Annotated in this window: 47 protein-coding genes (2 of these 47 only partly in view); 39 read left to right on the top strand and 8 right to left on the bottom strand. The window is 60.1% G+C overall.

Going from position 1 to position 57,671, the window contains the following annotated elements:
* The 3 genes from V7714_RS05035 to V7714_RS05045 form a co-directional block, all read left to right on the top strand.
* On the top strand, nt 1-1,046 hold the 3' portion of the coding sequence (locus tag V7714_RS05035; protein ID WP_335708732.1) for a DUF342 domain-containing protein. It extends 583 nt beyond the left edge of the window; only the last 1,046 of its 1,629 coding nucleotides appear in the window; its start codon lies beyond the left edge, outside the window; it ends in the stop codon at nt 1,044-1,046.
* Nucleotides 1,047-1,152: 106 nt separating this feature from the next.
* On the top strand, nt 1,153-1,755 hold the full coding sequence (locus tag V7714_RS05040; RefSeq protein WP_335708733.1) for a LysE family translocator: 603 nt from the start codon (nt 1,153-1,155) through the stop codon (nt 1,753-1,755).
* Between the two features lie 102 nt (nt 1,756-1,857).
* Nucleotides 1,858-3,030, top strand: a complete 1,173-nt coding sequence (locus V7714_RS05045) for an O-succinylhomoserine sulfhydrylase (protein ID WP_335708734.1) — start codon at nt 1,858-1,860, stop codon at nt 3,028-3,030.
* 55 nt (nt 3,031-3,085) lie between these two features.
* Here V7714_RS05045 and V7714_RS05050 read toward each other — a convergent pair whose 3' ends face one another.
* Nucleotides 3,086-7,849, bottom strand: coding sequence for an NAD-glutamate dehydrogenase (locus V7714_RS05050; protein ID WP_335708735.1), 4,764 nt, complete (start codon nt 7,847-7,849; stop codon nt 3,086-3,088).
* Nucleotides 7,850-8,227: 378 nt separating this feature from the next.
* On the opposite strand from V7714_RS05050, the gene V7714_RS05055 reads away from it, so the two are divergent.
* The 14 genes from V7714_RS05055 (at nt 8,228) to astE (ending at nt 22,123) form a co-directional block, all read left to right on the top strand.
* Complete coding sequence (locus V7714_RS05055) at nt 8,228-9,001, top strand: ABC transporter substrate-binding protein (RefSeq protein ID WP_284196247.1); 774 nt, start codon at nt 8,228-8,230, stop codon at nt 8,999-9,001.
* Between the two features lie 229 nt (nt 9,002-9,230).
* A complete protein-coding gene (locus V7714_RS05060; RefSeq protein ID WP_284196246.1) occupies nt 9,231-9,932 on the top strand; it encodes an ABC transporter permease in 702 nt (233 codons plus the stop codon).
* Nucleotides 9,932-10,645, top strand: a complete 714-nt coding sequence (locus V7714_RS05065) for an ABC transporter permease (RefSeq protein ID WP_284196245.1) — start codon at nt 9,932-9,934, stop codon at nt 10,643-10,645. The genes V7714_RS05060 and V7714_RS05065 overlap by 1 nt, the downstream gene beginning before the upstream one ends.
* Nucleotides 10,646-10,648: 3 nt before the next feature.
* The gene (locus tag V7714_RS05070; RefSeq protein WP_335708736.1) at nt 10,649-11,767 is read left to right on the top strand and encodes a succinylglutamate desuccinylase/aspartoacylase family protein; all 1,119 of its coding nucleotides are present in this window, start codon (nt 10,649-10,651) and stop codon (nt 11,765-11,767) included.
* 64 nt (nt 11,768-11,831) lie between these two features.
* Complete coding sequence (locus tag V7714_RS05075) at nt 11,832-12,599, top strand: ABC transporter ATP-binding protein (protein ID WP_284196243.1); 768 nt, start codon at nt 11,832-11,834, stop codon at nt 12,597-12,599.
* A gap of 6 nt (nt 12,600-12,605) precedes the next feature.
* On the top strand, nt 12,606-13,613 hold the full coding sequence (locus tag V7714_RS05080) for a GlxA family transcriptional regulator (RefSeq protein WP_335708737.1): 1,008 nt from the start codon (nt 12,606-12,608) through the stop codon (nt 13,611-13,613).
* Between the two features lie 103 nt (nt 13,614-13,716).
* The gene (locus V7714_RS05085; protein WP_335708738.1) at nt 13,717-14,928 is read left to right on the top strand and encodes an aspartate aminotransferase family protein; all 1,212 of its coding nucleotides are present in this window, start codon (nt 13,717-13,719) and stop codon (nt 14,926-14,928) included.
* Nucleotides 14,929-15,122: 194 nt separating this feature from the next.
* Nucleotides 15,123-16,130 carry an arginine N-succinyltransferase gene (locus V7714_RS05090; RefSeq protein WP_335708739.1) on the top strand — a complete coding sequence of 336 codons (1,008 nt, stop codon included), beginning with the start codon at nt 15,123-15,125 and terminating at the stop codon, nt 16,128-16,130.
* An 11-nt stretch (nt 16,131-16,141) separates the two neighbouring features.
* Nucleotides 16,142-17,161 carry an arginine N-succinyltransferase gene (gene astA / locus V7714_RS05095; RefSeq protein ID WP_335708740.1) on the top strand — a complete coding sequence of 340 codons (1,020 nt, stop codon included), beginning with the start codon at nt 16,142-16,144 and terminating at the stop codon, nt 17,159-17,161.
* 8 nt (nt 17,162-17,169) lie between these two features.
* The gene (locus V7714_RS05100) at nt 17,170-17,712 is read left to right on the top strand and encodes a GNAT family N-acetyltransferase (RefSeq protein WP_335708741.1); all 543 of its coding nucleotides are present in this window, start codon (nt 17,170-17,172) and stop codon (nt 17,710-17,712) included.
* Nucleotides 17,693-19,156: a succinylglutamate-semialdehyde dehydrogenase gene (gene astD / locus V7714_RS05105; protein WP_335708742.1), complete on the top strand. Its 1,464-nt coding sequence runs from the start codon at nt 17,693-17,695 to the stop codon at nt 19,154-19,156. Before V7714_RS05100 ends, astD begins: the two co-directional genes overlap by 20 nt.
* 3 nt (nt 19,157-19,159) lie before the next feature.
* On the top strand, nt 19,160-19,768 hold the full coding sequence (locus V7714_RS05110; RefSeq protein ID WP_335708743.1) for a GNAT family N-acetyltransferase: 609 nt from the start codon (nt 19,160-19,162) through the stop codon (nt 19,766-19,768).
* Between the two features lie 20 nt (nt 19,769-19,788).
* On the top strand, nt 19,789-21,135 hold the full coding sequence (gene astB / locus V7714_RS05115) for an N-succinylarginine dihydrolase (RefSeq protein ID WP_335708744.1): 1,347 nt from the start codon (nt 19,789-19,791) through the stop codon (nt 21,133-21,135).
* A gap of 10 nt (nt 21,136-21,145) precedes the next feature.
* Nucleotides 21,146-22,123 (top strand): succinylglutamate desuccinylase, encoded by a 978-nt coding sequence (astE, locus tag V7714_RS05120; protein ID WP_335708745.1) that lies wholly within the window; start codon nt 21,146-21,148, stop codon nt 22,121-22,123.
* A 90-nt stretch (nt 22,124-22,213) separates the two neighbouring features.
* Here the strand turns inward: astE and V7714_RS05125 are convergent, their stop codons facing one another.
* Nucleotides 22,214-22,954, bottom strand: a complete 741-nt coding sequence (locus V7714_RS05125) for an RNA methyltransferase (RefSeq protein WP_335708746.1) — start codon at nt 22,952-22,954, stop codon at nt 22,214-22,216.
* Nucleotides 22,955-23,124: 170 nt separating this feature from the next.
* Here V7714_RS05125 and V7714_RS05130 point away from each other — a divergent pair, with 170 nt between their 5' ends.
* The 3 genes from V7714_RS05130 (at nt 23,125) to V7714_RS05140 (ending at nt 27,364) form a co-directional block, all read left to right on the top strand.
* On the top strand, nt 23,125-23,898 hold the full coding sequence (locus V7714_RS05130) for an inositol monophosphatase family protein (RefSeq protein WP_335708747.1): 774 nt from the start codon (nt 23,125-23,127) through the stop codon (nt 23,896-23,898).
* 230 nt (nt 23,899-24,128) lie between these two features.
* Nucleotides 24,129-26,672 (top strand): DNA mismatch repair protein MutS, encoded by a 2,544-nt coding sequence (mutS, locus tag V7714_RS05135; protein WP_335708748.1) that lies wholly within the window; start codon nt 24,129-24,131, stop codon nt 26,670-26,672.
* Between the two features lie 272 nt (nt 26,673-26,944).
* On the top strand, nt 26,945-27,364 hold the full coding sequence (locus V7714_RS05140; protein ID WP_335708749.1) for a hypothetical protein: 420 nt from the start codon (nt 26,945-26,947) through the stop codon (nt 27,362-27,364).
* Nucleotides 27,365-27,495: 131 nt separating this feature from the next.
* On the opposite strand, the gene V7714_RS05145 is transcribed toward V7714_RS05140, so the two are convergent.
* The 3 genes from V7714_RS05145 to V7714_RS05155 form a co-directional block, all read right to left on the bottom strand.
* Nucleotides 27,496-28,614 carry a tryptophan 7-halogenase gene (locus V7714_RS05145; protein WP_335708750.1) on the bottom strand — a complete coding sequence of 373 codons (1,119 nt, stop codon included), beginning with the start codon at nt 28,612-28,614 and terminating at the stop codon, nt 27,496-27,498.
* A gap of 2 nt (nt 28,615-28,616) precedes the next feature.
* A complete protein-coding gene (locus V7714_RS05150; protein WP_335708751.1) occupies nt 28,617-30,494 on the bottom strand; it encodes a LodA/GoxA family CTQ-dependent oxidase in 1,878 nt (625 codons plus the stop codon).
* A 190-nt stretch (nt 30,495-30,684) separates the two neighbouring features.
* On the bottom strand, nt 30,685-31,323 hold the full coding sequence (locus V7714_RS05155) for a C40 family peptidase (protein WP_335708752.1): 639 nt from the start codon (nt 31,321-31,323) through the stop codon (nt 30,685-30,687).
* A 140-nt stretch (nt 31,324-31,463) separates the two neighbouring features.
* Here V7714_RS05155 and V7714_RS05160 point away from each other — a divergent pair, with 140 nt between their 5' ends.
* Nucleotides 31,464-33,146 carry an ABC1 kinase family protein gene (locus V7714_RS05160; RefSeq protein WP_335708753.1) on the top strand — a complete coding sequence of 561 codons (1,683 nt, stop codon included), beginning with the start codon at nt 31,464-31,466 and terminating at the stop codon, nt 33,144-33,146.
* On the opposite strand, the gene ppsR is transcribed toward V7714_RS05160, so the two are convergent.
* Nucleotides 33,147-33,971 (bottom strand): posphoenolpyruvate synthetase regulatory kinase/phosphorylase PpsR, encoded by an 825-nt coding sequence (gene ppsR / locus V7714_RS05165; protein WP_284196225.1) that lies wholly within the window; start codon nt 33,969-33,971, stop codon nt 33,147-33,149.
* A 328-nt stretch (nt 33,972-34,299) separates the two neighbouring features.
* On the opposite strand from ppsR, the gene ppsA reads away from it, so the two are divergent.
* Nucleotides 34,300-36,696 (top strand): phosphoenolpyruvate synthase, encoded by a 2,397-nt coding sequence (gene ppsA / locus V7714_RS05170; RefSeq protein WP_335708754.1) that lies wholly within the window; start codon nt 34,300-34,302, stop codon nt 36,694-36,696.
* Nucleotides 36,697-36,813: 117 nt separating this feature from the next.
* Here ppsA and V7714_RS05175 read toward each other — a convergent pair whose 3' ends face one another.
* Nucleotides 36,814-38,805 (bottom strand): NADPH oxidase family protein, encoded by a 1,992-nt coding sequence (locus tag V7714_RS05175; RefSeq protein ID WP_335708755.1) that lies wholly within the window; start codon nt 38,803-38,805, stop codon nt 36,814-36,816.
* 400 nt (nt 38,806-39,205) lie between these two features.
* Here V7714_RS05175 and V7714_RS05180 point away from each other — a divergent pair, with 400 nt between their 5' ends.
* From V7714_RS05180 to V7714_RS05220, 9 genes are all read left to right on the top strand, one after another.
* Nucleotides 39,206-40,771, top strand: coding sequence for a flagellin N-terminal helical domain-containing protein (locus tag V7714_RS05180; RefSeq protein ID WP_335708756.1), 1,566 nt, complete (start codon nt 39,206-39,208; stop codon nt 40,769-40,771).
* Between the two features lie 80 nt (nt 40,772-40,851).
* Entirely contained in the window at nt 40,852-41,235 is a 384-nt protein-coding gene (locus tag V7714_RS05185) for a flagellar protein FlaG (protein WP_335708757.1), read from the top strand.
* Nucleotides 41,236-41,323: 88 nt separating this feature from the next.
* The gene (gene fliD, locus V7714_RS05190; protein ID WP_335708758.1) at nt 41,324-43,726 is read left to right on the top strand and encodes a flagellar filament capping protein FliD; all 2,403 of its coding nucleotides are present in this window, start codon (nt 41,324-41,326) and stop codon (nt 43,724-43,726) included.
* A gap of 29 nt (nt 43,727-43,755) precedes the next feature.
* Entirely contained in the window at nt 43,756-44,232 is a 477-nt protein-coding gene (fliS, locus tag V7714_RS05195; protein WP_335708759.1) for a flagellar export chaperone FliS, read from the top strand.
* Nucleotides 44,225-44,557 carry a flagellar protein FliT gene (gene fliT, locus V7714_RS05200; RefSeq protein WP_335708760.1) on the top strand — a complete coding sequence of 111 codons (333 nt, stop codon included), beginning with the start codon at nt 44,225-44,227 and terminating at the stop codon, nt 44,555-44,557. Before fliS ends, fliT begins: the two co-directional genes overlap by 8 nt.
* Before the next feature lie 37 nt (nt 44,558-44,594).
* Nucleotides 44,595-44,969 (top strand): DUF2802 domain-containing protein, encoded by a 375-nt coding sequence (locus V7714_RS05205; protein WP_335708761.1) that lies wholly within the window; start codon nt 44,595-44,597, stop codon nt 44,967-44,969.
* Between the two features lie 54 nt (nt 44,970-45,023).
* Complete coding sequence (fliK, locus tag V7714_RS05210; RefSeq protein WP_335708762.1) at nt 45,024-46,190, top strand: flagellar hook-length control protein FliK; 1,167 nt, start codon at nt 45,024-45,026, stop codon at nt 46,188-46,190.
* Nucleotides 46,180-46,512, top strand: coding sequence for an EscU/YscU/HrcU family type III secretion system export apparatus switch protein (locus tag V7714_RS05215; RefSeq protein ID WP_335708763.1), 333 nt, complete (start codon nt 46,180-46,182; stop codon nt 46,510-46,512). Before fliK ends, V7714_RS05215 begins: the two co-directional genes overlap by 11 nt.
* A 766-nt stretch (nt 46,513-47,278) precedes the next feature.
* Nucleotides 47,279-48,871, top strand: coding sequence for a flagellin N-terminal helical domain-containing protein (locus tag V7714_RS05220; RefSeq protein WP_335708764.1), 1,593 nt, complete (start codon nt 47,279-47,281; stop codon nt 48,869-48,871).
* A 93-nt stretch (nt 48,872-48,964) separates the two neighbouring features.
* Here the strand turns inward: V7714_RS05220 and V7714_RS05225 are convergent, their stop codons facing one another.
* Nucleotides 48,965-49,810, bottom strand: a complete 846-nt coding sequence (locus tag V7714_RS05225) for a 23S rRNA (adenine(2030)-N(6))-methyltransferase RlmJ (protein WP_335708765.1) — start codon at nt 49,808-49,810, stop codon at nt 48,965-48,967.
* 163 nt (nt 49,811-49,973) lie between these two features.
* Between V7714_RS05225 and cysD the strand changes: the two genes are divergently transcribed.
* The 8 genes from cysD to flgG form a co-directional block, all read left to right on the top strand.
* A complete protein-coding gene (gene cysD / locus V7714_RS05230) occupies nt 49,974-50,897 on the top strand; it encodes a sulfate adenylyltransferase subunit CysD (RefSeq protein WP_335708766.1) in 924 nt (307 codons plus the stop codon).
* A complete protein-coding gene (cysN, locus tag V7714_RS05235; protein WP_335708767.1) occupies nt 50,897-52,336 on the top strand; it encodes a sulfate adenylyltransferase subunit CysN in 1,440 nt (479 codons plus the stop codon). Before cysD ends, cysN begins: the two co-directional genes overlap by 1 nt.
* Before the next feature lie 252 nt (nt 52,337-52,588).
* Entirely contained in the window at nt 52,589-53,002 is a 414-nt protein-coding gene (gene flgB, locus V7714_RS05240) for a flagellar basal body rod protein FlgB (RefSeq protein ID WP_284196211.1), read from the top strand.
* A 66-nt stretch (nt 53,003-53,068) separates the two neighbouring features.
* Entirely contained in the window at nt 53,069-53,482 is a 414-nt protein-coding gene (gene flgC, locus V7714_RS05245; protein WP_284196210.1) for a flagellar basal body rod protein FlgC, read from the top strand.
* A 15-nt stretch (nt 53,483-53,497) separates the two neighbouring features.
* Entirely contained in the window at nt 53,498-54,172 is a 675-nt protein-coding gene (locus tag V7714_RS05250; protein ID WP_335708768.1) for a flagellar hook assembly protein FlgD, read from the top strand.
* 68 nt (nt 54,173-54,240) lie between these two features.
* Nucleotides 54,241-56,259, top strand: a complete 2,019-nt coding sequence (locus V7714_RS05255; protein ID WP_335708769.1) for a flagellar hook protein FlgE — start codon at nt 54,241-54,243, stop codon at nt 56,257-56,259.
* A gap of 97 nt (nt 56,260-56,356) precedes the next feature.
* Nucleotides 56,357-57,094, top strand: coding sequence for a flagellar basal-body rod protein FlgF (gene flgF, locus V7714_RS05260; RefSeq protein ID WP_335708770.1), 738 nt, complete (start codon nt 56,357-56,359; stop codon nt 57,092-57,094).
* Nucleotides 57,095-57,156: 62 nt separating this feature from the next.
* Nucleotides 57,157-57,671: the 5' portion of a flagellar basal-body rod protein FlgG gene (gene flgG / locus V7714_RS05265; RefSeq protein WP_335708771.1), read on the top strand. It continues 268 nt past the right edge of the window; only the first 515 of its 783 coding nucleotides appear in the window; it begins with the start codon at nt 57,157-57,159; its stop codon lies off the right edge, out of view.

Raw genomic sequence — 57,671 nt, forward strand, 5'->3', positions numbered from 1 at the left:
TGCGTCGCACTCCCGCTGTACAAGGCAAGAATGGCGTGGATGTGTTTGATCGTCCGGTGCCCGCCAAGCCCGTACCCGACCCGACCTTTGCCAAGGGACTGGCCGGGGCGACACCCGACGAGAATGACCCCGACCTGTTGCTGGCCACCGTTGCGGGCGCGCCCTCGCTGGGCGAGAACGGGATTTCGGTGAACCCCTTGGTCGATGTGCAGGATGTGGATCTGAGTACCGGCAACATTGCCTTTGACGGCACCTTGCAGGTCAAAGGCGATATCAAGGCGGGGATGACCGTGCGGGTGGCGGGTGACGTAGTCGTGAGTGGCACCATAGAGGCGGCGGAAGTCGTTGCGGGCGGCAATGTCGTGGTCAAGGGCGGGATCATTGGGAAATCGGAATCCACCAGCGGGGGGACGGATGGCCCGGTGGAAACTGCCCGTATCCATTGCAATGGCACGGTACAGGCCAAGTTCATCGAGCATGCGGTGATCGAGGCGGGCAAGGCCATACAGGCTGATGGCGGCATACGGCAAAGCGAGCTGACGGCGGGTGAAAGCATCATGGTGGGCAAGCCCGGCAGCAACCAGGGCAGCCTGATAGGGGGGCGGGCACGCGCCCACCTGCTGGTGCGGTCGCCTGTCATAGGGTCGCCTTCGGGCGTACCCACGGTGGTGCAGGTGGGTTTCAATCCCTACCTGAATGCCGAACGCAGCGGCGTGGAAGTACAGCGCAAACGCAAGATGGAAGAACTGGCCAAGCTGAAGCAATTGCTGACCTTCTTTGAGCAGAACCCGGCCAAGGCGGTGGGGGGGATGCGTGAGAAGGCGGAGCATACCAAGGAGACATTCGAAGGCGAGATCAAGGCCATGGATGCGCGTCTGGCCGAGCTGGCCGAGCAGATGGAGCTGGCTGATGGTGCTTATATCGATGCGCCGCGCCGCATACATGGCGGGGTGAACCTGCAGATAGGGCAGAAACTGCTACAGATAGTTGAAGACAAGAATGGCGGTCGGGTGCGGCTGGTGGACGACCAGATCAAACTGGCATGAGCCGCTGCCACGGCAGGATTGGCTATTTGGAAGTAAGCAAGCGCCATGAGGCCAAGCCTGATGGCTGCGCTACACTGTGCGGCCATGATCAATGGACGCCTGTCTTATGCTCGGTATCACCGACTTTCCCGCTTTTCTGGTTGCCTCCACCCTGCTGATACTCTCACCTGGCCCCGGCACCCTGGCCATACTGGGCTCTGCCACCGCCTCGCGCCGGGCAGGCTTTGCCGCCCTGGCAGGCACCAGCACCGGTGATGCCATCCTGCTGGCAGCGGCCGCCATAGGCGCGGCCACCCTGCTGGCCTCCAATCCCATGGCATTCAACCTGCTCAAGTATGGTGGCGGGGCTTATCTGGTTTGGCTGGGTATCAAGAGCCTGCTGTCCAAGGAGCAGGGCCTGGCCGTCAGCGGCCCGGGGCAGGGCAGTCCATTTCGTCGCAGCCTGCTGGTGACCTTGCTCAACCCCAAGGCGGTCGTTTTCTTCATGGCGTTTTTCCCCCAGTTCGTGCCGCCGGGCGCCAGTGTCTGGGCCTTTGCCGTGTTGGGCGCGGTCTTTATCGGTCTCAACTGCATCTATCAGGCCGTGTTGATCGTCGGTGCCGGCTTTATCCTGCGTCATCTGGATGAGGCACCGCACTATGCCCTGTGGGTGAACCGCCTATTGGGCGCCGTTTTCATCCTGTTTGGCGTCAAGCTGGCCGTGGGTTAGTGTCGCCAGGGCGGACAGTCGTCACCTCTTTTAAACAACCGTGCCTGTTGTTTGTGCAGCCATGGCGCGATAAAAAAACCTCACCTCAGGAGCCCAAACACCATGACCGATGATTTCGACTATCAGCTGGAAACCCTGGCCATACGTGCGGGGCAAGAGCGCAGCCAGTTTGGTGAACATGCCGAGGCGCTCTACCTGACTTCCAGCTTTGTGGCCGACAATGCCGCCCAGGCTGCAGCCCGCTTTACCGGGGCCGAGCCGGGTTTCATCTATTCGCGCTTTACCAATCCAACCGTGACGCTGTTCCAAGACAGGCTGGCCGCATTGGAAGGGGCAGAGGCTGCCGTGGCGACGGCCAGCGGTATGTCGGCCATTCTGGCGCTATGCATGGGGCACCTCAAGGCGGGGGATCATATCCTGGCGTCCAGCGGTATGTTTGGTGCCACCATTCAGTTGTTTTCCAACTGGCTGGCCAAGTTTGGTGTGAGCAGCAGCTTTGTGCCGCCTACCGACCCAGCCGCCTGGGATGCCGCCGTGCGGCCGGAGACCAGGTTGTTCTTCCTGGAAACCCCGTCCAACCCGCTGACCGAAATTGCCGATATTGCTGCTATTTCTGCAGTGGCCCATAGGCACGGTGCCATCATGGTGGTGGACAATTGCTTCTGCTCGCCGGCCTTGCAGCGTCCCATTGCCTTGGGGGCCGATCTGGTGATCCATTCCGCTACCAAATACCTTGATGGTCAGGGGCGGGTGCTGGGTGGCGCGGTCGTGGGGAGCAAAGCCTTGATCGAACCGATTTACCAATTTTTGCGCACTGCCGGCCCCACCCTGAGCGCCTTCAACGCCTGGGTACTGGTCAAGGGGCTGGAGACGCTAGGCCTGCGCATGCGTGCCCACTGCGAGAACGCGCTGGCCCTGGCGCAGTGGCTGGAGACACAAGCGGCCATCGAGCGTGTGTACTACCCCGGTTTGCCTTCGCATCCGCAGCATGAGCTGGCCAAGCGGCAGCAGTCTGGCGGCGGCGGCATAGTCTCGTTCGAGGTCAAAGGTGGCCAGGAGGCAGCGTGGCGCCTGGTGGATAGCGTGCAACTGCTTAGCCGCACGGCCAACCTGGGCGACGTGAAGACCACCATCACGCATCCCTATACCACGACCCATGGCCGCATCTCGCCCGAGGTCAAGGCGGCGGCAGGTATTACCCAAGGCCTGATACGTATCTCGGTTGGGCTGGAGCATATCGACGACATCAAGCGCGATCTGGCTCGCGGCTGGTAATGAAAAAGCCCCCCGGTACTACCGAGGGGCTTGATCGAGCTGCTTGTTGCGCTGCTTAGGCAGCCAGGCGGTTGCGTATCTCGCGCATGGCGGCGGACAGCATGGCGAGGTCTGGCGTGGCGACACGCAATTCCTCGAACATGCGGCCTACGTGCTCCAGCGCCACTTCGCGTGCCTTGAGCCAGGCGTCCACCCGCTTTTGTACCGTGCCGGTGCCTGTCAGTACCCGTGCAGTCAGGCCGGCGTGTTCGCGGTAAAGCTCATCACGCAGTGCCATACGGGCCAGGGTTTGCCAGCGGTTGTCGCGGGGCAAGCCGTCTACCACCTCGCGCAGCCAGTCTATCTGCAGTGCGCCTTCCAGCTTGAAGTAGGCCTGGGCGACATCCTCCACGCTGGCCTTGCTTTCGCGGGCCAGGCGGGCGATGTCCAGCAGGGCCAGTACAGCATCCAGATACACCACGCGGCCAGCCAGCTCAGCCTTGACGCCCGCAGCCTTGAGTCGTTCGCGGGCACTGGCGAAATTGGCCTTGTCGGCCACCCACTTGTCCAGCTTGGGCAGCAGGGTGGGGATTTCGTCGGTAAGCTGCACCAGACGCTTGTCGGCATCGGCTTCGGTCAGCTGTACACGCAGTACCCAGCGGGCCACGCGTTCCAGCTGTTTGCGCACTTCCAGCATCAGATCGTACTGGGTGGTGGTTGGCACAACATTGTCCAGAGCCTCCAGCTCGGCCCACAGCTTGTCTGCCTGCATCAAACGGCTGGCCACACTCCAGGCATGCACGATTTCGGCGGGCGTGGCATTGGTTTCCTCGGCTACACGGAATACGAAGCTGATGCCCATGCGGTTGACGCACTCGTTGGTGAGCACGGTGGCCACGATCTCGCTGCGCAGCGGATGGCTGGGCAGCTGCTTCTTGAACTTGTCGGCCATCTTGGTGGGGAAGTAGCCCGACAGCAGCTCATCCCATTCCTTCATGGCGGGCAGGGGCGAAGCCAGCAGTTGGTCGAACAGGCCCAGCTTGGCATAGGCAAGCAATACGGCCAATTCCGGGCTGGTCATACCCTGGCCGGCAGCCTGGCGCTCGGCCAGCAGTGCATCGTTGGGGAGGTACTCGATACGGCGGCTGAGGCGGCCTGCGCGTTCCAGCGACTGCATGAAGCGACCATGCACGCTCAGCAGCGACTTGGCCTGCTTCAGTTCCAGGCTGATGGCGGCGGTCTGCAGGTAGTTGTCGCGCAGTACCAGCTCACCCACATTGTCCGTCATCTCGGCCAGCAGGGCATTGCGCTGTTTCAGCGTCATGTCGCCCGCCTGTACCAGGCGGCCCAGCAGGATCTTGATATTGACTTCGTGATCGGAGCAATCCACGCCGGCCGAGTTGTCGATGGCATCGGTACAGATATGGCCGCCGCTGAGGGCGTATTCCACACGCCCCAGTTGGGTAAAGCCCAGGTTGCCGCCTTCACCTATCACGCGGGCACGGATTTCACGGCCGTCTATGCGCAGTGCATCGTTGCTGCGGTCGCTGGCCTCGGCGTGGCTTTGGCTGCTGGACTTGAAGTAGGTGCCTATGCCGCCGTTGTACAGCAGGTCTACCGGTGCCTTGAGGATGGCGCGGATCAGGTCGTTAGGCGCCAGTGCTTCGTCGGTGATGTCGAGCACCTTGCGGATTTCCGGCGACAGCGGGATGGACTTGGCACTGCGCGAGTAGATGCCGCCGCCCTTGGACAGCGTCTTCTTGTCGTAGTCTTCCCAGCTGGAGCGGGGCAGGGCGAACATGCGCGAACGTTCCTTGAAGCTCTTGGCGGTATCGGGATTGGGGTCCAGGAAGATATGCAGGTGGTTGAAGGCGGCGACCAGCTTGATCTGCTCGGACAGCAGCATACCGTTGCCGAACACGTCGCCCATCAGGTCACCGATGCCGACCACGGTGAAGGGTTGCTTCTGGGTGTCGTGGCCCATTTCACGGAAATGGCGCTTGACCGATTCCCAGGCACCCTTGGCAGTGATACCCATCTTCTTGTGGTCGTAGCCAACCGAGCCACCGGAAGCAAAGGCATCGTCCAGCCAGAAGCCATATTCCTGCGATACGCCATTGGCGATGTCGGAGAAGGTGGCCGTGCCCTTGTCTGCGGCGACCACCAGGTAGGGATCATCTGCATCCAGGCGATGTACAGCCTTGGGTGGGACGACCTTGCCATCGACCAGGTTGTCGGTCAGATCCAGCAGACCACGGATAAAGGTCTTGTAGCAGGCGACGCCTTCGGCCTGATAGGCCTCGCGTTCGGTCGGCGCTTGCTTGAGCACAAAGCCGCCCTTGGAGCCTACCGGCACGATAACGGTGTTCTTGACCTGCTGTGCCTTGACCAAGCCCAGCACTTCGGTGCGGAAATCTTCCTTGCGGTCGGACCAGCGCAGGCCGCCACGGGCCACCTTGCCGAAGCGCAAGTGGATGCCTTCCACGCGTGGTGAGTAGACAAAGATCTCATACAGCGGCACAGGCTGCGGCATGTTGGGGATCTTGGCGCTTTCGAACTTGAAGCTGATGTAGTCCTTGACCTCGCCCGCCGGGCCTGGCTGGAAGAAGTTAGTCCGCAAGGTGGCGGAAATGGTGTGGAAGAAACCGGACAGGATGCGCTCGTCGTCGATGCTGGGCACCTGGGCCAAGGCTTCCTTGATCTTGGCGCTGAGCGCAGCAACCTGCTTGACCTGCTTTTGCTTGGGATCGTGCAAGGACAGGAACAGCGTGGCCAGGTCGCGGGCGATCTCGCGGAAATGCCCCAGGCGCTCAGCAATGTGATCCAGGCTGTAATTGAGGCCGATCTGCTTGAGGTATTTGGCGTAGGCGCGCAGCAGCACGACTTCGCGCCAGCTGAGGCCAGCCAGCAGGATCAGCTTGTTGAAGCGGTCATTCTCGGCATGGCCTTCGAAGATGGCGGCAAAGCCCTGCTGGAAGGCATTGCGGGTTTCGTCTTCGTCCAGCAGGCCAGATATCGGCAGCTTGATGGCGATGTCGGTTACCCAGGCGCGGCCGCCGTCGGCGAACTTCAGCGTGTAGGGCTGTTCCTCTATCACGCGTACGCCCATGTTTTCCAGTACGGGCAGGCTGTCGCTGAGCGCAATCGGGTCTTCGCGGAAAATCTTGAAGCGATGCAGGGTGGGGTCGGCCAGGCTGGCATCCATCAACTTCATGGTCAGGCTCTTGCCAGCCAGTGCCTGCTCAATCTTTTCGATATCGCTGACGGCGGTACGGGCGTCGTAGTCGGCGTAGTAGGCTGCAGCAAAGGCGCGGGCGTACTTGGCATGCAAAGCCATGCCACGCTCTTCGCCGGCATGGCTGGCGAGGTTGAGCTGCAGGTCGTCGGTCCAGCGCCGTGTGGCCTGGGCGATATTGGCTTCGATCTCGCGCGGGTCGTAATCGGGCAGGCTGGAGCCTGTTGGCGTGCGGACGATGAATTGGATGCGGGCCAGTACCGAGTCCGACAGCATGACGTTGAATTCGGCCGAGGTGCCGTTGAAAGCATTCAGCAGCAATTGCTGCATCTTTACCCGCACATCGGTGTTGTAGTTATCCCGTGGCAGGTAGACCAGGGCCGAGACGTAGCGGCGATAGAGGTCTTCGCGGATGAAGGCACGAACCTGGTTGCGCTCCTGCAGGCTGACGATGCCCAGCGAGATTTCGCCCAGGGCGGATTCGCTGATCTCCAGCAACTCGTCGCGCGGGTAGGTTTCCAGCACGTTGAGCAGGGTCTTGCCTTTGTGGCTGCTGGCGGCAACCTGGCTGGCGGCCATCACGGCATCGATCTTGCGGCGCAGAACCGGGATCTGGTGCGGTGGTGTGTTGTATGCCTTGGCTGTGTAAAGGCCCAGGAAGCGGCGCTCACCCGTGACATTGCCCTTGCTGTCATAGCGCTTGAGGCCGACGCAGTCGAGGTAGGCGCCACGATGCACGGTCGAGCGGGAGTTGGTCTTGGTCAGCAGCAACGGGGTCTTGTCACGTGCCAGCGCGCGGATATCGGCGGGTAGCGCGGCAAAGCTGGCCGAATGGGCGCCACGGGTCTCGCCGCGCAACAGGCCCAGGCCAGAGCCCTTGACGATGGTCAGCTGCACGCCTTCCTTGCTGTCGGTCAGGTCGTAATCGCGATAGCCCAGGAAGACGAAATGGTCATCCTGCAGCCATTCCAGGTAGGACAAGGCCTCTTGCCACTCGGCCTTTTCTACTGCCGGCTTGCACTTGGTCAGCTCGGCGTGTACTTCGGCGAGCCGTTTGGCCATGCCGTCAAAGTCTTCCACGCAGTCCTTGAGCTGGCTCAGCACCTTCAGCAGCTCAGCCTTGATCTCGTCCAGCTTGGCCTTGTCGCTGATACGGTCGATCTCCAGATGTATCCACGATTCGGGTTGGCCTGCGCCCAGTTCGTCCAGCTTGCCGGCCTTGTTACGCGTGACCTTGAGCACCGGATGGATGATCAGGTGTATGCCGTAGCCCAGGCGATTCAGCGCCAGGCTGACGGTATCGACCAGGAAAGGCTTGTCGTCATTCACCAGTTCGATCACGGTGTGGCTGGTCTGCCAGCGGTGGTCGTCAAAGCTGGGGTTGTAGACGCGTACCTGCGCCTCGCCCGCCTTGCGCGTGGCCGCCAGTTTCAGGTGGGCGAGCACGGCACCGTACCAGTCCTGCGCATCGCGGCGGGCAAGATCATGAGCATCGGTATCGGCGTAGTAGTTCTGGATCAGCGAGGTGAGGTTGACCGGTCCGGCCTCCCGCGCATCGGCATGGCGCTGGATGTCTGCTAAGAGGCTGGCGTGGAAGGTTTGCATCTTGGGTTGTCTCCTGTTGGACTGCGAGCGATGCACTTTTTGAGCAATCGCTTGTTTGATTGCCGCTCCCTTGCAAGGGATTCTTGGCAAGCGCGACGACATTGTAGCGCCGACGCGACGATTACCAGTATTAGGGGATGCGACACTTTGTTATAGCCGCGCCCCGTCGCAGGGCAATACTGGGGCGCTAAGACTACCTTTTGCACCGTTTTGTTGCACCTGTTTAGGGGTATTTGCACTGCTGTACGAAGATGTCGCATTCCAGCAATGGTGTAGGTCGAAAGGGCGGATTACAATCAGCGCCGGTTCCGGTTTCTCCGAGGCCGCAATGTTGGCTTCGCCGGTTTCCACACTCATCCAAGAACGAGGAGTAAGGCAATGAAGAAAACCGCGCTGTTTGGTGCGATCGCACTGGCGCTGTCCGTGGCCGCTTCGGCCAAGGAATGGAAGGAAGTTCGCGTTGCTATCGACGCTACCTACAAGCCTTTCACCTACAAGACGCCCGATGGCAAGCCCACCGGTTTCGATGTGGATATTGCCAATGCACTGTGCGCCGAAATGAAGGCCAAGTGCGTGTTCGTTGAGCAAGCCTGGGACGGCATGATCCCTGGCCTGAACGCCAAGAAGTACGATGCCATCATTTCCTCGATGTCCATCACCGAAGACCGCAAGAAGGCCGTGGACTTCACTGGCAAGTACTACAACACGCCTTCGCGCATTGTTGTGAAGCTGGGCACCATCAAGAACGTGCCGGCCGAACTCAAGGGCAAGAAGATCGGCGTGCTGAAGGGTTCGACCCAGGAGAAGTACGCCAAGGGTGAACTGGAAGCCTCCGGTGCCGTGATCGTTCCCTACGAGGCTCAGGATCAGGTCTACCTCGATATCAAGTCCGGTCGCCTGGATGGCACCGTGGCCGACAGCGTGGAAGTGTATGAAGGCTTCCTCAAGACCGCTGATGGCAAGGGCTGGGGCTTTGTTGGTCCTATCCTGAACGACAAGAAGTATTTCGGCGAAGGTGCCGGCATCGCTATCCGTAAGAGCGATACCGATCTGCGCGATGCCTTGAACAAGGGCATCAAGAATATCCGTGCAAACGGCACCTGGAAGAAGATCAACGACAAGTACTTCAACTTTGAAGTCTGGGGCGGCTAAGCCCATACGCGTTTGATCGCAAGGACGGCGCAATCAGAAGGGGGCTTCACCGCTCCCAGGTTGGGATTGCGCCGTTTTCGTCTCTCGTCCTATCCTTGATTCTTGCGGCACGCCCGCATACGGGTTTGTCCTGATGTCGTTTTGCTCGCCGTAGCACCGCGACAGGCATACCCTTGGTTACGCCCCACCCCCAAAGCCGCATTCCCGCAAGCGGTACAGAGATCAATCGATGGAAGAGTACATAGTCAATATTCTCAAGGGTTCGGTGCTCACGATGGAAGTGGCACTGGGTTCGCTGGCCGTGGCCGTGGTGTTGGGCCTGCTTGGCGCAACGGCCAAGTTGGCGCAGAGCAAGCCGCTGAACTGGCTGGCTGGCATTTATTCCACAGTGATACGCGGCATTCCCGACCTGGTGCTGATGCTGCTGATTTTCTACGGCGGCCAGATACTGTTGAACAAGGGCCTGGAGCTGGTAGGTTACGAGGAATACATCGAGATCAATCCCTTCCTCGCTGGCGTGCTTACCATAGGCTTCATTTATGGCGCCTACATGACTGAAACCTTTCGGGGCGCCATCATGGCCATACCCAAGGGGCAGATGGAGGCCGGCTACGCCTTCGGCATGAGCAAGTCGCGGGTGTTTTTCCATATCACCGTGCCGCAGATGATCAGGCTGGCCCTGCCCAGCTTCACCAACAACTGGCTGGTGCTGATCAAGGCCACGGCGCTGGTATCCATCCTTGGCCTGCCGGACATGACCATGCTGGCCAAGCAGGCGGCTTCAGCCGCCCGTGATGTGACGCCACTGGCACCCATGCTGTTCTTCCTGTTCACCGGTGCTATCTACCTGGCGATCACAACCGTGTCGCTGATCGTGCTGAAGCAACTGGATAAGCGTTACTCCATGGGCGTACGCCGGGGAGAGTTCTGATGCAATTCGAAGTCATTTTTGAGCCGGCTACGCTCAAGCTGTTCGGCCAAGGCATTCTGGTCAGCCTCAAGCTGCTGTTTATCTCGGTCACCATCGGTGCCGTGCTGTCCATACCCATGGCCATCATGCGGGTCTCCCGCAACAAGTGGCTCTCCACACCGGTGTGGCTGTACACCTATGTGATGCGTGGCACGCCCATGCTGATCCAGGTCTACCTGATCTACTACGGCGTGGCGCAGCTGGAGTTCGTCCAGTCCAACTGGGATACGGTGCCGTTGCTCATACCGTTCAAGGATGCGCTGTTCTGTTGCGTGCTGGCATTTACCCTCAATACCTGCGCCTACACCACCGAGATGCTGGCGGGCGCGATACGCGACACCAACCATGGCGAGATAGAGGCGGCCCGTGCCATGGGCATGAGCCGCCGCCAGCTGATGTGGCGCATCGTGCTGCCATCGGCGCTGCGCCGTACCCTGCCGGCGTATTCCAATGAGGTCATCATGATGCTGCACGGCACTTCGCTGGCCAGCACGGTGCCGGCATTGATGGATATCACGGGTGCTGCGCGCAGTGTGTACTCGGACTTCTATCTGCCATTTGAGGCCTTTATCACGGCGGGCGCCATCTATCTGGTGCTGACATTTACCCTGGTCTGGTGCTTCAAGCTGGCGGAACGCCGTTGGCTGGCTTATCTGCAACCGCGAAAGGCCTGAGCCATGGAAATCAGACGTCATGCCTTGCTCTCACCCAGCGTGGGCACGCACCGCGAGCTGCTGAGCTTTCATTACGGCACGCCTGGTGCCGGGCAGAAAGTGTATTTGCAGGCCAGCCTGCATGCCGACGAATTGCCCGGCATGCTGGTACTGCACCACCTGAAGCAGCGCCTGGCGGTGCTGGAGGCGCAGGGGCTGCTGCGCGGTGAGGTGGTGGTGGTGCCGGTGGCCAACCCCATCGGGCTGGACCAGACCCTCATGCATGGACAACTGGGGCGGTTCGAGTTTGCCAGCAGCGAGAATTTCAACCGCCACTATCCGGATTTCCTGGCTTTGCTGGGTGAAGGCATTGCCGCCAGACTGGGGCAGGATGCCGAGGCCAACAAGCGGGCCATACGTGCCGCCATGGGTGATGCGCTTGGTCGCATCAAGCCGGCAACGGAGTTGCAGTCCTTGCGCCAGATACTGGTCAGCCTGGCTTACGACGCCGATGTCGTGCTGGACCTGCACTGTGATTTTGAAGCGGTATTGCATGTGTATACCGAGACGCCTTGCCTGGAGCAGGCCGAGCCCTTGTGTCGTTACCTGGGTGCGCAGGCTGTGCTATTGGCCAAGGGCTCGGGTGGCGCTTCATTTGATGAGGCGCTCAGTGGCCACTGGTGGCAACTGGCCGAACGCCATGCGGGCCGCTATCCCATTCCACAGGCCTGTTTTTCAGCCACGGTGGAATTGCGTGGCAATACCGATGTTTACCACCCGGTGGCGGCGCAGGATGCAGACAATCTGATTGCCTTCCTGCAGCATCGCGGTGTGGTGGCTGGCGATCCGCCTGCCATGCCGGCGGCATTGTGTGAGGCAACACCCCTGGCGGGGTCGGAGACCTTGCACGCACCCCATGCGGGTGTAGTGGCGTTCCACCGCCAAGCTGGTGACTATATCGAGGCGGGAGAGGTGGTGGTGGACGTCATTGACCCGCTGACCGACACGGTGACCTCGGTGACGGCCTCGGTGAGCGGTGTCCTCTACGCCCGCGGCATTGTGCGCTATGCCACCACCGGCATGGACCTGTGCAAGGTGGCCGGCAAGGTGGCCTTCCGCAGTGGCTATCTGCTGAGCGCCTGAACCCCCATACCCAGGGCTGGTGCAGCTAGCGCGCCGGCCCAGATCATCTGCGACGGAGACAACCGTGAGTATCAAGCTTCAAGTTGAAGACCTGCACAAAAGCTATGGCAGCCACGAAGTGCTGAAAGGCGTGTCGCTGACAGCCCATGGCGGGGACGTGATCAGCATCATCGGTTCCAGCGGATCGGGCAAGAGCACCTTCCTGCGTTGCATCAATATGCTGGAACGGCCGCATGCCGGCCGGATCACGGTGGCTGGCGAGGAAATGAAGCTGGTGACGGCCAAGGACGGCATGTTCAAGGCCGCCGACGAACGCCAATTGCAGATGATGCGCGCCAAGCTGGCCATGGTGTTCCAGCATTTCAATCTGTGGGCACACATGACAGTGCTGCAGAACATCATCGAGGCCCCTGTCAATGTGCTGGGGGTTAGCCGGACCGAGGCGGTGGAGCGGGCACGCAAATACCTGGATAAGGTCGGCCTGAAGAACGTGGAAGACAAATACCCGGCCCATATGTCGGGCGGACAGCAGCAGCGCGTGGCCATAGCCCGTGCGCTGGCTGTAGAGCCGGAGGTCATGCTGTTCGACGAACCGACTTCGGCGCTAGACCCTGAGTTGGTGGGTGAGGTGTTGCGCGTGATGAAGTCGCTGGCTGAGGAAGGCCGCACCATGGTGGTGGTGACACATGAAATGGCCTTTGCCCGTGAGGTCTCCAACCATGTGATTTTCCTGCATCAGGGGCGCATAGAAGAACAGGGGAATCCCAAGGAGGTGCTGGTCAACCCGACCAGCGAGCGCCTCAAGCAGTTCCTGTCGGGCAGCCTCAAGTAGCCCTCCATGTTTGACTATGCCGATAAGCCCGCCACGCAGACATTGAGTGTGCTGCTGCTGCCCGGCTTCTCGGCCAGCGAGCTGGGCCTGCTGCTCGATTGCAGTGGCGAGATCAACCGCCTCACCGGTAGTGTGCTGTATCAGGTCAGGCTGTTGTCGCAGGATGGCAATCCAGTGATGTCGCGACACGGCCGCCTGCAGCCGGTGGACGCGGTGTTTGATCCGGCACAGCCGCTTGCCGTGCTGTTTGTGGCGGCATCCGACCTACCCAAGCCATTGAATATGACCGACCCTGTGGTCAGCGGCCTGGCCCAGCTTGGGCGCCAGCGCTGCCTGCTGGGGGCATGGCATGCAGGCGCGTTCTGGCTGGCGGCGGCGGGCTTGCTCAATGGTTGCAGGGCGACCCTGCATTGGTCGCTGCTGGAGGTGTTTTCTGAGCGCTACCCGCAAGTCGTGGCCTCGACTGCCTTGTTCGAGGTGGACCGTGATCGCGCCACCTGTGGTGGCGGTGTGGCGGTGGTCGATCTGTTTCTGCACCTGGCCGCACGGCAGCACGGCGCCGATCTGATGGCATCGGTGGCAGAGAACCTGCTGCTGGAGCGTATTCGCGGCCGTGATGACCGGCAGCGCATACCGTTGAAAAACCGGGTGGGCAGCAATCAGCCCAAGCTGGTGCAGGCCGTCATGCTGATGGAGGCCAATCTGGAAGAGCCCCTGACGACGGATGAGATTGCCCAGCATGTCTGTGTTTCGCGGCGGCAGCTGGAGCGCCTGTTCAAGCAGCACCTCGACAGCGTGCCATCGCAGTATTACCTGGAACTGCGACTTAACCGGGCCCGCCAGATGCTGCGGCAAACCGCCAAATCCATCATTCAGATAGGCCTGAGTTGCGGTTTTTCCAGCGGCCCGCATTTTTCCAGCGCCTACCGTAATCATTTTGATACCACCCCGCGCGAGGATAGGCAGCGCGGTACGGTAAAGAGTGAGTCGCAAGATACGCCCAGCAGCCCATAATGGGCCTGAACCCATTACGAAGATGTCGCAATACCGGAATCCACGCCGCTGCGACTTCCCTAGAATGACTCCCATATCCGCAAAAGCCTGAAAGGATGCTCCCGTGAGCCAAACCGTTAGCCGTGCCGATTTCGACCAGTTCATGGTGCCTAACTACGCACCTGCCGATTACATACCCGTGCGTGGCGAAGGGGCTCGCCTGTGGGATCAGCAAGGGCGTGAGTATGTGGACTTTGCTGGCGGCATTGCAGTGAACGCGCTGGGCCATGCTCACCCGGCATTGGTGAAGGCGCTGACCGAGCAGGCCCAAAAGCTCTGGCATGTCTCCAACACCCTGACCAACGAGCCGGCCTTGCGCCTGGCCGGCAAGCTGGTGGAGGCGACCTTTGCCGACCGGGTGTTCTTCTGCAACTCTGGCGCTGAAGCCAACGAGGCCGCGTTCAAGTTGGCGCGTAAGTGGGCGATCGATACGGCGGGTGCCGACAAGCACGAGATCATTTCGACCACCAATTCCTTCCATGGCCGGACTTTCTTTACCGTGACCGTGGGTGGCCAACCCAAGTACTCCGATGGCTTTGGTCCTCGTCCCCAGGGCGTGACCCACATACCCTACAACGACTTGGCTGCACTCAAGGCCGCCATCTCTGACAAGACTGCTGCGGTGGTGATCGAGCCCATACAGGGCGAGGGTGGTGTATTGCCGGCGACTGCCGACTATCTCAAGGGTGTGCGTGAACTGTGCGATCAGCACAAGGCGCTGCTGGTCTTTGATGAAGTACAAACGGGTGTGGGCCGTAGCGGCTCGCTCTATGCCTATATGGAATACGGTGTCACGCCCGATATCCTGACCTCGGCCAAATCTCTCGGTGGCGGTTTCCCTATCGGTGCGATGCTCACCACCGAGGCGGTAGCCCAGCATTTTGCCGTGGGTACCCATGGGTCCACCTATGGTGGCAATCCGCTGGCCTGTGCGGTGGCAGAGGCGGTGATTGATGTGGTCAACACCCCGGAAGTGCTGGCCGGCATCCGTGCCAAGCATGAGCGCTTTGTCAGCCGCCTGACGGCCATAGGCGACAAGACCGGGGTCTTCCAGCAGGTGCGTGGCATGGGCTTGCTGATTGGTGCGGTGCTGGCCGAACCCTATAAGGGCCGCGCCAAGGATTTCATGACGGCAGCCGCCAAGGCCGGCGTGATGGTGCTGCAAGCCGGGCCGGATGTAGTGCGCTTTGCACCCAGCCTGGTGATTGCCGACACCGATATCGATGAGGGCCTTGACCGCTTTGAGCAGGCGGTAAACGAGATTGCAGGGCGCTAACGCATCATAACGACAGGAAGCGGCCCGCACGCCCAAGGCTCAGGTGATGCTTGTGGGGAGCCGCTTTCAACCAAGCGCGGCTGACTAAGCTGTACCAGTGTTGTCGCTCTAACCCAGCGACGGCGCTGTTGCGCACACCAGACCAGCGCCGCGATGCGGAGTTTGTTGGCAGTTCCAGATGAGGAGACCGTAGGGTGCTAGTGCTTCGTTCCAGCCGATTGGCCGATTTGCCCGGTGTTGAGCTGCTTGCCCAGGAAAGCCCGGTAGGGGTGACCTCGCTGCCGGCCAATCGTGATGCACTCTATCGTCGTATCCAGGCATCCATGGACTCCATGGCGGCTGATGTGGGTTTCCATGGCGAGGAAAGCTATCTCTTCGTGCTGGAGGATACCGACAGCAAGGCCTTGGTCGGCGTCTCCGGCCTGGTGGCATCGGCTGGTTTCAGCGAGCCGTTCTACAGCTATCGGAACGAGACCCTCATCCACGCGTCACCCGGCCTAGGCATACACAACAAGATACACGCACTGTCGCTATGCCATGACCTGACGGGCAATACGCTGCTGACGGGCTTTTACTGCCGCGATGAGCTGGACTTCAGCCGCTGGAGCGATCTGCTCTCACGGGGACGCTTGCTGTTCCTGGCGCAATGGCCGGCGCGGTTTGCCGAGGGCGTGGTCTCGGAGATGCTGGGGGTGAACCGGCCCGATGGCACCAGCCCATTCTGGGATTCGGTAGGACAGGTGTTCTTTGGTATCGGCTACCAGGATGCCGAGTTCTACTGTGGTGTGAAGGGACGTAAATTCATTGCCGAGCTGATGCCGCAGCATCCCATCTACGTGCCTTTGCTCAGTGACGAGGCACAGACTGCCATGGGGCAGGTCAGCACGGACTCGGAAGTGCCTTTCGATGTACTGCTGCGCGAAGGCTTCGAGACCGAAAACTATATCGATATTTTTGACGGTGGCCCGACGCTGCATGCCCGCACGTCCAGCATACGCACGGTGGCACAGAGTCGGCTGGCGCAGGCCAGGACCGGCGCCGGTGGCAGTACGCCCTTCCTGGTGGCCACCACTCGCCTGGAGGATTTCCGCGCCACGGTTGCCGAGGCTGAACTGGCGGGTGACGAAATCAGGCTGCCTTTGGCAGTGATGACGGCCCTGGCACTGCAAGATGGAGAGACGGTGCGCATCGCGCCGCTGTGAGGATACAGACTATGCTGGTACGTTCCATACGCCGTGAAGACCTTGCGGCACTGATGCAGCTGGCACGCAGCACCGGGGTGGGGGTAACGACACTGCCGGTCAATGAAGAGCGGCTTACCCGCCGTATAGACAGCTCCTTGCAGGCCATTGCTGGCGAGCCGGACCCGGCGGAGTCGAGCTTTGTGTTCGTGCTGGAAGACGATACGGCGCAAGGCCATGTGGCTGGGATCTGCGGTATTGAAGGCGCCGTGGGCGGCAATGAGCCCTGGTACAACTATCGTGTCGGCTTGTCGGTACACAGCTCGCGGGAAATCGGTGTGTATCGCAAGCTCGATACCCTGTTTCTGACCAATGACCTGACTGGCGCGGCTGAGCTGTGTTCTTTGTTCCTGCAGTCGGAATACCGGCGTGACAACAACGGCAGCTTGCTGTCAAAGAGCCGTTTTCTGTTTATGGCCGAGTTCCCCGAGCGGTTCAATCCGCGCGTGATTGCGGAGATGCGGGGTGTGTCGGACGAGGGCGGACGATCACCGTTCTGGGAGAGCCTGGGACGGCATTTCTTCAAGATGGATTTCTCGGAAGCGGACTATCTGACCGGCATAGGCCAGAAGTCCTTTATCGCCGAGCTGATGCCACAACATCCGGTCTATACCGCTTTTCTGAGCGAGGAGGCACGTGCCGTCATCGGCAAGGTGCACGACAACACCCGGCCAGCCCTGGCCATGCTGGAAGGCGAGGGCTTCCGCTATAACGGATATGTGGACATCTTCGACGCCGGCCCGACTATCGAGTCCGCACTGGGCGATATCCGCGCCGTGCGTGATAGCCAGATACTGACGGCCAAGCCGGAAGACGAGACCCGTGGCCGCAACTGGTTGATATCCAACAGGCAACTGGGCGACTTCCGGGTGTGCCTGGCGCAGACCGAGCCCACGCCAGCGGGCCTGCCGCTGACCCGCGAAGTGATAGCGCGTTTAGGTATAGAACCGGGGGCGAGCGTACGCGCCGTGCCCTTGTCCAGCAAGCAGTGAGCCTAGGGATGCATACGATAGCGCTTTGCTGGTGGGAACACCTGAGCCAGGAGCAGCGCCAAGCTGTAGCCGAACTGCGTATCAGCGAGGCGCAGGTCGAGTTTTGCGGCGCCGTGGAGAAGGCGATAGCCCTATGCCAGGAGACAGACCCTGAGCTGTTGCGCGGTGTGGCCTTCCTGTTTGAGGGCAGGGTAGTTGGCTTCTGCCTGGTACGGCGCGGCGCCATGGCAGCTCCCTGGGTACCGGCCGATGCAGTCGCCATTACCGGCTTGAGAATGGACATGCGTGTGCAGGGGCGGGGGCTGGGCCGACAAGCGCTGCTGGCCTTGCCGGCATGCGTGCTTGCTGTCTGGCCCGAGACGGCCAGGCTGGTACTGAGTGTCGACGAGCATAACCCGGCTGGGATTGCTGCCTATGAACGGGCCGGATGGGTGGATGATGGCCCGCGCTACCAGGGCAGGATAGGCATGGAGCGCCGGATGACGAAATGGCTTGATGCCATGACCAAAGACAGAGAACAGGATGAACACCATGACGCAGCAATTCATTGATGGCCATTGGGTGGGTGGCGAGGGGCAGGCGCTGTCATCGAAAAACCCTGTCAGCCAGGCACCCGTGTGGCAGGGTCAGGCCGCTACGGCTGAGCAGGTGGACATTGCTGTCAAATCGGCACGGGCTGCTTTTCCCCGCTGGCGCCAGCTGGGTTTTGCCCAGCGGGAAGCGATTGTGCGGCGGTTTGCCGAGCTGCTGAACGAAAACAAGGCGGCACTGGCAGACGCCATCGGCCTCGAGACCGGTAAGCCGCGCTGGGAGGCGTTGACCGAAGTGCAGACCATGATAGGCAAGGTCGATATTTCGGTGAAGAGCTACCACGAACGTACTGGCGTGAAGGAAAGCACCATGGGTGATGCCCAGGCGGTGCTGCGGCATCGGCCACACGGGGTGGTGGCCGTGTTCGGGCCGTATAACTTCCCTGGCCACCTGCCCAATGGCCATATTGTGCCGGCCTTGCTGGCGGGCAATGCTGTGCTGTTCAAGCCATCGGAGCTGGCCCCTATGGTGGCGCAGCAGACGGTCGCCTTGTGGGAAAAGGCAGGCTTGCCGGCTGGGGTACTGCAATTGCTGCAGGGTGCCAAGGATACCGGCGTGGCACTGGCTGGTCACGCGGGCATCGATGGCCTGTTCTTTACCGGTTCCAGCAATACCGGCCACTACCTGCACAAGCAGTTTGCCGGCCAACCCGGCAAGATCCTGGCATTGGAGATGGGCGGCAATAACCCGCTGATTGTGGCGCAGGTCGGCAATATCGATGCCGCCGTTTTCCAGACTATACAGTCGGCCTTTATCTCAGCCGGGCAGCGATGTACCTGCGCACGGCGATTGATTGTGCCCCGCAGCGCCGAGGGCGATGCTTTCCTGGCGCGACTGGTGGATGTGGCGGCCAGGCTCAAGGTCGGCCGCTGGGATGATGCCGAGGAGCCCTTTATGGGGGCGGTGATCTCGCTGGCGGCGGCGGACCATCTGCTACAGGCGCAGGAGGCCCTGCTGGCACGCGGCGGCAAGGCCTTGCTGCAGATGCGCCGGCTTGAAGCCGGCACAGCCTTGCTGTCGGCTGGCATCATCGATGTGTCTGAGGTGAGCGACCTGGGTGATGAAGAGCATTTCGGCCCCTTGCTCAAGGTACAACGCTACCAGCACTTTGACGAGGCTATCGCATTGGCCAACGCCACCCGCTACGGCTTGGCAGCGGGGCTGCTGTCCGACAGCAAGGCCTTGTACGAGCAGTTCTGGCAAGAGAGCCGGGCCGGCATCGTCAACTGGAACAAGCAGCTGACAGGGGCTTCCAGCGCAGCGCCGTTTGGTGGAGTGGGGGCCAGTGGCAATCACCGGGCTAGCGCCTACTATGCGGCCGACTATTGCAGCTATCCGGTGGCCGGGTTGGAAACGCCAGACTTGGTGTTGCCAGCCAGCCTGCCTGTTGGCATGAGCATGTAAGTCATGCGGATTGCCATGGCTAAGGGCTTGAGCCTGCGCGACTGGCAGCAGCAGGATGTACCGCTCTGGCGCGGCTGGATGCAGCCGGGACATGCCTGGAAGCGCCTGGACGGGCCGTACTACCCGCTGCCGGATGCGGCTGCCTTGGCTGCCAGTGAGGCTAGACTGGTGCAGCGCATAGCCATGGGTACCTGGCCCCCGGTGAGGGAAGGCATGGTGATAGCCGATGCCGATGACCAGTTTATCGGTGAGGTAAGCCGTTATTGGCAAAGCGAAGAGTCGCACTGGCTGAGCGTGGGCTTGGTCCTGTACGACCCGGCGCACTGGGGCCAGGGCCTGGGCCAGATTGCCTTGCAAGGTTGGTGCAGCTATCTATTTGCAGCCATGCCGGTGCTGGCAAGGCTGGACTTGCGAACCTGGTCGGGTAACGAGGGCATGATGCGGCTTGCGACCAAGGTAGGGTTTGTGGAAGAGGCACGATTCCGGCGTGCCCGCGTGGTGGATGGCCAGTATTACGATGGCATGGCCTACGGCGTGCTACGCGAGGAATGGATGCAGCGCTACCCTGATGGTGGGGCGATGGCACAGACTGACAGGGCTGTTGCAGCCTGAATGAACACAAGGACAGAGCAATGAGCGCATTTGAAGCGAACTTTGATGGCCTGGTCGGCCCCACCCACAACTACGCCGGTCTCTCTTACGGCAACGTGGCCTCCACCGGCAACCAGAACGTGACGGCCAATCCCAAGGTGGCGGCCAAGCAGGGCTTGGCCAAGATGAAAGCCTTGCACGACGCCGGTTTCAAGCAAGGCGTGCTGGCGCCGCACGAGCGGCCCAGCGTGGCCACACTGCGTTTGCTGGGTTTCGCCGGCAGCGATGCGCAGGTGATAGCCCATGCCGCCAAGGAGGCGCCTGCTATTCTGGCAGCCTGCTCGTCGGCGTCCACCATGTGGACAGCCAATGCGGCGACAGTATCGCCCAGCGCCGATACGGCCGATGGACGGGTGCACTTCACCCCGGCCAATCTGAACAACAAGTTTCACCGTGCCATTGAACACCCGACCACTGGGCGCATCCTGCAGGCCATGTTCCGTGATGAGCGGCATTTTGCCCACCATCCTGCCTTGCCGGCACAGATGCATTTTGGTGATGAGGGCGCGGCCAACCACACCCGTTTTTGTGCCGAGTACGATAAGCCCGGCGTGGAGTTCTTTGTATTTGGTCAGGCAGCCTTCGACAGCCGCTATCCCAAGCCGGCGCGCTTTCCCGCACGCCAGACGCTAGAGGCCAGTCAGGCCATTGCCCGTCTGCATGGCCTCAAACCGGAACAGGTGGTATATGCCCAGCAGGATCCCGAGACCATAGACAAGGGTGTATTCCACAATGACGTCATCTCGGTGGGCAATGGCAATGTGCTGTTCCACCATGAGAAGTCCTTTCTGGATCAAGCTGCCGTTCTGGATGAGTTGAGCCGCAAGCTGGCCGCTGTGGGTGGTCAGTTCATAGGCATAGAAGTGCCGGAGTCGGAAGTCTCGGTGGAGGAGGCGGTCAAATCCTACCTCTTCAACAGCCAGTTGCTGAGCAAGGCCGATGGCAAGCTGATCATTGTGGTGCCAGAGGAATCGCGCAATATCGAGCGAGTCTGGCACTACCTCAGCAAACTGACCCAAAGCGGTGGCCCCATCGATGAGGTGAAGGTGTTCGATCTCAAGCAGTCCATGCAGAATGGCGGCGGCCCGGCCTGTCTGCGCTTGCGCGTTGCCATGAGCGACAGGGAGCTGGCTGCTGTCAACCCCGCCGTGCTGATGAACGACACGCTGTTTACCACGCTCAATCACTGGGTGGACAAACACTACCGAGACCGCCTGGGGGCCGAGGATCTGGCGGACCCGCAATTGCTGCTGGAGTGCCGCACTGCGCTGGACGAGCTGACCCAGATATTGCAACTGGGTTCGGTCTATCCCTTCCAACTGGGCTAGAGGCGGGCGGATGGACTACCTTGCCGATCTGCTTGCTGGCCGCGTACCTCAACTGCCTGCCAGCCTGGCCCAGGGCGCCAGGCTGAGTCTGCTGGGCGAGGGCCTGTTAGCGATAGAGCCTGCTGCGCCGGCGTTTGACGTATTGATCTCCAGCGGCATACACGGGAACGAGACGGCCCCCGTCGAATTGATGGCCAAACTGCTGCAAGCCTTGCTGGATGGACAATTGCTGGCGCAGGCACGGCTGCTGTTTGCCTTTGGTAATCCGGAGGCTATGCGGCGCAATGAGCGCTATCTCGACGACGACCTGAACCGGCTGTTTGGTAAGCCTGCCAGCGTGACCGGGCAGGGGCCGGCCGCTTGCAGAGCACGCGAGCTTGAAGGGGTTTGCCGCGATTTCTTTGCGGGCTCGGCCGATCGCTGGAAGCTGCATTACGATCTGCATACGGCCATCCGTGGTTCCAGGATAGAGAAGTTCGCCATCTATCCGTATCCGCACGAGCAGGCCTTTGATGCCACCGAGATTGCCCGCCTGGGCGCCTGCGGCATTGAAGCTGTCTTGCTGCAATCGGCAGCCTCGCCGACCTTCAGCTACTACACCCGGCGTCACTGCGGCGCCCATGGCTTTACGCTGGAACTGGGCAAGGCCAGGCCCTTCGGGCAAAACGCCTGTGTCAACCTGGATAGGCTGGAAGCCGAGCTTAGGCGTTTGATCCAAGGCCAGCGGCTGGATCATTGTGGCGGTGATGGGCAACCGGCCTTGTTCAAGGTGGCGCGCGAAGTCGTCAAGCACAGCGATGACTTTGCGCTGCACCTGGAAGATGCAGTGGAGAACTTCACCGAATTGGCACCGGGCTATGTGCTGGCTGAGGACGGCGACTATCGCTTTGTGGTGGAAGAGCAGGGCGCACGCATTGTATTCCCCAATCGCAAGGTCAAGAACGGCTTGCGTGCTGGCCTGCTGGTCGTGCCGGCGGTCTTGCCTTAGAGCCTGTTCAACGTCTTTTCGCCGTAGAAAAAACCGTGAACAGGCTCTTTGCTGCAGCCAGCCAAGCCAAAGCGACTTGGGTAGTAGCGCTTACTCGTCCCTACGCTTGCTGGCAGCGTTCAAGATGCCGCGCCAGATGTCCACTTCCAGCTTCTCCAGCTGTATCCGGCCAAACATGCGGCGCAGCCGGGGCATCAGGCGCTTGGGATTGTCTGGGTTGAGGAAGGATATCGTCACCAGGGTCTGTTCCAGGTGGGTGTAAAAGCGCTCGATATCATCGTGGCTGGCCAGCTCAGGTTTTTCTTCCAAATGACTGATGTCGTCGTCTACCGCGCAGCGTAGCTCGTATGCCAGTATTTGTACTGCCTGTGCCAGATTGAGCGAGGAATAGTCGGGGTTGGTGGGGATGGTGACCAGGCGGTTGCACATGCGCACTTCATCGTTGCTGAGGCCCGACATCTCGGTGCCGAACACCAGCGCGACTTCTTCGCCCATGGCGGCGCGTTCCAGCACGACTGACGCGATCTGCCGTGGTGTATGCCGGGGGACACTCAATTCATGCACCCGTGGGCAAGTCGCCACCGTCTGGGTGCAGCCGGCCAGGGCTTCCTCCAGGCTGCTGCAGACGATGGCTCGATCAAGTATGTCGTCGGCCCGCGAGGCCAGTGTGACCGCTTCGTCATCGGGGAAGCGTTTGGGGTTGACCAGGTAGAGGCGGCTCAGGCCCATGGTTTTCATGGCGCGGGCGACGCTGCCGATATTGCGGGGCAAGCTGGTGTGCGAGAGCACGACGCGTACGCGATCCAGGTGCGAGATTTCCGGTTTATTCATTGTCTGACTTCGCGTAGAATTACGAATGAAAGCGGCGTCGATTCTGATCGGCGCCGTTTATATTTGATCTTTGCTTCCTGCCGCATCGTGTGCCTGTTGCCAACGCCCGTTGGCCGCGTGGTCTATTGTTCCTCGGTGGGAAGTCTATTACCGTTGCCCAAGGAATTGCCATGCACCCGATGCTCAACACGGCCATCAAGGCCGCACGCCGCGCCGCTTCCGTCATACAGCGCGCCTCCAACAACCTCGACGTACTGCGTGTAGAGCGCAAAGAGCACAACAGCTTCGTGACCGAGGTGGATCGTGCCGCCGAGAAGGCCATCGTCGAGACCTTGCTGGAAGCGTACCCCAAGCACGCCATTCTAGCGGAAGAGAGCGGCGCACATGGCGAGAACGAGTACACCTGGATCATCGATCCATTGGATGGCACCACCAATTTCCTGCACGGCGTGCCGCAATACTGCATCTCCATCGCGCTGGAGCATCGTGGCCAGATCAGCCAGGCTGTGATTTACGACCCCAACCGTAACGACCTGTTTACGGCTACCCGTGGTGCAGGGGCTTTCCTGAATGACCGTCGTATCCGGGTGTCCAAGACCCGCGAAATGGCGGATGCCCTGATTTGCACCGGCTTCCCTTATTCGGATTTCTCCAAGCTTGATGCTTATATGCAGCAGTTCCGTGATGTGGTGCAGAAGTCGGCCGGCGTGCGCCGTCCAGGCGCTGCGGCGCTGGATCTGGCCTATATCGCCTGCGGCCGCTACGATGCCTTCTGGGAGCTGGGCCTGTCGCCCTGGGATATCGCCGCCGGCAGCCTGCTGGTGCTGGAGGCCGGTGGCTTGATCACCGATCTGAGCGGAGAGGCTGGATTCATGGAAAGTGGCAATGTGGTGGCCGGCACCCCCAAGGTGTTCGCACAATTGCTGCAGACACTGCAAGCCTGATCACCACGCTTGCCGCAGAACGCCACTGTATCCCGGTGGCGTTTTTTATGGTCGTTTCATCGTGCGGCCTTAGCCTTGTCGGCCTGCGGCAAGCGAAACTGCCAGGATAGGGGCCAGAGTTAGCACCAAACCAGCGTCTCGCCTCTATAATCGCAAGCCCGGCCAATCTAGGCCGGGCTTTGCCATTCTGAAATGCCCTGTCCATGTCGAATACGCCTGCCCACACTCCCATGATGCAACAGTACCTGGCGCTGAAGGCTCAGCACCCGGACAAGCTGATGTTCTACCGCATGGGCGATTTCTACGAGCTGTTCTTTGACGATGCGGTCAAGGCCGCGCGCCTGCTGGACATTACGCTGACATCGCGGGGGCAGACAGCCGGGATACCCATCAAGATGGCGGGCATACCCTACCACGCGGCGGAGCAATACCTGGCCAGGCTGGTGAAACTGGGCGAGTCGGTGGCGATTTGCGAGCAGTTTGGCGACCCGGCTACCAGCAAGGGGCCGGTAGAACGCAGGGTGGTACGTATAGTCACGCCCGGCACCCTGACGGATGCAGCCTTGCTGGACGACAAGCGTGACAACCTGTTGCTGGCGGTGAATGCCATCAAGGGGCGCCTGGGCCTGGCTTGGTTGTCGTTGGCATCGGGTGAGTTCCGTCTGATGGAGTCGGCCGTCGATGCATTGCCCAGTGAACTGGAGCGGCTCAAGCCGGCAGAGGTGCTGCTGCCCGATGACCTGCACCTGGAGTTTCCGGCTGCTGCGGGTTACGCGGTAAAGCGCATCGCCAATTGGCAGTTTGATGTCGAGACTGCAGCGCGCAATCTGGCGCGGCAGTTCCAGACCCAGGATTTGAGCGGTTATGGCATAGACGAGCCCGGGGTGGCGGTGGGGAGTGCAGGGGCATTGCTGGAATACGCCCGCCAGACCCAGTGCGGCGCCTTGCCCCATGTAACCGGGCTGGTGCTGGAACAGTTAGGCCAGTATCTGGCGCTGGATGCGGCGACCCGGCGCAATCTGGAACTGACCGAGACCATCCGGGGCGAGCCCGCGCCTACCCTGTACTCCTTGCTGGATGTGTGCGCCACCTCCATGGGTAGCCGCTTGCTGCGGCATTGGCTGCACCACCCCTTGCGCAATCAGGCCAAGGTTGGCCGGCGCCGGGATGCGGTAGGGGCCTTGACGCAATCGCACCTGCTGACCGACTTGCGCGAGCGTCTTGCGGGCATACACGATATCGAGCGGATATCGGCGCGGGTGGCCTTGCGCTCGGCCAGACCGCGCGATTTTTCCAGCCTGCGCGATAGCTTGCTGGCCTTGCCGGCACTGTTACCGCTGTTGCCGTCCGACCCCTTGCTGGAGGAACTGGGCCGGCAGTTGCACGCGCCGGCAGAGGCGGTCGATCTGCTGCGCCGTGCGGTGATGGATGAGCCCTCTGTCGTGATACGTGACGGTGGCGTGATACGCGCGGGCTTTCATGCCGAACTGGACGAGTTGCGTGCCCTGCAGACCAATCATGGCGATTTCCTGCTGGCGCTGGAGACCCGCGAGCGGGAACGTACCGGTATTCCCAACCTCAAGGTGGAGTACAACCGGGTACATGGTTTCTACATAGAAGTCACCAACGCCCATGGCGATAAGATTCCGGATGACTATCGCCGCCGCCAGACCCTGAAGAACGCCGAACGCTACATTACGCCGGAGCTGAAAACCTTCGAGGACAAGGCCCTGTCGGCGCAGGAGCGTTCCCTGGCGCTGGAGAAGGCGTTGTACGAAGGCTTGCTGGATGCCATGGCGCCATTTGTGCCGTCCCTGCAGCTCCTGGCGCAGGCGGTGGCGGGGCTCGATGTGCTGGCTTCGCTGGCTGAGCGGGCCAAGCTGTTTGATTGGGTGGCGCCATCATTCCGCGAAGAAACCGTACTGCAGATCGAAGCGGGCCGTCATCCAGTGGTGGAACAGCAGTTGCGCGACACCACGGGTGATGCCTTCATCGCCAACGATCTGCGCTTTGATGCCAGCCGCAAGCTGCTGCTGATTACCGGCCCCAATATGGGCGGTAAGTCGACCTATATGCGGCAGGCTGCCCTGATTGTGCTGATGGCCCACATCGGTAGCTTTGTGCCTGCCAAGTCAGCCACCATAGGCAGGCTGGATCGCATCTTTACCCGCATAGGTGCAAGCGATGACCTGGCCGGCGGGCGTTCCACCTTTATGGTGGAGATGACCGAGACGGCGAATATCCTGAACAATGCCGGTGACCATGCGCTGGTATTGATGGATGAAGTGGGCCGAGGCACATCGACTTTCGATGGTCTTGCGCTGGCTTGGGCCATTGCCCGTGCGTTGATAGAAAAGAACCGCAGCTACACGCTGTTTGCCACCCATTATTTTGAACTGACCCGTTTGGCGCTTGATTACCAGCAGGTGGCGAATGTGCACCTGGATGCGGTGGAACATAAGGACAAGATTGTTTTTCTGCACAGTGTGGAAGAGGGGCCTGCCAGCCAGAGCTACGGCTTGCAAGTCGCCCAACTTGCCGGTGTCCCGCGCGAGACGATCAGGCAGGCCAAGCGCTACCTGACCGAGCTGGAAAACCAGCGCGTCAGCCATGGTGGCCAAGGTGACCTGTTTTCCATGCCGGTGGCACTGGAGGCGGAACCAGAGCCACACCCGCTGGTCATTCAACTTGCCGCTATCGACCCGGATGAGCTCAGTCCACGGGCTGCCCATGACATGCTGTATGAATTGATACGGCAAGCACGGGCGGATTGAAAAAATCAATCATTAGCGTCTTGCACGACGTCTATAACTCTGTGGAACTCAGGTTTAGTACTGCTAGCAAGGCTAGGCGTGCGCAGCAGGCAGTATGTGGGTAAGGCAAGCTAGCGCAACAACACAGGAAGGGTGTTGTTAGCGGCCCCAGCCACAACATGGCGTAGCTCACGGCAACGCCACACCCTTTTCGCTGGGCCTTGTTGGCGGCAGGACGGCCGATAGCGGGGCTCTGCTGACATTAATATTTTATATTTGGGAGAAGCAATCGAATGGTAGCGTTGAAGGACAACCGGCTGGACGAAGGTCTGGCCCGCATCTTTGGCATTGCGACTGATCAGGCTGGCGTCCAGCTGGAAGCCATACGCAGCAAGGCAGCCGCCAATCTGGCCGCTTACGGCAAGCTGATTGCCGAGATGTTCGACAAGCAGTCAGTTCCGGTTCCTCCCCCGGTGCATCTGCAATGGTGGCATGAAGGCAGCCGTATCCAGGTAGTGGGCTCCCATCCCGATCGAGAGCGTATTGAGGTGTTGCTCAATGGCGATGGCGAGATGGTGGAGGAGTTCAAGGAGCTTGAGCTACTGCATGAGATAGTCCGCAATACCGAGCTGGCAGGCGAGGGTACAACCCAGGGCCAGCATTTCAATATCGGTATTACCAGCACCGGTCCGCTGGCTTTTTACACCGAGTAGCCATCTGCAATACAAACGGGTACAGCTGTAAAAGCTTGTTTAAGGTGGGCCGTCCACCATATGCCCTTGGCACCCAGCAAAAGCCGATCCCTCGTGAGAAAGGGTCGGCTTTTGCATTATCCAGTTACGGCTCAGGCAGGTGCAGTTAGCTCATGTTGCAAGGCAGCCAGGCGGTGCCGGCGCTGCCAGAACGGCGAGCCTGCCCAGCGCTGCTCTGCGCTGTACCAGTAGGCCAGGTGCTGCTGATAAGCCTGCATGATGCGTGCTACTTCAGCCGCATAGCCTTGACAGGCAGTGAGATCGCCAGCAAGGCTGCGGTCGCAGGCCTCGGCTGCGGCCAGGCCGGTATAGAGTGCGTTGAACAAGCCTTGCGACGACAATGGATCGAAGCTGAGCGCCGCGTCACCCGCTGCAAACCAGCCCCTGCCGGCCGCTGGCATGGTAAGGGCAGAGTGGGCAGCCGTGAGCGCTGGCCCGGTGTTCGCCACAAAGCCGCTGCTGCATAGCAAGGCACCCAACTCTGGCAGCCCGGCCGCAGTAGTGGCCAGCCAGCCGGGCGTTCGCATCAGGCGGGCAGCGGGTAGGTCGGCATCGGTATGGAAAGCCAGCACCCGCTGGCGATGGGGGAGGGCGGCGCTGTACCACCATCCATCCTCGCAGGCTTCTATGCGTGACAGGCCATCAGCAGGTGCATGTTCATCGTGACCATGCACCCAGCCGCAGACCAGCCTATCTTGCTGTAGGCGGGAGGCGCCCAGCTTGCGTGCCAGGGTAGCCGCACGACCACCTGCGTCGATTACCATGCGGGCATGTACATGGCAGGGGCCATGGTGGCCTTGCAAAGCCAGTTGCCAGCCATCGGCCACACCTATGGCGGCTTCGACCTGCGCTGGCGCTAGCAGCACTGCGCCACGCTGTACTGCATGCTGCCTTAACCAGCGCTCAAACCGTGCTCGGTCCAGGTGCCAACCGTGCCCGTCCAGGTCGCGCAGAAAGTCCTGCTCGGCGGCCGTCCCGCCCCAGACAGATCGATTGCCATGACAGGGGGTGTGGCCCTGCAGGAGGAAATCCTCCCACAGGCCCATATCGCCCAACAGCCGCCGGGAGGCTGGCGGCAGCGATTCGCCGATGCGGCGCTGCGGCTGCACCTGACGGTCTAGCAGCAATACCCTGTGATGGGGCGCCAGATTGAGCGCGGCACAGGCACCGGCTGGGCCTGCACCTTGTATCAGTACGTCGAACTGCTGCATGCTCAATTGCGATGTCGGCTGGCAATACGCTGTACCTTCTCCACCACGCTTAGGTCCACGTCCTCGAATGTCTCTGCCGCTGGGGTACCCATCAGCAGCCTCTCGGCGACGATGTGCGGTGGTAGTTGCTCCACTTCCAGGGTGTGGGGAAAGCCCGCACCATCGCGTGGCCCTTCACGCACTTCAACGATGCCCATCTGGGCGATATCGGCGATCATGTTATTGATCTGATCCTCGTAGCTGACATTGCCCAAGGGCCGTATCCAGGCCGCGCGGCGGGCAAAGGCACTCATCCGCTCATCCAGCGGCTGGCTTTCATCCATCACGATATGGTAGGCCTGCTGGCTCATGACCTGATTGGGTACCCTGGCTGGCCAGAAGGTGGGCAGGTAAGGGTCATAGCTCTTCTGGTAGCCGGAGCGACAACTGGCGGTGTCGGTCTGCCACGGGACAGCCATCCAACGGCTCACGCCGCCGGCTATCTGCGCACCACAGGGGCCGGAGATATTGTCAGGGGTCAGCACCGCACCGTAGTCGGGCTCTATCCAGCCAGGTGGCCGATGCGCCAGTCGGAAGGGCGACATATACATGCTGGTCTGGCGCATGGGCCAGGTCATCTCGCAGCCAGGGTGAAAGGCGTCAGCCAGGCAGAATTCCATGGCGGCCTGTATCAGCATGTCCGGTTGCTGGGCCAGTGGGGCGTCCTCAATACGTTGCGGTGGCACGGCGTTCGGGTCGTAGTCGGCAATGAATTCGCCAGCGGCCCAAAGGCGCAGATGCGCCAGTTGCAGATCACTGAGTGCCGCATTCTGGCGGGGTGTTTCGGCCGGGGGGACGCTCATGGCATCACCATACAGCCAGGGCCAAGGTGTGGGTGCCCAGGCATCACGCTTGAACTGGCGGAACTCGTTGAACAGAGTCAGGCGCCATTCCTTCAGGTTGTCGCTGGGGTTGGCCAGCTTGCGCATCCAGCCCTGATCGCTGAACGGTGTGCTGCCACCCCAGCCAAAAGCAGCGGCAAAGCCGGCGTTGACCCACTGCAGGCGCGACAGGCGCTCGAAGATGGGGCGAATATCCTGCTGGAACGAAGGCTGTACCGGCGCCTTCAGGCTGCCTTTGGCGACGAACAGGTCGCGCATCAGGTCCCACATGGTCCGAACCGACTTCTGCTGTGGGGCATAGTTGGGTGGCGCGACCACCACCCAGGCTGGGTCAACGGGGATGTCGCGTCCCTGGTAACGCACGCTGGCGGTGACCGGGCCGTCCGCCACATCATCGTGCCAGCCCTCGTTGTTGGCGAAGGTGATGGCACGTGCCCCATTCCAGGAGGCCGACTTGCCATGGCCGCCCAGTACCAGCAAGCGGCCTTGCGGGTCGGTTCTGAGTTCACCGAGGTAAACCGGTGTACCCATGAACTTGCCGCTGTCGAAGGCGTAGCCGGCGCCATGCTGGTCGCGTCCAACGATCTTGCGTTGGCCAGGGGTAATGCTCAGCGTGGCACGGTCTGCCACGGCCATATTACGCAAGAAGGAAGGCGGCGCCGTGGCGGCCTCGGGAATATCCAGCGCTATCTGGAACTGATACCAGGCTGCCTTGGTATTGGCCAGGGTGGCGGCCCACTGTACTTCGGCATTGTCCGCATTCAGTTCAGCAACCACTTCGCCAGCCGCATTAAAGCCATAGACGCGGAAGCGGGCCGCCTCGCGCTTGATAGCGCCACTGGCATCGCGATAGAAGCCGGGTGCCTGCGGTGCCGGCTCGGGCACCTCTGGGCCAATGTAATAGGCTTCCTGGCTGTTGCCGACCCGGGCAATGCCAATGGCGGGATAGATGGCGGCCTTGACGATATGGTTATCGCCCGACGGGGAACCGGTTTGCATGCTTTCTCCTCCTGTTTGCTTTGTATATGTGCCCCTCTTTGCCTGTCTGGTTAAACAGGTTCAAGTCAGGGGCCACGCCTAGCCAGCTTAGTGCAGGCCAAACGGGGCAACATCATTCAAACGGGGGAGGAGGGCGGCGGCAGCTATCTATTGCAGCTAGCCGGCAGCCGGGCAAGGGCCGCCGGCATGCCTAGCGCCGTTTCTTCTTGCTGCTTTTCTTCTTGGCTTTCTTGACGGGTTTCTTGGATTTCTTCTTGCTGGGCGTGACTTCACGGCCTTCGCTCATCAGCTTTTGCAGCTGCGGGGTACGCTCGGCCACGCTCTCCTGGGTTACGCGCCGCGCGCCGTTATAGCGCTTGGCCCAGTAGGCGTCGGTCAGTCTCACCACCTGCACCTTGCTGCCAGAGGAAGGCGAGTGGATAAAGCGATCATCCCCCAGGTAGATGCCGACATGGGAGAACTTGCGGCCCAGAGTATTGAAGAACACCAGGTCACCTGGCTTGAGTTCTTCCTTTTCCACATCATTGCCCAGACGGCTGATGGCAAAGGCGTTGTGGGGCAGTGCAATATTCATTGCCTGCTGGAATACATACTTGATGAATCCACTGCAATCGAGCCCGCTTTCGGGCGTATTGCCGCCCCAGCGGTAGGTCACGCCAATCAAACCCAAGGCTTGCAACATGATGTCCTGGGCAAAGCGGTTGCCATCTTCGGCTTCGCTGGCGGTCTGGACTTCATCCTCGGGTTTGTCGGCTGTGTATTCCCTGGGCGAGGCTAGCGCCAGGCAGGCCAGCGGCAATAGCAGCAGGTGTCGGAACTTGAACGTCATGCCGGCACTCTTGGTAAAGGGTTATCGGTAAAGCGCGCCATGATGCCGAATTCCGGCTGCGGGCGTCCAGCCCCTGGGAATTCTGGCAACCTGTACAAGGCGAGCGCGAAATAGTTGCTGACAGGCCTTACAATCCAGCCATGCTACGCGAAACTATCAGCCTGATGCGCGACCTGCCGCGCATACGTGAAATCATCGGCGTGTTGGCCAGACACGGTTTTGGCGATTTGGTTCGCCGTCTCAATGTGCAACGTACCTTCGAGCGGGCCGGCGAATCGCTTGATCTGCCTGAAGAGGAAGTACGTAACGAGCAGGATGCGCCGGTGCGCGCACGCCGTGCATTGGAGGAACTGGGGCCGACCTTCATCAAGCTGGGGCAGGTCATGGCGACACGGGTGGATGTGTTTCCGCCTGATTGGATAGCCGAGTTCGAGCAACTGCAGTCGAATGTCCCGGCCACCCCGTTTGCCGAACTGGAGGCGGAGCTGGAACGGGTATGGGGTGCGCCGCCACGCGAGATGTTTGTCGAACTGGACGAGACGCCCATAGGCTCGGCTTCCATCGCCCAGGTTCACCGCGCCAGGTTGCCGGATGGCCGCGAAGTCATCCTGAAGGTGCGCCGTCCGCATATTGTGGCCAAGATAGAGGCCGATCTGCGCGTGCTCCATCACCTGGCCAGCTTGGTGGAGTTCGAATTCCCCGATGCCCGGCAGTATCAGCCAGTACGCATTGTGGAGCAGTTCGCCAAGTCGTTGCGGCGAGAACTGGATCTGGCGCAGGAAGCCCACCACCACCGTCGCTTCGCCGAGAACTTTGCCAGCGACAAGCATATCGTCATCCCCGAGATTTTCTGGGACTACACCAACGAGATCGTCAACGTACAAGCCTATGTCGGTGGTGTGCCGGGCAATGAGCTGAGTCTCTTGGAGGCGGCTGGGCTGGATCGCAAGCTGCTGGCGCAGCGCGGGGCAGATGCTGTGCTCAAGATGGTCCTGATTGACGGCTATTTCCACGCCGATCCCCATCCCGGCAATGTGATCTACCTCCCCGACAATCGTATTGCCTTCATCGACTTCGGCATGGTGGGGCGCCTGCCTGCACCCCGGCGTGATGAAATTGTCGACCTGCTGGCAGCCCTGGCCGCCAGGGACGAGCGCGGCATACTGAATGTGCTGCTGGACTGGACCGCCGATATCGCGGTGGATGAGGAGAAGCTGGCGGCGGACTTGGCCGAGTTCATGTTCAACTACGAGAACCTGGCGCTGAAGGACATCCGCTTCGGCCAGTTGCTCAATGATGTGATCGCCATCATGCGTGAGCACACCATTACGCTGCCGGCAGACCTGACCTTGCTGTTCAAGGCGCTGATCACGCTGGAGGGCCTGGGACGACAACTGGACCCGGAATTCCAGATGGTGCCTCACCTGACGCCCTTTGTGCGCCAGGTGCTGCTCAACCGCTATTCTCCCAAGGCGCTGGTCAAGAAAGGCCGGCGCAACCTGTGGGAAATGCTGACGCTGGCAGGCGGCATACCGCGCGATCTCTCACGCCTTGTCAAAGCTGCCCGGCGCGGTAAGCTCAAGATCGATCTTGATCTCAAGCGGCTGGACCAGTTTGGCGCGCAGATAGACCGTGCCGCCAATCGGTTGACATTGGGCATTGTTACCGGCTGCCTGATCATAGGATCCAGCATCGTTATGACCGTACCGGCAGGGCCACGCCTCTTCGGCCTGCCGGCATTTGGCTTCATTGGCTTCCTGATTGCCTTCCTCAACAGTATCTGGCTGATCTGGTCGATCTGGCGCGCAGGCAAGCGTAGCTAATCAGTACACCCGTCGCGCCAGGTTGAATTTGTGCACGATGGTGGAAGCCAGCTCCTCGATCGACTTGCTGGTGGTGTTGAGATGGGGAATGCCGGCGGCACGATAGATGGCTTCGGCTTCGGCAACCTCGTAGCGGCAGTTGTCGATGGACGCATAGCGGCTGTCCGGCTTGCGCTCGGCGCGTATCTGCGACAGGCGCTCTGGCACGATGGTCAGGCCAAACAGCTTGTGTTTGCTAGGCAGCAGGGCCTTGGGCAGGCCAGGCTGGCCGAAATCGTCTGGGGTCAGCGGATAGTTGGCAGCCTTGATGCCGTATTGCAGGGCCAGATAGAGACAGGTTGGGGTCTTGCCTGAGCGCGAAACCCCTACCAGTACGATGTCGGCGCTATCCAGGTCAGACGGCTTGATGCCATCGTCGTGCGCCAGCGCATAGTTCACGGCCTCGATGCGGGCATTGTATTCGTGGAAGTTCTCTATGCTGTGGCTCTTGCCCACGGTGTGCGACGATTCCTTGCCCAACTCCGCTTCCAGCGGCTCGATAAAGGCCTCGAAGAAGTCCACCACATGGGCTTCCGGGATATGGATGATGTCGCGGATGTCGTTCTTCACGAAGGTGGAGAACACCAGCGGCCTAGCGCCGTCGTTGATGCCGGTCTGGCGTATGCGCTCCGCTACCAGTTCGGCTTTTTCGTGGGTGTCAACAAAGGGCAGGGTGACGCGCTTGAATTCTATTCCCTCGAACTGGGTAATCAGGCTGTGGCCCAGCATCTCGGCAGTGATGCCAGTGCGGTCGGAGACGAAGAAGACGGTGCGGTGGGCTGACATGGCTTGGGTATCCGGTTTCGGTATCACGTAAGGATGACAGGCTACACTGGTGTGCAGGGGCTGGCTGATGCAGCCATGTTGCCACAGCGCAGGCCAGGGCTGCGAGGGGTTGCGAGGCTGCAACATCAGGGAAAACGGCCTTTTTTCGGTCTATAGCCTGTAATGCCGGGTGTGCGACTACATTTTTGTGATACAAGCCTGACCGTGTTGTGTTGCATTGCGCAAAATAAGGTCGCTGCGACATCGCTTGTGTGGCTGCGCCGATGCCGCTAAACAAGTTAGAATTACCGCCTCAGATTCCCCAAATCCCCTGCAAGGAAACAAGCAAATGGCAGAGAACAACGTCATCTGGTTTGACGAACTGCGCATGACCGACGTCGAGCGCGTGGGCGGCAAGAACGCCTCGCTTGGCGAAATGATCAGCCAGTTGGCCGCTTCGGGCGTGCGCGTCCCCGGCGGTTTTGCCACTACGGCTGAGGCCTACCGAATTTTCCTGGCTCATGACGGCCTCTCTGCCCGCATCGATGCAGCTCTGACGACGCTGGATGTGGACAATGTTTCCGAGCTGCTACGTGTGGGCAAGCAGATACGCCAGTGGGTGGTGGATCAACCCTTCCCGCCGGCACTGGACGCCGACATCCGCACCGCCTTTGCCAAGATGGAGGCCGATTCCGGCGCGACCATCTCGGTGGCAGTGCGCTCCAGTGCAACGGCAGAAGATCTGCCTGATGCGTCGTTTGCCGGCCAGCAGGAGACCTTCCTCAATATCGTCGGTATCGACAATGTGCTGCACGCCATCAAGGAGGTGTTTGCCTCCCTGTATAACGATCGCGCCATTTCCTACCGCGTCCACAAGGGCTTTGCGCATGCCGATGTGGCCTTGTCTGCAGGTATTCAGCGTATGGTGCGCTCGGACAAGGGGGCTGCCGGCGTGATGTTCACCATCGACACCGAGTCGGGCTTTGACGATGTGGTGTTCGTGACCTCCAGCTACGGCCTGGGCGAGACGGTGGTGCAGGGGGCGGTCAATCCTGATGAGTTTTATGTCTACAAGCCCAATGTGGCTGCAGGCAAGCCGGCCATCTTGCGCCGCAATCGTGGCTCCAAACAGATCAAGATGGAATTCACCACTGAGGCGGCTGCCGGTAAGTCGGTACGCACGGTGGATGTATCCGATGTCGACCGCAATCACTTCTCCATCACGGATGCCGAAGTCGAGGAGCTGTCGCGCTACGCTCTGATCATCGAAAAACACTATCAGCGCCCGATGGATATCGAATGGGGCCGCGATGGTGTGGATGGCAAGCTGTACATCCTGCAGGCCCGTCCTGAAACGGTGAAGTCGCAGGAAGCCCGCGTGGATACGCTGCGCCGTTACCGCTTGAACAGCAAGTCTGCCGTATTGGCCTCCGGTCGTGCCATCGGCCAGAAGATAGGCCAGGGCGTGGTACGCCTGATCAAGGACGCCAGCGAGATGGACTCGGTCAAGCCGGGTGATGTGCTGGTGACCGATATGACCGACCCCGATTGGGAGCCGGTGATGAAGCGTGCTTCGGCCATCGTGACCAATCGCGGCGGTCGTACCTGCCACGCTGCCATTATTGCACGTGAACTGGGTATCCCAGCCGTGGTGGGCTGCGGCGATGCAACCCGCTCCTTGAGCGATGGCCAGTACGTGACGGTATCCTGTGCCGAGGGCGATACCGGCAATATCTATGATGGTCAGCTGGCCATTGAGATCATCGACCTCAAGCTGGACTCCATGCCCAAGAGCCCGGTCAAGCTGATGATGAACGTGGGTAATCCTGAGCTGGCATTTGATTTCAGCCACCTGCCCAATGAAGGTGTTGGCCTGGCCCGCCTGGAATTCATCATCAACCGCATGATAGGCATCCATCCCAAGGCACTGCTGGCTTACCCCAATCTGCCCTGGGATCTGAAGCAGCAGGTGGATGAGCGCATTGGCGGTTACGCCAGCGCAGTGGATTTCTATGTGGAGAAGCTGGTTGAGGGCATAGCCACCCTGGCGGCCGCCTTCTATCCGAAGAAGGTCATTGTTCGCATGTCCGACTTCAAGTCGAATGAGTATTCGAACCTGATCGGTGGGCAAAACTACGAGCCACACGAAGAAAACCCCATGATTGGCTTCCGCGGGGCATCGCGCTACATCAGCGAATCCTTCCGCGACTGCTTTGAACTTGAGACCCGTGCCTTGAAGAAGGTACGCAATGAAATGGGTCTGACCAATGTCGAGGTGATGATTCCCTTTGTCCGTACCCTGGATGAAGCCAGCAAGGTGGTGGAGTTGCTGAAGGGAAACGGCCTGGAACGCGGTCGCGATGGTCTGCGCCTGATCATGATGTGCGAGATTCCTTCCAATGCCATCCTGGCGGATCAGTTCCTGGAATACTTCGATGGCTTCTCCATCGGTTCCAACGATATGACGCAGCTGACCCTGGCGCTGGATCGCGATTCTGGCGGCCCCATTGCCAGCTTGTTCGACGAGCGTAACGATGCAGTGAAGGCCATGCTGTCGATGGCCATCAAGGCCTGCCGTGCCAAGGGAAAGTACATTGGTATCTGTGGCCAGGGCCCATCCGATCACCCCGATTTCGCCAAGTGGCTGGTAGAGCAGGGTATCGAAACGGTATCGCTCAACCCCGATACCGTGGTGGAAACCTGGTTGTACCTGGCCAAGGAGCTGGGTAGCGGGGCTGCCGCCTGAAATCGGGCCAGCAGCTTGCAATCAGCAGTCAGCAAGTAGAACAAGGCGCCTAGGGCGCCTTGTTCTTTTTGAGCGCACGGGCCAGACCCGGCGTAGTGGCATTTGGCTGCTGCCTGCTCAGAATATCTCCTGTGAAAACGGTATGCGCCGTGGCAGGCACTTGGCCTTGAGTTCGGTGGCAAAGGGCGTTGGGCCGCAAAAGAACATCCGCGGTGGGTGGCTGGGATGAGCCAGCAGTATGGCGTCCAGCTCTTGTTCCCAATCGGGACGGCCCCAGAGGAGGGGATAGCGGCAATCCGTCAGCGCGTCGCGCCCATGCCGCAGGTGGTAGTGCTCGCTGGCCAGTTGCAAGGCCAGATCGCCCAGGTCACGCTGTACGGCGCTGCAGAACAGCTTAATGCTGACCCAGCTGGCGGCGGGGCTGTCTGCCAGTTCATCCAGCAATGGCCTGATCCAGGCTATGGCGTCGGGCGTACGGCATATCCAGTAGACATAGACGTGCTGCTTCACCGGTCGCAAGCCTGCTTGCGACTGCAGGGTGATATGGCGCAGCAGTGAGGCAAACGGCGTGATGCCTATGCCGCCTGCTACCAGTATGGTGACATCGTGACGCATGGCGATGGCGCTGGGGGCGGAGTAGGGGCCATCCAGCTCTGCCGGCATGGGCAGGGTGGCGCCACCCGTCTGGCGTGCCAGTGCATGCAGCTGCCCAGTCCATAAGCCGGCATTGCGTATGTGCAGGGTCAGCTTGTCCTGGCCTGGGGCAGAGGAGAGGGTAAAGGGATGCCATTGTTGACGGTCTATCTCAGGCAGGCGCAGATAAACATAATCTCCGGCACGGAACTGAAAGCCGCTGGGGCGTTGCAATTGCAGGATGGTGATCTGTTCGGCAGCTGATTCCATGCCGACCACGCACGAGAGCTTGGACTTGCGCTTGGCCTGGAATAGGAGATTGATGCCGAATAGCAGGCCGGGCAGCAGAAACCATAGCCAGAACTGCGGGCTATGCCACAGCATGAGGCCGAACCAGGCCCAATACAGCTTGTGGCTGAACTTGAACCAGGTGTAACGGCCTGGCTTGCGATAGAAGCGCTGCCTACCCAGGCCGGCCATGATGGCAATGACCACCAGCAAGATGACGCCCGTGATGCCCAGCGCGGTCTGCCAAAGAAAGGCGGACAGGGAATTCCCCAGCACTGCCTGATGGGCCAGTTGCCCGGCAATATGGATCAAACTGAAGACCAGCAGCGAAACGCCGACCAGCTTGTGCAGGCTGCGCAGGGCGCCATAAGGCATCAGGATATGGGGTAGACGCCGATGCAAGGTGGTGGTCAGGCTACGTAGCATGGGCAGGCAGATCAATGCCGTGCCCAGATTGACACACCCTGCTGCCCCGCGCGCCAGTTGTATGGCAAGGTCGGCGCCGGCAGCACGGTAGCTTTGCGCCTGCAGGACGAAGACCACCAGGCATAGCAGCAAATACCCGGCCGACCAGAACAGCAGCTGGCGCTGCTGCGGGGCACCCAGCCATTGCTGCACGGTACTGGCTTCGGTGCGGCGGCGCAGCTTGCCCAGCCAGTTCACCTGCTTGCTGTTCAATTGTCCCGGCAGGGTATGCAGGGCGCGGAAGCGCAGGCTGAAATCCTTTGCATCCAGTTCGGCTTGGGCCACGGTGCCGGTATCGGGTTGGTAGAAGCTATAGGTCAGCCGCCGGCATACCAGCTTGCGCCGCTCGGGTTCCAGCATGCTTAGGGTGCTGAACAGCAGTTTGCTGAACTGGCGCTGGGTCAATGCCGCAGCGCTGCCTCTCAAGGCCAGGAACGCTGCGGCCTCCTTGTCGTCCAGCAGCTCGCTATCGAGCAAGGTAATGAAATGCGCCAGGCGCTCTGGTGGCAGCACGGTGGCACCTGCGCCGGCCAGGCCTTCGAACAGCACGCGGCCTATATAGCTGGAACGAATACCACTGATCTCTTTGAACTGCTGGTAGTTGATATGCCTGCGCCGCCGCAGTGCCGCCTGTGCCAGCCGGTACGTGCGTGGGCCATAGGCCGCCTGGTTGTCCGGGTCGTCGTTCAGTGCCTGCAGGACGGGGATGCTGATGCTGCTCATGCCGGTAAATGCCAATAAAACTCAATGACTTATTTTCACATATGCAATGTGCATAGAGCGTTAAGCGTACCGACAAGCAAGTTCTTGCTGGGCTTAAACACGGCTGTATGCCACCGCCGGCAAGGTCTTCTTAGCCGCCAGGTTTTTATGGGCAGTGGATAGGTAAATTAGATTTTCTGCATTTACGGCTCAAGTATCGTGCCGGGCTGACGATATCCAGTTCGCAAGTGCAGGCAGTGGCCGGGCGGCAAGGGATGTTCCGCTTCAGCCCAGCAGCAATGAGCTAAATCGACTTTCGCTAAAGTTTTCCCAGCGCAGGCCGATAAGTGAGTCAGGATTCAGCGCTGCGAGGGTTCCGCGGGCCTGAAGAAAACGCAACCTCCCATGGAGATAGACGACCATGCAAACGATCAACACCAACATTCCCTCGCTGAATGCGCAGCGCAATCTGGGCAATACGGCGAATACGCTCAACACCTCCTTGCAGCGCCTGTCTTCAGGTTTGCGCATCAACAGCGCCAAGGATGATGCTGCCGGCCTCGCGATTTCCGAGCGCTTCAGCTCGCAGATTCGTGGTATGGATCAGGCCCGCCGCAATGCCAACGACGGTGTGTCGCTGGCGCAGACCGGTGAAGGCGCCCTGCAGCAGATGGGCGATATCCTGCAGCGTATCCGTGAACTGGCTGTGCAGTCGGCCAACGCCACTAACAGCTCGTCCGACCGTCAGGCACTGAATTCCGAAGTGAACGAGCTGGTTGCCGAACTGGACCGCTTCGCCACCACGACCGAGTTCAACGGCCTCAAGATGTTCGACGGTTCCTTCTCGTCTTCCATCTTCCAGGTCGGCGCAAACGCCAACCAGAACATTACGGCGACCACCCGTAACCTGCGTACCGACCAATACGGTACCTACCAGGTTGGTAACAGCATCCGCGCTTCGGGTTCGGACAAGGTGGCGGCTTACGATCTTTCCGGTACGGGCCATATCTCGGGCGGTACGGTGCTGACTGCCGGTACTTTCGAGCTGCGCGGTTTTGCTGGTGCGGCCACCATCTCGGGTGTGACGGGTGATACCGCTGCCTCGCTGGCCACCAAGATCAACGCGGTGACCGACAGCACGGGCGTGACGGCAACCGCCAAGACCACAGCGAGCTTCAAGTTCAGCGGCGACACCGCCGGCTCGGGTGCCTACTCGCTGGAAGTGCTGGGTAACCAGGCCAAGGAGCAGGTCGCTTCGGTCAGCTTCACCATCTCCAAGAATGAGAACGGTACGCTGAACCTGCAGGAGGCTGTTACCGCCTTCAACGACAAGTCCTCGCTGACCGGTATTACTGCCAAGTTGTCGGATAGCCGTGAAGAACTGGTGCTGGAAAACGCAACCGGTGGCAACATCACCGTGAAGCTGACTTCGCTGTCTGCGTCACAGGTCATCAGCGGTGGTTACATCTCCAGCGGCGGCACCTTCGTGGCCGATGGTGAAGTGATCGATACGGCAGAAGACGCCCGTACCTACGGTGGTCAGCTGACCTTGAACTCTACCTCGTCCTTCTCGGTCGAATCGGATGCGACGCTGGAACTGAACCTCGGTGCCCTTGACGACGACGATACTCAGGGCTTGCAAGCCAGCACGGTGCTAGCTTCGGAGCTGGAGGAAGTGTCGGAGATCAACATCTCCACCGTTGAAGGTGCCACCCAGGCCTTGCGTACGGTAGACGGTGCGATTGCTGCGATCACGGCTCAACGTGCCAAGTTCGGTGCCTTGCAGTCCCGCTTCGAAGCGACCATCTCGAACCTGCAAACCTCGTCGGAGAACCTCTCTGCCGCCCGTAGCCGGATTCGCGATGCAGACTTCGCCTCGGAAACTGCCAACCTGACCAAGGCGCAGATTCTGCAACAGGCTGGTACTGCGATGCTGGCACAGGCCAACGCGCTGCCTCAGCAGGTGTTGAGCCTCTTGAACGGCTAAACTAAGCTTTAGTGCTTAGCCTGTGAGTGCCCCGCCAGGCTTTATGCCTAGCGGGGCGTTTGCCCAAGGAGCGATTCATCATGCAAATCCAGACACTGAGTTCAGCCACCACCCTGATGGGTGGCACCAGCACCGCCGATGCCCCTGTGGCCCGCAACCAGTACGCTGCCTCTGCGGGGCAAGCAGTAGAGGCGGTACGCGTCAGCGCAGATGCAGTCCAGGCTGTGCGCGCCAGCATAGACCCGGAAGACGTCAAGAACGCGGTAGAGAATCTGAACAAGACCTCGGCCGTATTCAACAACTCCTTGCAGTTCTCCATCGACGATTCGACCAAGCTGACGGTGGTCAAGTTGATCGACAAGGAGTCGGAAGAGGTGGTTCGCCAGATTCCTACCGAGGAAGTCCTGGCAATCGCCAAAGCCATCGACAAGCTGCAGGGCTTGCTGATCAAGGAAAAAGCCTGAGGGTGATTTCACCCTCAGGGCATTGCTAAATCAGGCTTGAATATTGCTTTAAGCCTGGTTCAGCAATCAGTCGTGTAAGGAGTTTGCCATGGCCATCACCACGTCGGGCGTAGGATCTGGTCTTGATATCAACGGTCTGATCACCCAACTGATGACTGCCGAGCGTATGCCTGAAAAGCAGATGGCGCTCAAGAAGGCAGAGTTCGAGGCCAAGCTGACGGCCCTGGGCTCGGTCAAGAGCGCGCTATCGACCTTTCAGGGGACGGTGGCCGGGCTGACTTCCACCAGCCAGTTCCGCAAGATGAGCGCAACGCTGGCTGATACCACGATAGGGACCGTGACGGTATCGAGCATCGCCGCGGCTTCTTCCTATTCGCTCAAGGTCGACCAGATTGCCCAGAGCCATAAGGTGAAGTCAGGCAGCTATTCAAGCATCGATTCAGTGGTGGGTAGCGGCAAGCTGACCATACAGTTCGGGACGCTGGAACAGATAGACCCGGCTGACCCCTCAAACCTGAATCCGGATGGCACTTACGAGCCTACCGATACCAAGTTCACCTTGAATGCCAAGCAGGCTGCCATCCAGGTCGATATCGGCCCGGGTAGCAATACACTGTCTGGCATACGCGACGCCATCAATGCCAAGAAGGCAGGGGTGACCGCCTCCATCATCAACGATGGCGGTGGCTTCCGGTTGGTGCTGTCGGCCACCGAAAGTGGTGCCGATGCGTCAATGAAGATCAGCGTGACCGATGACGACGGCAACGCGACCGATGCCGCTGGCCTGTCGCAACTGGCCTATGACGCTACCCAGGCGGTGGGTTCTGGCCAGAACATGACGCAGACCCAACAAGCCCAGAGCGCGGTCTTTTACCTGGATGGCATCAAGATCACCAAGGCCAGCAATGTGGTGAGCGATGTGCTGTCTGGTGTGACCTTGACGCTACAGAAGGCGACCGATGGCAAGACGACCTCGTTGAGCATCAGCCGCGATACGTCCGGCGTGGTCGACAAGGTAGGCGAGTTCGTCAAGGGCTACAACGAACTGATGGCGCAGCTCAAGGAACTGACTGCCTACAATGACAAGAGCAAGGAAGCGGCTGTCTTGCAGGGGGACCAGGCCATACGGTCGGTACAGACCCAGCTGAAAGGCATATTGAACGGTGTGATGGCAGGATCGGGCGACTTGCGCCGGCTCACGGACGTGGGCATCAGTTTCGACAAGGCTGGCGTCATGACCTTTGATACCGACAAGTTCGGCAAGGCACTGACCAGCAATCCTGATGCTGTGGCCTCCCTGTTTGGCGCCTATGGCTCCACTACCGACCAGCAGGTGAAGTACATCAGCAGCAAGGCCGCCACGCAGGCTGGCAACTACCCGGTCATCATTACCGACCTGGCCACGCAGGGCATCGTGCGGGCCAATACCGTCAGCAACACCAATTTCGACCTGACGGGGCTCAGCACCAGCTTCACCATAAGTATCAATGGCAAAAGCAGCGCCAATATCACGCTGGAGGCCAAGGATTATGGCTCCATGAGTGCTTTGGCCGCTGAAATGCAGACCAAGATCAATGGCGATACCGGCCTCAAGGCGTCCGGCATTACCGCTTCGGTGGTGTGGAATAGCGTTACCGAGCGCTTCGAATTCTCATCCACCCGTTTTGGCAAGGAGTCGAAGGTCGAGATTGGTACCGCCAGCGCCGATGCCCAAACCATGCTGGGCATGACTACCGGTAAGCAGGCAACCCTGTTCGGCGGCACCTTGATGTCATCGACCATTACGGCTGGCGTGAATGACAGCCTGACGCTGAAGGTCAATGGCGGTGCGGCAACGGCCATCACCCTTGATGCAGCGGCTTACGCCAATGGCAATGACCTGGCTTTGCATATCCAGTCCAAGCTGGATGCCGAGCCAGCCTTGGCCGGTGCCAAGGTGGTTTACAATAGCGCCAATAACCGCTTGGAGTTCTTCTCGGCCAATACGGGTACCAATTCGGCGATCGAGATTACCTCGGCCAATCCATCGGTGCGCGAAACCTTGGGCTTGTCGGTGCGTGCCGGGGTGACCACCGGCCTGGATGTGGCGGGTAGCATAGGCGGGGTGCAGGCGCAGGGGGCAGGTCAGGTGTTGACCGGGCAGGGTGAGGCGACAGGCCTGGCACTGGAAGTCGGCGGAGGCTTGGCATCGCCCAATGGCGCAAGCCGTGGCATGGCTACCTATAACCGTGGCTTTGCCTACCAGTTGGATCAGTTGTTGACCTCCATACAGTCGAAGACGGGCACCCTGGCAGGCCGTAGCGATAGCATCAACAAGGCGATCAAGGGTGTGGACGACCAGAAGGAACGGTTTGAGCGGCGCATGGTCACCACCGAGGCGCGTTATCGTGCCCAGTTCACTGCGCTGGATGTACAGATTGCATCGCTGCAGAACACCAGTAGCTATCTCAATCAGCAGCTCGCGGCCTTGACTGCGAACAATCGCAGGTAGAATCGGCATAGGCACTGAGGAAACAATAGATGGCAACCCCGATACGTAACGCGCTTGATGCCTATGGCAAGGGTGGCCTGGAGTATGAAATTGATACCGCCAGCCCACACAAATTGATCTGCATGCTGTACGACGGTGCGATCAAAGCCATATTGCAAGCCAAGGCATTCATTGGCGGCGACATGATTGCTGCCAAAGGGTCAGCAATCTCCAAAGCCATCGCTATCATTGAAGAAGGGCTGCGTGTCAGCCTGGACAAGACGGCCGGTGGCGAGCTGGCGGAGAACCTGGACGGTTTGTACGAGTACATGTCCGCTCGCCTGCTGGAAGCGAATCTGCGTAACGATGTGGCGGCGCTGGATGAAGTACACGGCCTATTGAACCAGTTGAAATCAGCCTGGGAAGAAATCGAACAAAACCGTGTGGCGACGCTGGCCGCAGCGACGCCGCAGGTGAATGAGGGCAAACCGGAGCAACGCGTGCCACTGAGTTATGGCCGTGTCTGAGTTACTGTCGCGCCTGGATGCGCTGGCTGCAAGCACCCAGCAACTGCTGGCGCTAGCCCGTGCCGAGCAGTGGGATGAGGTTGTAGATGCCATACAGGTGCAAACAGCAGCAACTGAAGCTTTTGCCCAGGTGAATCCACCGGCCGCGCAGCTACCGGCAACGGTGGCGGCAGAACTTGCCGCTCGCTTGAGCGCCGTGCGTGAAGCACACGAGGAAGCCTACAGCCGTATCGATGCGTGGCGGGACGAGCTAGGCCGGATATTGCAGGACATAGATGGCGCCAAACAAAAATCCAACCGCTTGCTGAGGGCTTACGGCGGTTAGCGAGTTTATGTTGTGGCCGTTCTGACGGAGCAGGCTCATGAATGGCATCTTTCTTAGCTGGCAATCGCTGCTGATCGCGGGCCTGCTGCTATTGGCGGCGGGCTTGGCCGTTGTGTTGCTGCGGCTGCGCCGTGAACAGCATAAGCCTCACTTGAACCATGCACTGGAAGCCGAGCAGGAATGGCTGCGTGACGAAATAGTGGCGCTCAAGCGTGAGGTGGCCGGATTGCGCGCCAGGCTGGAGGAAGATGAGCCGGTGACTGCGCCACCGGAAAGCGAGTCGGCCTATGGCCAGGCGCTGAAGCTGGCCCAGAAGGGCTTGGATTCTGCTGCCGTAGCCGCCAGTTGCGGCATATCGCGCGGGGAGGCGGAGTTGATTGTTGCCTTGTATCGCGCCTCTCAGCGGCCTTGATGACATCGTGATGCCGGTCTTCTCCAGGCACCCCAATCTGCAACGGGAGCCAACATGATTCCCGCCAATGCTGTCGCCAGCCAGCTGCAAGCCTATATCCGCGCGCCAGAGCAATCGCTGGTGCAGGTGGTCGATGCCATACAGGAGATACAGCAGCTTTTCACTGTGGGCGAGCAGGTGCGTGCGCTGGTCACCAGTCAACTGCCTACTGGCCGATTTGCCGTGCTGGTGAAGGACCAGTTGCTGGATTTGAATCTGCCGCGCAATACGGAAGCGGGCGAAGAGTTGGATATGCGGGTGGTGAGCAACTCGCCCCGCCTGAGTTTTCTGCTGCAGCGTGGTAATGCCGAGGCAGCGCCGCTGCCGCAGCCTGTTGCCAGCAATCAGTCGGTCGATGTGGAACTGAGCCCGACCGCCCGGTTTATCGGTAATTTGATTACCGGTACGGGCAATCAGGACGATGCCACCCAGGATGCCCAGGCGCTTGCCCGCGCCCATCCCTTGTTTACTGAAGCCAAGCCAGACACGGTGAAGCTGGCCGAGACCCTTAAGCAGGTGCTGTCGGCCAGTGGCTTGTTCTATGAGTCGCATGTGGCTGAGTGGGCGGGTGGAAAAAGGCCTTTAAGCCAGTTGCAGCAGGAGCCGCCAGCCAAATGGCTAGAAGCAGGTGCTGCCAGGCCCGAGGCCAAGGCAGAGGCCGAGCGCCTGGCCAGGCCCGCGCTGGAAGGCCGGACCAATACATTGGCGCTACCCGAGCAAGAGCAGGAAACCAATCGAACAGGGTCTGAGCTGCTGGCGCAGGAGGCCGCTGAGTCCGGTAATAGCGAGCTCGACAATATGCCTGCCGCAGCACGCCAATTGGTGCAGCAACAGTTGCAGGCGCTGGATCAACGCCAGGTAGTCTGGATGGGACAGGCATGGCCGGGCCAGCCGCTGCGCTGGGAAGTGGAAGAAGACGGTGGTAACCGCAGCCAGGAAGAGGGCACCCAAGGCAAGACCTGGCATACCCGGCTGGAAATGGTGCTGCCGCACTTGGGCCATGTAGACATCCTCATCAGCCTGTCGGACAAGACCCGAGTCGAGGTAGGCTTCAGGGTGGCAGAGGTGGCGACGGCGGAACGTATCAGGGGGGCGCAGTCGCAGTTGCAGGCCCAGCTTGATGCAGCGGGGCTGGAACTGACTGCGAATCAGGTGGCGTTGGAGACGGACGATGGAAGTTAGTCGGTTCCGCCGGGCGCCGCAGCAGGAAGCGGTTGCCCTGGCCTATCGGGAGGGCAGTCAAGCGCCGAGGGTGGTCGCCAAGGGCCGTGGCCTGCTGGCAGAAACCATCATCGAAAAAGCCAGGGAGGCCGGTGTTTATATCCATGAGTCGCCTGAACTGGTAACGCTGCTGATGCAGGTGGACCTGGATCAGCATATCCCCGCCGAGCTATACCGTGCGGTGGCGGAGTTGCTGGCTTTCATACATATGCTCGAGCAGCAGGTGGAGAGCGGCCTGGCGCCAGAATCACCAGCGGCTTTCTTGCCGCCTGGCGGGCCATAGCGCGGCAAACCCTTGAAATCAAAGCGGCAAATTATTGCCGCCAGTACATATGAAACCGGCAAGTGCTTCCAGGCACTTGCCGGTTTTGCTTTGAGGCGAATGGTTTTCACCCCCTGAGCGGCAAGAATGCTTGCTTTTCCAGGTGCTCAAGGCCCTGGGGGCAATGTGGTGGGCATGCATGGCCCACCGGGCGCTCTCAGCCCTGCTGGCTGAGCAGGGGGCTTGTCGCTGTAAGGCGGGGCCGCAGAAAAAGCGCGCTGCGAGGCTGCGGCAAAGCTGCGGCGCAGCTGCACGTGGCGTGCTTGCTGGCTTTGCTCGAGCAGGTCGTGCTGGCCTCCATCTTGCATTGCTGTGTGTGAAAGCTTTTCGATTCGGGCTTTTGCAAGGTTGCCAACAAAGCTGGCACACCCTTTGCTGTTACCACTACGTCCAAACCGTCATTGGTGTCCGCGATGAGCAGACCGAGACCGAATCAACAGGTAGTTCGCCATTTTTGCCGCAATGTCGGCAGCGATGGGGATTGGGCGGGACGTGAAAGCGGGGTGGGGTATGCATGCTGATTAGCGTATGTACTCCCCGCGCACGGGTGAATGAGCTTGTCTTGTTTTGAGTTATTCAGCTGTTGCGTCTTGACAGTCGGTTTGTTGCCCGGGGGCATGGGTAGCAATCGTGGGGAAATGAAAGCGATCAAAAAAAGCGACGTTTCCAATCGGTGGTCTAGCGACTACGTCCTGCTACCCAGGACAGAAGGCTAAGGAGAGCAATCATGCAAGTTATCAATACCAACATTCCCTCGCTAAACGCGCAGCGGAATCTGGATACTTCGTTAAACAGCCTCAACACCTCGTTGCAGCGGCTGTCTTCGGGTTTGCGTATCAACTCCGCCAAGGATGATGCGGCAGGCCTTGCGATTTCCGAGCGCATGACCTCGCAGATTCGCGGTAGCGACCAGGCACGACGCAATGCCAATGACGGCGTGTCGCTGGTGCAGACCGCAGAAGGCGCCATGCAGCAGATGGGAAATATCCTGCAGCGGATACGTGAGCTGGCCGTGCAGTCGGCCAATGCCACCAACTCGGCATCCGATCGCGCTGCGCTGAACTCTGAAGTCAACGAACTGGTGGCGGAGCTGGATCGCTTTGCCAGTGCGACCGAATTCAACGGCCTCAAGCTGTTCGATGGCTCGACCACCTCGTCCATCTTCCAGGTAGGCGCCAATGCCAATCAGACGATCACGGCGACTACCCGCAATTTCCGCACCGATCAATATGGTACTTACCAGATCGGCAACAGCTCGCATGTCTCGGGTACGGCGGTTTCGGCCGGCACCCTGACAGGTGGCCATGTACCTGGGGCTTTGATCACCCCTAGCGGTACCTTCGAGGTACGTGGTTTTGCCGGTACGGTGACCATCTCCGGCGTGACCGGTGATTCGGCGCGCAGCCTGGCGGACAAGATCAATGCCGTGACTTCGCAAACTGGTGTGACGGCTGCAGCACAGACTGAAGTGGCGTTCCGCTTCAGTGGTGGTGCGACACAGGGCTCCGGCACTTATACGCTGGACCTGCTGAGCAATAACACCACGACCAACATCGCCAATGTGTCATTTGCCATTACCCGCAATGGTAATGGTTCGCTCAATCTGCAGCAGGCGGTGACGGCGTTCAATGACAAGTCCTCGTCCACCGGTGTTACGGCACGTATCTCGGATGATGGCCAGGCCCTGATACTGCGCAATCCGGATGGCGGCAATATCTCCATCGGTGCCTCGGTGATGCCCGCCGGCGCCAACGTCAGTGGCGGCTATGTATCGAGTGGCGGCACCTTTGTTTCGCAGACGGGCGCAGCCGCAGCCAATGTGCTGTCGCAGGCCACGCTGGGTACGCCTCCTCAGGGCAAGTTCACCTTTGGCGGCCAGCTGACGCTGAACTCCTCGTCCAGCTTCGCGCTGACACCGGGCACCACGGTTCACTTCCGCGAAGGCGTGTTGGGCGGTACGGCGTCCGATGCCACGCTGACGCCAACAGTGGCGTCGGACCTGGAAACGGTCGCTACGCTGGATATCTCGACAGTAGAAGGGGCTACCCAGGCGCTACGCACGGTGGATGGGGCACTCTCCGCCATCAACGACCAGCGTTCGAAGTTTGGCGCACTGCAAAGCCGGTTCGAATCCACGATTTCCAACTTGCAGATTACCTCGGAAAACCTGTCGGCCTCCCGTTCGCGGATACGCGATGCGGACTTTGCATCGGAAACGGCCAACCTGACCCGAGCCCAGATTCTGCAACAAGCGGGTACTGCGATGCTGGCCCAGGCCAATTCGCTACCCAATCAAGTCCTGTCACTGCTGCAAGGTTAAGCCCCCGGACACCAAGCAGCAGATCTTCGAGCCAGCGGCTAACCCCGCTGGCTTTTTTTGCTTGTTGAGCGGGGTGCGCGGCAGGGCTTGAACTCAGCCTGCCAGCTGTTCCAACTGGAAGCTTGCCCCGATGTCTTGCGCCAGTGCCTTGGCCAGTATGGGTAGGGTGGCTTGCAGTTCATCATGCAGCAGCCAGGGCGGGTTGAGGATGAACAGGCCGCTGCCATGCATGCCGAAGCCATCGGCGCGCGGGCGATGCACGGTCAGGCTGGCATGCAACCAGCTCTTGACCGGCAGTTGCTTGAGTTTTTCCGGGAGCAACTGCGAGTCGCTACGCTGCAGCATGGGGTACCAGATGGCGTAGACACCCGTGGCGAAGCGCTTGAGTGCCTCTTCCATGGCCTCCACCACCCGGCCGTAGTCGTCCTTCATTTCGTAGGGTGGGTCGATCAGGGTCAGTGCCCGGCGGGTTGGCGGGGGGAGCAGGGCCTTGAGTCCGGCAAATCCATCACCTTTCTGCAGCAAGGCCTGGCGCCCGCTGCCGGCCATGTTTTCTTCCAGCAGGGGGAAATCGGTGGGATGCAGTTCAAACAGCCGGAGTTTGTCCTCTGGCCGCAGGCAATGCTTGGCGACCAGTGGCGAACCAGGGTAGTAGCGCAATTGCCCGTCCGGATTGAAGGACTTGATCAGGTTGACATAGGCGGCAAGCCCTTCCGGCAGGTCTTGCCGGTTCCACAGCCGGGCGATGCCAGCGGCAAATTCTGCATTACGGGCGGCAAAGCCTGTATCCAGCTGGTAGCAGCCCGCGCCTGCGTGGGTATCTATATACCAGTAGGGTTTGTCCTTCTGGTTGAAATAGGTCAGTAGTCGGGTAAGCAGATAGTGCTTGAGCACGTCGGCATGATTGCCGGCATGAAAGGCGTGGCGGTAACTGAGCATGGCGGCGCCGCAAAGTGGTCAATGCCGGATTTTACCCTTCCCTACCAGCTCTGGATAACGATATGACTATTCGGTTTTTCTGTACCCGCCTGGCTTCTGGTAAAACAGCTGCTTCGATGGCCGGATTGACGGGCCTCCACCTATCGAGATTGCAGAATACCGTATGACGCTTCCCGAACATCGCCTGACCCACCTCAAACAGCTTGAGGCCGAGTCCATCCATATCATCCGCGAGGTTGCCGCCGAATTCGACAACCCGGTGATGCTCTATTCCATCGGCAAGGATTCAGCCGTGATGCTGCACCTTGCAAAGAAGGCCTTTGCCCCTGGCAAGCCGCCTTTTCCGCTCATGCATGTGGATACCACCTGGAAGTTCAGGGATATGTACGCCCTGCGCGACAAGCAGGCCAAGGAAGGCTGGGAGCTGCTGGTGCATGTGAACGAAGACGGGGTAAAGGCCGGCATCAATCCGTTTACCGCCGGTTCGGCCAAGCATACCGATGTGATGAAGACCGAGGGCTTGAAGCAGGCGCTGAACAAGCATGGCTTCGACGCGGCCTTCGGCGGCGCCCGGCGCGATGAGGAAAAGAGCCGCGCCAAGGAGCGGGTCTATTCCTTCCGGGACAAGCACCATCGCTGGGACCCCAAGAACCAGCGACCGGAGCTCTGGAATATCTACAACTCCAAGATAGACAAGGGCGAGAGCATACGAGTGTTTCCGCTGTCGAACTGGACTGAGCTCGATATCTGGCAGTACATCTATCTTGAGAGCATCGAGATCGTGCCGCTCTACTTCTCGGCAGAACGGCCGGTAGTGAACTACAACGGCACGCTGGTGATGATAGACGACGACCGCATCCTCGAGTATCTGACACCTGAGCAGAAGGCCAGCATCACTACTCGGTCGGTACGCTTTCGTACCCTGGGTTGCTACCCGCTGACCGGGGCCGTGGAATCTACTGCGGCCACGCTGCCGGAGATCATCCAGGAAATGCTGCTGACCACGACCAGCGAGCGGCAGGGCAGGGTGATAGACCATGATTCGGCCGGTTCGATGGAAAAAAAGAAAATGGAAGGGTATTTCTGATGTCGCACCAATCTGACCTCATTGCCAGCGACATCCTGGCCTATCTCAAGCAGCACGAGAACAAGGATCTGTTGCGCTTCATCACCTGCGGGAATGTGGACGACGGCAAATCCACCCTGATAGGGCGCCTGCTGCACGACTCCAAGCTGATCTTCGAGGATCAACTGGCAGCCATTCAGCGTGATTCCAAGAAGTACAACACCACTGATGAAGAGATTGATCTTGCTTTGCTGGTGGATGGCCTGCAGGCCGAACGCGAACAGGGCATTACCATTGATGTGGCATATCGCTACTTCAGTACGGACAAGCGCAAGTTCATCATTGCCGACTGTCCGGGCCATGAGCAGTACACCCGGAATATGGCGACGGGGGCCTCGACCAGCAATCTGGCCATCATCCTGATTGATGCCCGTCGCGGTGTGCAGACGCAGACCCGCCGGCACAGCTTTATCGTGAGCCTGCTGGGCATACGGCATGTGATCGTGGCGGTGAACAAGATGGATCTGGTGGATTTCGACCAGGCTGTTTACGAGCGCATACAGTCTGAATACCTGGCCTTTGCCGAGCAGCTGGGTATACCGGATATCCGCTTCGTGCCGATTTCAGCCTTGCGTGGCGATAACGTGGTGAGCGAATCGACCCAGGCGCCCTGGTATACCGGGCCGACGCTGATGAAGCTGCTGGAGACGGTGGAAATAGATAGGGATGTGCATCTTGATGCCTTCCGCTTGCCGGTACAGTACGTCAATCGTCCCAACCTGGATTTCCGCGGTTTTTGCGGCACCGTCGCTGCGGGCGAAATCCACCCTGGTGACGCCGTTGTGGCGCTACCGTCGGGCAAGCAAAGCCGGGTCAAGGCCATCGTGACCTACGAGGGCGAACAGCCGCGAGCGTTCAATGGCCAGGCGATCACCCTGACGCTGGAGGACGAGATCGATATCTCCCGTGGCGACATGATCGTCAAGGCCAGCGAAACACGCCCCAATGTCTCCACCACGCTGGATAGCCATATCGTCTGGATGAGCGAGCAGGCGCTGGTGCCGGGCAAGGAATACGCCTTCAAGTTGTCGGGCAAGCAGGTGTTTGGCCGGGTTGAGCGCATTCTGCATAGGGTGGATGTCAATACCTTGGCTGAGATGGAGACCCAGCAACTGGGCCTGAACGAAATCGGCCTGTGCCGGATTACCCTCAACGCGCCCGTGGTGTTCGATGCTTACCGCGAGTGCCGTGGCACGGGCAGCCTGATCGTGATAGACCGCCTGAGCAATGCGACGGCTGGTGCCGGCATGGTGGTGGCCGCCGCGGTGGCGGAGGGCGGGCAGGCCGACCTGAACGAACTGGAGCGGTTGCGTGCCTTCGAGGTGGAGCTGAATGGCTTGGTGCGCAAGTATTTCCCAAGCTGGGAGGCCAAGGATATCAGCGGCCTGCTGGGTAAATAGACGTCATTCCCGCCCTGCCACAAAGCCAGAACAGGCCAGCCTTCGTGCTGGCCTGTTTGCATTTAGCATCCCTGGCGACAGTTGCCGCCGGCCTGCGGCGTGGGGCGGCAAGGCTTGCCGCTCCGTTTCTTGCCGCCCCCTTGGTATGGTGGTCAAGGATCTGATTTCACAGTGAATCATGGCTTGGCATGCTGCGTGCTTTGCTGTTATCCGACAGGACCATAAAACAGCCATTCACCCCGTGAGGCCGCCATGATATCCAGGCTGAGTAACCACCTTGCTTTCAATGAAGCCGCGCTCAAGCTCAGGGCGACGCGGCAGGAAGTGATAGCCAGCAATATCGCCAATGCCGATACACCGGGCTACAAGGCCCGCGATTTTGACTTTGCCCAGGCGCTGGGCAATGCGGTATCGGCACAGCGTGGCGCCGGGCAGGGCGTGGGGCTGGCCAGGACAGATAGCCGGCACTTGGCAGGTAAGACCAGCAGCACGCTGGAAGCCGAACTGATGTACCGCAACGATATACAGCCGTCGATCGATGGCAACACGGTGGACATGAACGTGGAAATGAGCAATTTCACCGACAATGCCATCCGCTATCAGGCTGGGCTGACCTTTCTGCAGCGCCGTATCGAAGGCTACAAGTCTGCATTGCAGTCGCAGTAAGCGCAGCTTGCAGAATCCAGCGTGGCGACGCTAGTCGGCCAGGCAGGAAAACAGGAGTAGTAAACCATGTCTTTGTTCCGCGTGTTTGATATTGCCGGGTCGGCCATGACCGCACAGTCGATACGGCTGAATGCGACCGCCAGCAACCTGGCCAATGCCGAGAGCGCCACCAGCTCCACGGGGCAGCCTTACCGTGCCAAGCAAGTGGTGTTTGCCGCCACTCAGCTCAATGCCGGACAGCCCCAGGCAGTCGGGGTGACGGTTGCGGCCGTGTCGGAAGATCAGGCACCGCCCAGGCTGGTGTACGACCCCAAGAATCCGCTGGCGGATGGCAATGGCTATATCGCCATGCCCAATGTGAATGTGGTGGAGGAGATGACCAATATGATCTCCGCCTCGCGCTCCTACCAGACCAATGCCGACATGATGAATACCGCCAAGACCCTGCTGCAGCGGACGTTGCAACTGGGCCAAGCCTGATAGGGAACCGACGCCATGACCACCACCACCGGCGTGACCAATAGTGCCGACCTGTTCGAGAGCATCAACAAGGCGCGCGACAGCAAGAACAAATCGCAAGAAACCCAGGATCGCTTCCTCAAGCTGCTGATTACCCAATTGCAGAACCAGGATCCGATGAACCCCATGGATAGTGCGGAAAGCACCAGCCAGATGGCGCAGATGAGCACTGTCAGTGGGATAGAGAACATGAATGCCAGCATCACCAGCATGATGGCGACCTTCAATGCCGCCCAGAGTTATCAGGCAGCGGCGCTGATAGGCAAGACGGTGATGGTGGAGGGCGACACCATGCAGTTCGATGGCAGCAAGCCGGTCACCAATGAGATTGATGTGCCTGCCGAGGGTGGCGTGGTGACTGTTGCCATCTACGACGCCAGCAACAACAAGGTGGATGAGATACAGCTGGGCAAGCAGCTCGCTGGTCGCCAGGCGGTGGAGTGGGATGGCAAGGGGGCCAATGGCAATAGCCTGCCTGCCGGCAAGTACTACATTTCGGCCTCGGTGGCACAAGCCAATGGCGGCAACAAGCAGATACCGAGTTACACCTACGTCAAGGTCGACAGCGTGGCCATGACCGGCGGTACGGTCAATCTGCGGCTGACCGATGGCCGTGTACTGCCGTTTGGCGACGTCAGCAGCATCATGTAATGCCCGCCGGCTGCGGCCGGTAAAGCATCAAACAGCGTAACCCGCAAGCGATATCCAGGAGTAACACCATGGGCTTCCAGCAAGGTTTGAGCGGTCTGAATTCCGCCTCCAAATTCCTCGACGTGGTCGGCAACAACGTGGCCAATGCCAACACCGTCGGCTACAAGGGATCGCGCGCCGAGTTTGCCGATATTTATGCCAACACCCTGGCCAGTACCAGCGTGCAGGTGGGTATCGGTGGCCGCACCTCGAATGTGGCCCAGCAATTTGCCCAGGGCAATATCAGCAGCACCAACAACCCACTGGATATCGCCATACAGGGCAATGGTTTCTTCCGCCTGATAGACCCTTCCGGCAGCTATAGCTATAGCCGCAATGGTCAGTTCCAGCTGGACAGGGACGGCTATATCGTCAACAACGGCCAAAAGCTGGCCGGTTACATCGCCAACGAGAATAACCAACTGCTGACTGGCAGCTCACCCGAGGCCATACAGGTACGCACCTCGAATATCGGTGCCCGCGCCACGGGCGGCTCTACCCTGGCCAATGCTGGCCTGACGGTGGGGATGAATCTGGACGCGCGGGAAGACCTGATATCACGCGGCACCCAGACGGTATCCGTAACAGGAGCCCAGTTGCAGCAGGGGGCTGGCGTAGGGACGCAGATCGACTACCAGACCCGGGTGGCCGATCCCATGGGGCAGTTCCACTTGCTGAATGTGCGGCTGATCAATGTGGGGCCGGCTACCTGGAGTGTGCAGACCCAGCTGGATGGAGCAGGCTCGTTCACCAGTACCGATACACCGCTGGTCTTTACGCCGGGCGGCCAGTTGCAATCGGGTGCTACCCAGTCGGTGTCCTACCCCATAGGTTCGCCTGCGCCGGCCTATGGCTCGACGCCGTTCAACTTCAATCTGAATTTCTCCGGCATCCAGGAGACGGCTGCACCTGTGAACGGCACCATCAGTGTCAGCGATGTGGGATCGAGCACCACGGTGGCGGTCTACAACTCCAACCTGGACGCCAATGACCCGGTCACCACGCCCCATGTCTACAACACGACATTCCGCGACCCCAATGGTGTGACCCACACGCTGGCCATTACCCTGACCAAGGCAGCCACCAATACCTGGACGGCTACCTATGATATCGATGGCGCCGGACCGGTCTCCACCTTGCCCGACGGTGTCACCCCCATTCCGGCTGTGGTGTTCAATACGAACGGCCAGATCATTTCCGATCCCATCATCCCGGCAACCTATACCTACCCACCTGGGCCTTTTGGCGAGCCCGGCGGTCCGATGAACTTCAATCTCAGCCTGCAGGGTGTGACCCAGCGTGCGGGGGTGTTCACCGCCGGTTCGGTGGAAACCCGTAGCTCACCGGCGGTAAACCCGACGGACCCCAATACCTTTACCCACTCGACCTCGGCGGATGTGTATGACTCGCAAGGGGTGAGGCATACCTTGACCTTCTATATGACCAAGGTGGGGGTGAATGCCTGGGAGGTGCAGACGAGCTTTGACGGGGCAACGCCGGTATTGCAACCTGGCTATGTGACCTTTGATTCCGCCGGCAAGATGAATGGTGGCACGAGCTTTGCATATACCTCTCCGATACCGTCTCCGAGCGGTGCGCAGACGCCCTTGGCGTTTACCACCTTCCTGACGGGGACAACCCAGTTCGGCAACCAGTTCGGTGTGAATGAACTGAGCCAGGATGGTTACGCAGACGGCAATATCACGGGTCTGTCGATAGGCAAGGACGGTCTGATACTGGGCCGTTACTCCAACGGCCAGAACCGCACGATAGGCCAGATAACGCTGTTCAACTTTGCCAACCCGCAGGGTTTGCAGCCTTTGGGCGATAACCGTTGGGCAGAAAGCTACGCGTCCAACCAGGCGCGGATTGGTACGCCGGGTACGAGTGACTTTGGCGCCCTGCAGTCGGGCGCGGTCGAGGATTCCAATATCGACCTGACCAAGGAACTCGTGGACATGATTACCGCGCAACGGTCCTACCAGGCCAATGCGCAAACGATCAAGACGCAGGACCAGTTGCTCCAGACCATGGTCAACCTGCGTTAACGCCTCAGAGCCGACCTAGCGCTCTCCGCGCGGATCGTTAAACGACCGGCAAGGTTTTCCGGGCAACCGGCGAGCTTTGCCGCTCTGGGAGAGTTGCATGGATCGGCTTATCTACACGGCCATGACAGGGGCGAAGCACGCCAGCCTGCAGCAGGCCACCGTCGCCAACAATTTGGCCAATGCCACCACACCTGGCTTCAAGCAGGAGCTGGCGGCGTCTCGCGCCGTGCAAGCCGTCGGCGGCACTGGATACCAGACCCGCAGCTATACGCTGGAACAGACCCTAGGTTCGGATTTCAGCCCTGGCTCCCTGCAGACCACCGGGCGCGAGCTGGATATCGCTATCACGACCGAGGGCTTGTTCGCCGTCCAGACCGGCAATGGCGAGGCCTATACCCGCAACGGCAGCCTGGAGATCGACGCGACCGGCCTGCTCAAGACCCGCGAGGGCTATCCCGTTCAGGGCGATGGCGGCCCTATCATCATTCCCGAAAACAGCATCGTGACCTTTGGCAAGGATGGCACCATCACTGCCGCACCGGCCAATGACCCCGCGCAGAGCAACGAGATAGGCCGCATCAAACTGGTGAGGCCAGACGAGCTGCAACTGGAACGCGGCAGCGATGGGCTGTTCAGGCTGCGCGATGGTCAGCCAGCCCAGGTGGATGCCAGCGTGCAGATGACCAATGGGGCGTTGGAGGCCAGCAACGTCAATGCGGTGGATCAATTGGTGAAAATGATTGATTACCAGCGCAACTACGATCTTCAGGTACGAATGTTGCAAACAGCTGATCAGAACGCCAAGGCTGCTGCGCAGATCATGGCGGTAAGCTAAATCGCCAGCAAGTACCCGCAAGATACGAATAAAACGACAGGAAAGACGAAAGGATAGCCGCCATGATGCGCTCTCTGTGGGTTGCCAAGACAGGCATGGACGCGATGCAGATGAACATCGACGTCATCTCCAACAACCTGGCCAACGTCAATACCAATGGCTTCAAGCGTAGCCGGCCGATTTTTGAAGACCTGCTGTACCAGACGCTACGCCAGCCAGGCGGCGCGACCAGTCAGCAGACACAGTTGCCTACGGGGCTGCAACTGGGTACCGGGGTCAAGCCTGTTGCCACAGAGCGCATCCATACCCAGGGCAATCTGCAGCTGACTGATAACCCATACGATATTGCCATCAACGGGCGCGGCTTTTTCCAGATCGAGATGCCGGACGGCACCATAGGCTATACCCGGGATGGCGCCTTCCAGTTGAATAATCAGGGGGTGATCGTCACGGCCGAGGGCTACCCCTTGCAAGGCAATATCACGGTACCGGAAGGGGCCCTGCAGTTCGGTGTCAGCCGTGATGGCGTGGTGACTGCCTTGCAGGCTGGGCAGACCCAGGCTACCCAGATAGGCAC

It is taken from the genome of Chitinimonas sp. JJ19, assembly GCF_036961565.1.
Classification (GTDB): Bacteria; Pseudomonadota; Gammaproteobacteria; order Burkholderiales; family Chitinimonadaceae; genus Chitinimonas.

What these genes read in the sequence shown, in the direction of transcription:
- fliD (WP_335708758.1), top strand. Translation starts at nt 41,324, where the DNA reads ATGGCCATCACCACGTCGGGCGTAGGATCTGGTCTTGATATCAACGGT.
- astA (WP_335708740.1), top strand. Translation starts at nt 16,142, where the DNA reads ATGCTGGTACGTTCCATACGCCGTGAAGACCTTGCGGCACTGATGCAG.
- V7714_RS05155 (WP_335708752.1), bottom strand. Translation starts at nt 31,323, where the DNA reads ATGACGTTCAAGTTCCGACACCTGCTGCTATTGCCGCTGGCCTGCCTG.
- V7714_RS05255 (WP_335708769.1), top strand. Translation starts at nt 54,241, where the DNA reads ATGGGCTTCCAGCAAGGTTTGAGCGGTCTGAATTCCGCCTCCAAATTC.
- cysN (WP_335708767.1), top strand. Translation starts at nt 50,897, where the DNA reads ATGTCGCACCAATCTGACCTCATTGCCAGCGACATCCTGGCCTATCTC.
- V7714_RS05180 (WP_335708756.1), top strand. Translation starts at nt 39,206, where the DNA reads ATGCAAACGATCAACACCAACATTCCCTCGCTGAATGCGCAGCGCAAT.
- V7714_RS05100 (WP_335708741.1), top strand. Translation starts at nt 17,170, where the DNA reads ATGCATACGATAGCGCTTTGCTGGTGGGAACACCTGAGCCAGGAGCAG.
- astD (WP_335708742.1), top strand. Translation starts at nt 17,693, where the DNA reads ATGACGCAGCAATTCATTGATGGCCATTGGGTGGGTGGCGAGGGGCAG.
- V7714_RS05045 (WP_335708734.1), top strand. Translation starts at nt 1,858, where the DNA reads ATGACCGATGATTTCGACTATCAGCTGGAAACCCTGGCCATACGTGCG.
- V7714_RS05130 (WP_335708747.1), top strand. Translation starts at nt 23,125, where the DNA reads ATGCACCCGATGCTCAACACGGCCATCAAGGCCGCACGCCGCGCCGCT.
- V7714_RS05215 (WP_335708763.1), top strand. Translation starts at nt 46,180, where the DNA reads ATGGAAGTTAGTCGGTTCCGCCGGGCGCCGCAGCAGGAAGCGGTTGCC.
- V7714_RS05055 (WP_284196247.1), top strand. Translation starts at nt 8,228, where the DNA reads ATGAAGAAAACCGCGCTGTTTGGTGCGATCGCACTGGCGCTGTCCGTG.
- fliS (WP_335708759.1), top strand. Translation starts at nt 43,756, where the DNA reads ATGGCAACCCCGATACGTAACGCGCTTGATGCCTATGGCAAGGGTGGC.
- V7714_RS05225 (WP_335708765.1), bottom strand. Translation starts at nt 49,810, where the DNA reads ATGCTCAGTTACCGCCACGCCTTTCATGCCGGCAATCATGCCGACGTG.
- V7714_RS05220 (WP_335708764.1), top strand. Translation starts at nt 47,279, where the DNA reads ATGCAAGTTATCAATACCAACATTCCCTCGCTAAACGCGCAGCGGAAT.
- V7714_RS05040 (WP_335708733.1), top strand. Translation starts at nt 1,153, where the DNA reads ATGCTCGGTATCACCGACTTTCCCGCTTTTCTGGTTGCCTCCACCCTG.
- V7714_RS05250 (WP_335708768.1), top strand. Translation starts at nt 53,498, where the DNA reads ATGACCACCACCACCGGCGTGACCAATAGTGCCGACCTGTTCGAGAGC.
- flgF (WP_335708770.1), top strand. Translation starts at nt 56,357, where the DNA reads ATGGATCGGCTTATCTACACGGCCATGACAGGGGCGAAGCACGCCAGC.
- V7714_RS05080 (WP_335708737.1), top strand. Translation starts at nt 12,606, where the DNA reads ATGTTTGACTATGCCGATAAGCCCGCCACGCAGACATTGAGTGTGCTG.
- V7714_RS05140 (WP_335708749.1), top strand. Translation starts at nt 26,945, where the DNA reads ATGGTAGCGTTGAAGGACAACCGGCTGGACGAAGGTCTGGCCCGCATC.
- V7714_RS05110 (WP_335708743.1), top strand. Translation starts at nt 19,160, where the DNA reads ATGCGGATTGCCATGGCTAAGGGCTTGAGCCTGCGCGACTGGCAGCAG.
- V7714_RS05125 (WP_335708746.1), bottom strand. Translation starts at nt 22,954, where the DNA reads ATGAATAAACCGGAAATCTCGCACCTGGATCGCGTACGCGTCGTGCTC.
- V7714_RS05060 (WP_284196246.1), top strand. Translation starts at nt 9,231, where the DNA reads ATGGAAGAGTACATAGTCAATATTCTCAAGGGTTCGGTGCTCACGATG.
- V7714_RS05160 (WP_335708753.1), top strand. Translation starts at nt 31,464, where the DNA reads ATGCTACGCGAAACTATCAGCCTGATGCGCGACCTGCCGCGCATACGT.
- astE (WP_335708745.1), top strand. Translation starts at nt 21,146, where the DNA reads ATGGACTACCTTGCCGATCTGCTTGCTGGCCGCGTACCTCAACTGCCT.
- V7714_RS05150 (WP_335708751.1), bottom strand. Translation starts at nt 30,494, where the DNA reads ATGCAAACCGGTTCCCCGTCGGGCGATAACCATATCGTCAAGGCCGCC.
- V7714_RS05185 (WP_335708757.1), top strand. Translation starts at nt 40,852, where the DNA reads ATGCAAATCCAGACACTGAGTTCAGCCACCACCCTGATGGGTGGCACC.
- V7714_RS05070 (WP_335708736.1), top strand. Translation starts at nt 10,649, where the DNA reads ATGGAAATCAGACGTCATGCCTTGCTCTCACCCAGCGTGGGCACGCAC.
- V7714_RS05050 (WP_335708735.1), bottom strand. Translation starts at nt 7,849, where the DNA reads ATGCAAACCTTCCACGCCAGCCTCTTAGCAGACATCCAGCGCCATGCC.
- flgB (WP_284196211.1), top strand. Translation starts at nt 52,589, where the DNA reads ATGATATCCAGGCTGAGTAACCACCTTGCTTTCAATGAAGCCGCGCTC.
- cysD (WP_335708766.1), top strand. Translation starts at nt 49,974, where the DNA reads ATGACGCTTCCCGAACATCGCCTGACCCACCTCAAACAGCTTGAGGCC.
- mutS (WP_335708748.1), top strand. Translation starts at nt 24,129, where the DNA reads ATGATGCAACAGTACCTGGCGCTGAAGGCTCAGCACCCGGACAAGCTG.
- V7714_RS05065 (WP_284196245.1), top strand. Translation starts at nt 9,932, where the DNA reads ATGCAATTCGAAGTCATTTTTGAGCCGGCTACGCTCAAGCTGTTCGGC.
- V7714_RS05205 (WP_335708761.1), top strand. Translation starts at nt 44,595, where the DNA reads ATGAATGGCATCTTTCTTAGCTGGCAATCGCTGCTGATCGCGGGCCTG.
- V7714_RS05175 (WP_335708755.1), bottom strand. Translation starts at nt 38,805, where the DNA reads ATGAGCAGCATCAGCATCCCCGTCCTGCAGGCACTGAACGACGACCCG.
- ppsA (WP_335708754.1), top strand. Translation starts at nt 34,300, where the DNA reads ATGGCAGAGAACAACGTCATCTGGTTTGACGAACTGCGCATGACCGAC.
- astB (WP_335708744.1), top strand. Translation starts at nt 19,789, where the DNA reads ATGAGCGCATTTGAAGCGAACTTTGATGGCCTGGTCGGCCCCACCCAC.
- V7714_RS05145 (WP_335708750.1), bottom strand. Translation starts at nt 28,614, where the DNA reads ATGCAGCAGTTCGACGTACTGATACAAGGTGCAGGCCCAGCCGGTGCC.
- flgC (WP_284196210.1), top strand. Translation starts at nt 53,069, where the DNA reads ATGTCTTTGTTCCGCGTGTTTGATATTGCCGGGTCGGCCATGACCGCA.
- ppsR (WP_284196225.1), bottom strand. Translation starts at nt 33,971, where the DNA reads ATGTCAGCCCACCGCACCGTCTTCTTCGTCTCCGACCGCACTGGCATC.
- fliK (WP_335708762.1), top strand. Translation starts at nt 45,024, where the DNA reads ATGATTCCCGCCAATGCTGTCGCCAGCCAGCTGCAAGCCTATATCCGC.